At 72.0% G+C, this 56,592-nt stretch carries 50 protein-coding genes and 1 pseudogene (1 of these 51 running past the window's edge); 37 read left to right on the top strand and 14 right to left on the bottom strand.

Annotated elements, in window-relative coordinates; all coding sequences use genetic code 11:
* The 3 genes in view from alr to tsaE are tightly spaced (at most 42 nt apart) and all read left to right on the top strand, a layout consistent with a single transcriptional unit that may run on beyond the window.
* Window positions 1-119: the 3' portion of an alanine racemase gene (alr, locus tag ACZ6JY_RS28860; RefSeq protein ID WP_469200410.1), read on the top strand. The gene continues 1,066 nt to the left of window position 1, outside the view; only the last 119 of its 1,185 coding nucleotides appear in the window; the start codon falls outside the window, past its left edge; its stop codon occupies window positions 117-119.
* Between the two features lie 9 nt (window positions 120-128).
* Window positions 129-1,397 (top strand): alpha/beta fold hydrolase, encoded by a 1,269-nt coding sequence (locus ACZ6JY_RS28855; RefSeq protein ID WP_469200408.1) that lies wholly within the window; start codon window positions 129-131, stop codon window positions 1,395-1,397.
* A gap of 42 nt (window positions 1,398-1,439) precedes the next feature.
* On the top strand, window positions 1,440-1,952 hold the full coding sequence (gene tsaE / locus ACZ6JY_RS28850; protein WP_469200406.1) for a tRNA (adenosine(37)-N6)-threonylcarbamoyltransferase complex ATPase subunit type 1 TsaE: 513 nt from the start codon (window positions 1,440-1,442) through the stop codon (window positions 1,950-1,952).
* A gap of 312 nt (window positions 1,953-2,264) precedes the next feature.
* On the opposite strand, the gene ACZ6JY_RS28845 is transcribed toward tsaE, so the two are convergent.
* Window positions 2,265-2,816, bottom strand: coding sequence for a hypothetical protein (locus ACZ6JY_RS28845; protein ID WP_469200404.1), 552 nt, complete (start codon window positions 2,814-2,816; stop codon window positions 2,265-2,267).
* 112 nt (window positions 2,817-2,928) lie between these two features.
* Between ACZ6JY_RS28845 and tsaB the strand changes: the two genes are divergently transcribed.
* From tsaB to ACZ6JY_RS28825, 4 genes are read left to right on the top strand one after another with little or no spacing between them, the layout of a single operon-like run.
* Window positions 2,929-3,585 carry a tRNA (adenosine(37)-N6)-threonylcarbamoyltransferase complex dimerization subunit type 1 TsaB gene (gene tsaB / locus ACZ6JY_RS28840; protein ID WP_469200402.1) on the top strand — a complete coding sequence of 219 codons (657 nt, stop codon included), beginning with the start codon at window positions 2,929-2,931 and terminating at the stop codon, window positions 3,583-3,585.
* Window positions 3,586-3,617: 32 nt separating this feature from the next.
* Complete coding sequence (gene rimI / locus ACZ6JY_RS28835; protein WP_469200821.1) at window positions 3,618-4,100, top strand: ribosomal protein S18-alanine N-acetyltransferase; 483 nt, start codon at window positions 3,618-3,620, stop codon at window positions 4,098-4,100.
* Entirely contained in the window at window positions 4,093-5,199 is a 1,107-nt protein-coding gene (gene tsaD / locus ACZ6JY_RS28830; RefSeq protein WP_447037953.1) for a tRNA (adenosine(37)-N6)-threonylcarbamoyltransferase complex transferase subunit TsaD, read from the top strand. Before rimI ends, tsaD begins: the two co-directional genes overlap by 8 nt.
* The gene (locus ACZ6JY_RS28825; protein ID WP_469200400.1) at window positions 5,196-5,453 is read left to right on the top strand and encodes a hypothetical protein; all 258 of its coding nucleotides are present in this window, start codon (window positions 5,196-5,198) and stop codon (window positions 5,451-5,453) included. Before tsaD ends, ACZ6JY_RS28825 begins: the two co-directional genes overlap by 4 nt.
* Before the next feature lie 16 nt (window positions 5,454-5,469).
* Here the strand turns inward: ACZ6JY_RS28825 and ACZ6JY_RS28820 are convergent, their stop codons facing one another.
* Window positions 5,470-6,075 carry a class I SAM-dependent methyltransferase gene (locus ACZ6JY_RS28820; protein ID WP_469200398.1) on the bottom strand — a complete coding sequence of 202 codons (606 nt, stop codon included), beginning with the start codon at window positions 6,073-6,075 and terminating at the stop codon, window positions 5,470-5,472.
* 166 nt (window positions 6,076-6,241) lie between these two features.
* On the opposite strand from ACZ6JY_RS28820, the gene ACZ6JY_RS28815 reads away from it, so the two are divergent.
* From ACZ6JY_RS28815 to ACZ6JY_RS28805, 3 genes and pseudogenes are all read left to right on the top strand, one after another.
* Complete coding sequence (locus ACZ6JY_RS28815) at window positions 6,242-6,598, top strand: YciI family protein (protein ID WP_469200396.1); 357 nt, start codon at window positions 6,242-6,244, stop codon at window positions 6,596-6,598.
* Between the two features lie 54 nt (window positions 6,599-6,652).
* Window positions 6,653-7,933, top strand: a pseudogene (locus ACZ6JY_RS28810) (RNA polymerase sigma factor); the annotation flags it as partial.
* A 57-nt stretch (window positions 7,934-7,990) separates the two neighbouring features.
* Window positions 7,991-8,635, top strand: a complete 645-nt coding sequence (locus ACZ6JY_RS28805) for a dihydrofolate reductase family protein (protein WP_469200819.1) — start codon at window positions 7,991-7,993, stop codon at window positions 8,633-8,635.
* Window positions 8,636-8,653: 18 nt separating this feature from the next.
* Here ACZ6JY_RS28805 and ACZ6JY_RS28800 read toward each other — a convergent pair whose 3' ends face one another.
* Complete coding sequence (locus ACZ6JY_RS28800) at window positions 8,654-9,898, bottom strand: THUMP-like domain-containing protein (protein ID WP_469200394.1); 1,245 nt, start codon at window positions 9,896-9,898, stop codon at window positions 8,654-8,656.
* Window positions 9,899-9,981: 83 nt separating this feature from the next.
* Between ACZ6JY_RS28800 and ACZ6JY_RS28795 the strand changes: the two genes are divergently transcribed.
* From ACZ6JY_RS28795 to groL, 4 genes are all read left to right on the top strand, one after another.
* Window positions 9,982-10,908: a polysaccharide deacetylase family protein gene (locus ACZ6JY_RS28795; protein ID WP_469200392.1), complete on the top strand. Its 927-nt coding sequence runs from the start codon at window positions 9,982-9,984 to the stop codon at window positions 10,906-10,908.
* Window positions 10,905-11,225: a hypothetical protein gene (locus ACZ6JY_RS28790; protein WP_469200390.1), complete on the top strand. Its 321-nt coding sequence runs from the start codon at window positions 10,905-10,907 to the stop codon at window positions 11,223-11,225. Before ACZ6JY_RS28795 ends, ACZ6JY_RS28790 begins: the two co-directional genes overlap by 4 nt.
* 188 nt (window positions 11,226-11,413) lie before the next feature.
* The gene (gene groES, locus ACZ6JY_RS28785) at window positions 11,414-11,722 is read left to right on the top strand and encodes a co-chaperone GroES (protein ID WP_016434667.1); all 309 of its coding nucleotides are present in this window, start codon (window positions 11,414-11,416) and stop codon (window positions 11,720-11,722) included.
* A gap of 116 nt (window positions 11,723-11,838) precedes the next feature.
* Window positions 11,839-13,467: a chaperonin GroEL gene (gene groL, locus ACZ6JY_RS28780; protein ID WP_469200387.1), complete on the top strand. Its 1,629-nt coding sequence runs from the start codon at window positions 11,839-11,841 to the stop codon at window positions 13,465-13,467.
* A 147-nt stretch (window positions 13,468-13,614) separates the two neighbouring features.
* Here groL and ACZ6JY_RS28775 read toward each other — a convergent pair whose 3' ends face one another.
* Together ACZ6JY_RS28775 and ACZ6JY_RS28770 are read right to left on the bottom strand one after the other, a co-directional pair.
* Window positions 13,615-14,388, bottom strand: a complete 774-nt coding sequence (locus tag ACZ6JY_RS28775; protein ID WP_469200385.1) for an SDR family NAD(P)-dependent oxidoreductase — start codon at window positions 14,386-14,388, stop codon at window positions 13,615-13,617.
* A 59-nt stretch (window positions 14,389-14,447) separates the two neighbouring features.
* The gene (locus ACZ6JY_RS28770) at window positions 14,448-15,125 is read right to left on the bottom strand and encodes an MOSC domain-containing protein (protein WP_469200383.1); all 678 of its coding nucleotides are present in this window, start codon (window positions 15,123-15,125) and stop codon (window positions 14,448-14,450) included.
* Between the two features lie 81 nt (window positions 15,126-15,206).
* Between ACZ6JY_RS28770 and ACZ6JY_RS28765 the strand changes: the two genes are divergently transcribed.
* Window positions 15,207-16,136 carry a LysR family transcriptional regulator gene (locus ACZ6JY_RS28765; protein WP_469200381.1) on the top strand — a complete coding sequence of 310 codons (930 nt, stop codon included), beginning with the start codon at window positions 15,207-15,209 and terminating at the stop codon, window positions 16,134-16,136.
* A 50-nt stretch (window positions 16,137-16,186) separates the two neighbouring features.
* Here the strand turns inward: ACZ6JY_RS28765 and ACZ6JY_RS28760 are convergent, their stop codons facing one another.
* Entirely contained in the window at window positions 16,187-16,522 is a 336-nt protein-coding gene (locus tag ACZ6JY_RS28760) for a WhiB family transcriptional regulator (RefSeq protein WP_469200379.1), read from the bottom strand.
* A 390-nt stretch (window positions 16,523-16,912) separates the two neighbouring features.
* Here ACZ6JY_RS28760 and ACZ6JY_RS28755 point away from each other — a divergent pair, with 390 nt between their 5' ends.
* The 4 genes from ACZ6JY_RS28755 (at window position 16,913) to ACZ6JY_RS28740 (ending at window position 21,236) form a co-directional block, all read left to right on the top strand.
* Window positions 16,913-17,524 (top strand): response regulator transcription factor, encoded by a 612-nt coding sequence (locus tag ACZ6JY_RS28755; protein WP_003948568.1) that lies wholly within the window; start codon window positions 16,913-16,915, stop codon window positions 17,522-17,524.
* 267 nt (window positions 17,525-17,791) lie between these two features.
* Entirely contained in the window at window positions 17,792-18,367 is a 576-nt protein-coding gene (locus ACZ6JY_RS28750; RefSeq protein ID WP_447037938.1) for a sigma-70 family RNA polymerase sigma factor, read from the top strand.
* A gap of 127 nt (window positions 18,368-18,494) precedes the next feature.
* A complete protein-coding gene (gene guaB, locus ACZ6JY_RS28745; RefSeq protein WP_447037937.1) occupies window positions 18,495-20,000 on the top strand; it encodes an IMP dehydrogenase in 1,506 nt (501 codons plus the stop codon).
* A 111-nt stretch (window positions 20,001-20,111) separates the two neighbouring features.
* Entirely contained in the window at window positions 20,112-21,236 is a 1,125-nt protein-coding gene (locus ACZ6JY_RS28740) for a GuaB3 family IMP dehydrogenase-related protein (protein WP_469200376.1), read from the top strand.
* A 54-nt stretch (window positions 21,237-21,290) separates the two neighbouring features.
* Here the strand turns inward: ACZ6JY_RS28740 and ACZ6JY_RS28735 are convergent, their stop codons facing one another.
* A complete protein-coding gene (locus tag ACZ6JY_RS28735) occupies window positions 21,291-22,544 on the bottom strand; it encodes a nucleotide sugar dehydrogenase (protein ID WP_469200374.1) in 1,254 nt (417 codons plus the stop codon).
* Window positions 22,545-22,771: 227 nt separating this feature from the next.
* On the opposite strand from ACZ6JY_RS28735, the gene ACZ6JY_RS28730 reads away from it, so the two are divergent.
* From ACZ6JY_RS28730 to ACZ6JY_RS28695, 8 genes are all read left to right on the top strand, one after another.
* On the top strand, window positions 22,772-24,481 hold the full coding sequence (locus ACZ6JY_RS28730) for a glycerol-3-phosphate dehydrogenase/oxidase (protein WP_469200372.1): 1,710 nt from the start codon (window positions 22,772-22,774) through the stop codon (window positions 24,479-24,481).
* Window positions 24,482-24,937: 456 nt separating this feature from the next.
* The gene (locus tag ACZ6JY_RS28725) at window positions 24,938-26,848 is read left to right on the top strand and encodes a serine/threonine-protein kinase (protein ID WP_469200370.1); all 1,911 of its coding nucleotides are present in this window, start codon (window positions 24,938-24,940) and stop codon (window positions 26,846-26,848) included.
* A 211-nt stretch (window positions 26,849-27,059) separates the two neighbouring features.
* Entirely contained in the window at window positions 27,060-30,116 is a 3,057-nt protein-coding gene (locus ACZ6JY_RS28720; RefSeq protein WP_469200817.1) for a protein kinase, read from the top strand.
* Between the two features lie 87 nt (window positions 30,117-30,203).
* Window positions 30,204-31,964, top strand: coding sequence for a serine/threonine-protein kinase (locus tag ACZ6JY_RS28715; protein ID WP_469200368.1), 1,761 nt, complete (start codon window positions 30,204-30,206; stop codon window positions 31,962-31,964).
* A 189-nt stretch (window positions 31,965-32,153) separates the two neighbouring features.
* The gene (locus ACZ6JY_RS28710; protein WP_469200815.1) at window positions 32,154-33,758 is read left to right on the top strand and encodes a protein kinase domain-containing protein; all 1,605 of its coding nucleotides are present in this window, start codon (window positions 32,154-32,156) and stop codon (window positions 33,756-33,758) included.
* 152 nt (window positions 33,759-33,910) lie between these two features.
* Window positions 33,911-35,605: a serine/threonine-protein kinase gene (locus ACZ6JY_RS28705; RefSeq protein WP_469200365.1), complete on the top strand. Its 1,695-nt coding sequence runs from the start codon at window positions 33,911-33,913 to the stop codon at window positions 35,603-35,605.
* A gap of 172 nt (window positions 35,606-35,777) precedes the next feature.
* Complete coding sequence (locus ACZ6JY_RS28700; RefSeq protein ID WP_469200363.1) at window positions 35,778-37,394, top strand: succinic semialdehyde dehydrogenase; 1,617 nt, start codon at window positions 35,778-35,780, stop codon at window positions 37,392-37,394.
* A gap of 42 nt (window positions 37,395-37,436) precedes the next feature.
* Entirely contained in the window at window positions 37,437-39,266 is a 1,830-nt protein-coding gene (locus tag ACZ6JY_RS28695) for a GMC oxidoreductase (protein WP_469200361.1), read from the top strand.
* Between the two features lie 98 nt (window positions 39,267-39,364).
* On the opposite strand, the gene ACZ6JY_RS28690 is transcribed toward ACZ6JY_RS28695, so the two are convergent.
* A complete protein-coding gene (locus ACZ6JY_RS28690; RefSeq protein WP_469200359.1) occupies window positions 39,365-40,402 on the bottom strand; it encodes an LAETG motif-containing sortase-dependent surface protein in 1,038 nt (345 codons plus the stop codon).
* 323 nt (window positions 40,403-40,725) lie between these two features.
* Between ACZ6JY_RS28690 and ACZ6JY_RS28685 the strand changes: the two genes are divergently transcribed.
* The 3 genes from ACZ6JY_RS28685 (at window position 40,726) to ACZ6JY_RS28675 (ending at window position 43,006) form a co-directional block, all read left to right on the top strand.
* Window positions 40,726-41,100, top strand: coding sequence for a hypothetical protein (locus ACZ6JY_RS28685; RefSeq protein WP_469200357.1), 375 nt, complete (start codon window positions 40,726-40,728; stop codon window positions 41,098-41,100).
* Between the two features lie 193 nt (window positions 41,101-41,293).
* On the top strand, window positions 41,294-42,112 hold the full coding sequence (locus ACZ6JY_RS28680) for a hypothetical protein (protein WP_469200355.1): 819 nt from the start codon (window positions 41,294-41,296) through the stop codon (window positions 42,110-42,112).
* A 150-nt stretch (window positions 42,113-42,262) separates the two neighbouring features.
* Window positions 42,263-43,006 carry a hypothetical protein gene (locus ACZ6JY_RS28675; protein ID WP_469200353.1) on the top strand — a complete coding sequence of 248 codons (744 nt, stop codon included), beginning with the start codon at window positions 42,263-42,265 and terminating at the stop codon, window positions 43,004-43,006.
* Window positions 43,007-43,755: 749 nt separating this feature from the next.
* Here ACZ6JY_RS28675 and ACZ6JY_RS28670 read toward each other — a convergent pair.
* Complete coding sequence (locus ACZ6JY_RS28670) at window positions 43,756-44,136, bottom strand: chorismate mutase (RefSeq protein ID WP_469200350.1); 381 nt, start codon at window positions 44,134-44,136, stop codon at window positions 43,756-43,758.
* A gap of 472 nt (window positions 44,137-44,608) precedes the next feature.
* Between ACZ6JY_RS28670 and guaA the strand changes: the two genes are divergently transcribed.
* Window positions 44,609-46,195 (top strand): glutamine-hydrolyzing GMP synthase, encoded by a 1,587-nt coding sequence (gene guaA / locus ACZ6JY_RS28665; RefSeq protein WP_469200348.1) that lies wholly within the window; start codon window positions 44,609-44,611, stop codon window positions 46,193-46,195.
* A 98-nt stretch (window positions 46,196-46,293) separates the two neighbouring features.
* Here guaA and ACZ6JY_RS28660 read toward each other — a convergent pair whose 3' ends face one another.
* Window positions 46,294-46,797, bottom strand: a complete 504-nt coding sequence (locus tag ACZ6JY_RS28660) for a pyridoxamine 5'-phosphate oxidase family protein (protein WP_469200346.1) — start codon at window positions 46,795-46,797, stop codon at window positions 46,294-46,296.
* Window positions 46,798-47,020: 223 nt separating this feature from the next.
* Here ACZ6JY_RS28660 and ACZ6JY_RS28655 point away from each other — a divergent pair, with 223 nt between their 5' ends.
* The 3 genes from ACZ6JY_RS28655 (at window position 47,021) to ACZ6JY_RS28645 (ending at window position 50,058) form a co-directional block, all read left to right on the top strand.
* A complete protein-coding gene (locus ACZ6JY_RS28655; RefSeq protein ID WP_469200344.1) occupies window positions 47,021-47,806 on the top strand; it encodes a class II aldolase/adducin family protein in 786 nt (261 codons plus the stop codon).
* A gap of 172 nt (window positions 47,807-47,978) precedes the next feature.
* Window positions 47,979-49,244, top strand: coding sequence for a hypothetical protein (locus tag ACZ6JY_RS28650; RefSeq protein ID WP_469200813.1), 1,266 nt, complete (start codon window positions 47,979-47,981; stop codon window positions 49,242-49,244).
* A gap of 289 nt (window positions 49,245-49,533) precedes the next feature.
* A complete protein-coding gene (locus tag ACZ6JY_RS28645; protein WP_469200342.1) occupies window positions 49,534-50,058 on the top strand; it encodes a DoxX family protein in 525 nt (174 codons plus the stop codon).
* Window positions 50,059-50,079: 21 nt separating this feature from the next.
* Here ACZ6JY_RS28645 and ACZ6JY_RS28640 read toward each other — a convergent pair whose 3' ends face one another.
* Both ACZ6JY_RS28640 and ACZ6JY_RS28635 read right to left on the bottom strand, forming a co-directional pair.
* Window positions 50,080-50,319, bottom strand: coding sequence for a hypothetical protein (locus tag ACZ6JY_RS28640; RefSeq protein ID WP_469200340.1), 240 nt, complete (start codon window positions 50,317-50,319; stop codon window positions 50,080-50,082).
* Window positions 50,306-51,670 (bottom strand): PspC domain-containing protein, encoded by a 1,365-nt coding sequence (locus tag ACZ6JY_RS28635; protein WP_469200338.1) that lies wholly within the window; start codon window positions 51,668-51,670, stop codon window positions 50,306-50,308. Before ACZ6JY_RS28635 ends, ACZ6JY_RS28640 begins: the two co-directional genes overlap by 14 nt.
* 184 nt (window positions 51,671-51,854) lie before the next feature.
* Between ACZ6JY_RS28635 and ACZ6JY_RS28630 the strand changes: the two genes are divergently transcribed.
* Window positions 51,855-53,144 (top strand): PspC domain-containing protein, encoded by a 1,290-nt coding sequence (locus ACZ6JY_RS28630; RefSeq protein ID WP_469200336.1) that lies wholly within the window; start codon window positions 51,855-51,857, stop codon window positions 53,142-53,144.
* Window positions 53,141-53,872, top strand: a complete 732-nt coding sequence (locus tag ACZ6JY_RS28625) for a LuxR C-terminal-related transcriptional regulator (RefSeq protein ID WP_469200334.1) — start codon at window positions 53,141-53,143, stop codon at window positions 53,870-53,872. The genes ACZ6JY_RS28630 and ACZ6JY_RS28625 overlap by 4 nt, the downstream gene beginning before the upstream one ends.
* A gap of 37 nt (window positions 53,873-53,909) precedes the next feature.
* Here ACZ6JY_RS28625 and ACZ6JY_RS28620 read toward each other — a convergent pair whose 3' ends face one another.
* A complete protein-coding gene (locus ACZ6JY_RS28620) occupies window positions 53,910-54,560 on the bottom strand; it encodes a hypothetical protein (protein ID WP_469200332.1) in 651 nt (216 codons plus the stop codon).
* 134 nt (window positions 54,561-54,694) lie between these two features.
* On the bottom strand, window positions 54,695-55,768 hold the full coding sequence (locus tag ACZ6JY_RS28615) for a C40 family peptidase (protein ID WP_469200330.1): 1,074 nt from the start codon (window positions 55,766-55,768) through the stop codon (window positions 54,695-54,697).
* Window positions 55,769-56,116: 348 nt separating this feature from the next.
* On the opposite strand from ACZ6JY_RS28615, the gene ACZ6JY_RS28610 reads away from it, so the two are divergent.
* Complete coding sequence (locus tag ACZ6JY_RS28610; RefSeq protein WP_469200328.1) at window positions 56,117-56,470, top strand: hypothetical protein; 354 nt, start codon at window positions 56,117-56,119, stop codon at window positions 56,468-56,470.
* Window positions 56,471-56,592: the final 122 nt, after the last annotated feature.

The following is a 56,592-nucleotide window of genomic DNA, read 5'->3' as shown; positions in this document are numbered from 1 at the left end:
CGGCGGGCACCATCGCGTACGAGATCGTCACCCGCATCGGACCCCGCGTGCCGCGCGTCCATGTGAATGAGCGGCCGGAGCCGGGAGAGACATCTACGAGCGGTCCGATCACTGACTAGGAGCGGCACGTGAGCGAGAGCAGCACGGGGGCCGCCGCGGCGGAAGCGGCGGTGGAGGCCGTCGCCGTGGCCGGGAACTGGCGGCGCGCCGGGGTCGCGGGCGCCGCGATCGGTGTCATCGCCGCGGGCGCGGCGGCGGGCGTCGCCATAGAGCGGCTCACCGTCGGCCGCGGGATGCGCAAGAAGGCGCGGCTCGCGCTGGACGCCGCCGGTCCTTACGGCTCACTGCGGGGCATGCCGGGCACGGCGTACGCGGACGACGGCACCGAGCTCTCGTACGAGGTCGAGGACGTCGAGGGCGATGCCGAGAGCGAGCCAAGCGGCAGGGGCGCCCGCGGGCGCCGCCTCTTCGGGCGCGGACGCGCGGCCCCGGCGGCGCCCGTCACCGTCGTCTTCAGCCACGGCTACTGCCTGAACCAGGACTCCTGGCACTTCCAGCGCGCCGCCCTGCGTGGGGCCGTCCGCGCGGTCTACTGGGACCAGCGCAGCCACGCGCGGTCGGCGCGCGGCGTCGACCAGCTCGAACGGCGGGTGCCGGTCTCCATCGACCAGCTGGGGCGCGACCTGAAGGCCGTCATCGACGCGGCGGCGCCCGAGGGGCCGCTCGTCCTGGTCGGGCACTCCATGGGCGGCATGACGACCATGGCCCTCGCCGACCAGTTCCCTGAGCTGATCCGCGAGCGCGTCGTCGGCGTCGCCCTCGTCGGTACGTCGTCGGGGCGGCTCGGTGAGGTGAACTTCGGCCTCCCGGTGGCCGGGATGAACGCGGTGCGCCGGGTCCTGCCGGGGCTGCTGCGGACGCTGGGCTCGCAGGCCGAGCTGGTCGAGCGCGGACGGCGGGCCACCGCGGACCTCTTCGCGGGCGTCATCAAGCGGTACTCGTTCTCGCGCAAGGACGTGGACCCCGCGATCGCGCGGTTCGCGGAGCGGATGATCGAGGCCACGCCGATCGACGTGGTCGCGGAGTTCTATCCGGCCTTCGCCGAGCACGACAAGGCGGAGGCGCTTGAGCACTTCGCCGGTCTGCCGGTGCTCGTGCTGGCCGGGGCCAAGGACCTGGTCACGCCGAGCGAGCACAGCGAGGCGATCGCCGCGCTGCTGCCGGGCGCCGATCTCGTCCTCGTGCCGGACGCGGGGCACCTCGTCATGCTGGAACACCCCGACCTGGTCACCGACCGGCTCGCGGAGCTGCTCGCCAGGGCGGGCGCGGGGCGGGCGGCGGCCGGTACGGGTACGAGTACCGGTACGGGTACGGGTACGGGTACGTCAGAGCGGTGACACGGCGGGGCCCGGGGTGTCGCAGCGGCTAACGTGGACGCCATGGAAGCACCGCACCACCAGGCCCCCGCCAACGTTGCCGAGATCACCGTCAACTCCCCCGAACAGATGGGCGAGTTGGGCCGCCGCCTGGCCAAAATCCTGCGCCCCGGCGACCTCGTCATGCTCACCGGTGAGCTCGGCGCCGGCAAGACGACGCTGACCCGCGGCCTCGGCGAGGGCCTCGGCGTGCGCGGCGCCGTCACGTCGCCGACCTTCGTCATCGCCCGCGTCCACCCGCCGCTCGGCGCGGGGCCCGCGCTGGTGCACGTCGACGCGTACCGCCTGGGCGGCGGGCTCGACGAGATGGAGGACCTGGACCTCGACGTGTCGCTCCCCGACTCGGTGATCGTCGTGGAGTGGGGCGACGGCAAGGTCGAGGAGCTGTCGGACGACCGCCTGCACGTCGTCATCGACCGCGCGGTGGGCGACACCGCGGACGAGGTCCGCGAGGTGACTCTCACGGGCCTAGGCGCCCGCTGGACCGAGGCGGATCTGGCCGCGCTGTCCGCGTAGCCCCGGGCCCGGGTGGTTCCCCGGCCGGAGTTTCCGACAAGGCGTCGGGAAATTGTTGCGCTGTGCGGTCCGGGCGTGGTCACATGGGTGGTGGAACTGGTTAGGTCTACCTAACCACGTCTGCCCGAAGCCCCCAGGAGGCATCCATGTCGGCTTCAGAACGTGACGCAGAGCCGCAGCCGCAGCCGAAGCCGCGGGGACTGCCGGGGCCGTCCGGCGCCGGGCAGGCGGGGGTGCTGTCGATGAGTGACCTGCTGGCCTCCTGCGCGGCGGCGAGCGCGGTGTCCACGCCGCCCAGGGACCCGGTTGCCGCTACGGAACGACGACGACCTTCTTGTTGATGCCGGCGAACTCCCACATCGCGTCGCCGTGCTCGCGCGACTGACGGATGCCGCCGGTCTTCTTCGACGGGTCCGCCTTCGGTGTGGCCCCGTCGACCGCCGCGCTGAAGCCGATCGTGACCCCTTCGGCGTTCGTGAACCGCACGACGTGCTCGATGGCCGCGCCGTCCGTGCCGGTGACCGCGCCCTGGCGTGAGCCGACGGTGTAGGTGCCCGGCGCCGGGTCGACCGAGCCGGGCGTCACCTTGTACGTGGTGCGCGCCTTGCCGGAGTCCTCGACGAGCCAGACGCGGTCGGCGCCGAGGGAGTACACGACCCGCTCGCCGTCACCGGACTGCCGCGGCACCGCCGCCGGTCCCGCCTTCTCCTTGGGGGAGCCCGAGGCGGAGGCGGCGGGAGACTTGGACGGGGGCTTGGCCAGGCTGTCCGGCGCGCTGGCCGAGGCCTGGTAGGCGAGGAACCCGACCGCTGCGAGCGCGGCGGCGGTGAGCCCGGCCACGATTCCCGAGCTGCTCCTTGACACCTTGCGCCACCCACCTTTTCGTACTGCGTACGGCTACGTGGTGACGGTAGCAGCAGGGGCCGTACATCCCGGGGCGGCCGTGCGACGTGCGCCGGAGCCGTAGGCTGTTCGCGTGCTCTTGCTCGCTCTGGATACCGCAACGCCCGCCGTCACCGTCGCCCTCCACGACGGCTCCCGAGCCGTCTCGGAGTCGGGCCAGGTCGACGCCCGCCGCCACGGGGAGCTGCTGCTTCCGGCCGTCGACCGCGTGCTCGCCGAAGCGGGGGTCCGCCTCGACGCCGTGACCGGCATCGTCGTCGGCGTGGGCCCCGGCCCCTACACCGGCCTCCGCGTCGGCCTGATGACCGCCGACACCTTCGGCCTCGCGCTCGGCGTCCCGGTGCACGGCGTGTGCACCCTGGACGGCCTCGCGTACGCCTCGGGCATCGACAGCGGCCCCTTCGTGGTCGCCACCGACGCCCGGCGCAAAGAGGTCTACTGGGCGCGTTACGACGACGTACGCACGCGTACGGGTGAACCTGCCGTCGACCGGCCCGCCGACATCGCCGCCGAGGCCGAGGGCCTGCCCGCGGTCGGCGCGGGCGCGCTGCTCTACCCCGGCACCTTTCCCGACGCCCGCGGCCCCGAGCACGTCTCGGCCGCCTCGCTCGCGGCCCTGGCCGCCGAGCGGCTCGCGGCGGGCGAGGAGCTCCTGGAGCCCCGGCCGCTGTACCTGCGCCGCCCCGACGCGCAGGTGCCGAAGAACTACAAGGTGGTCACCCCCAAGTGACCCAGGTGACCGCCCAACCCGTGCTGCGCGAGATGCGCTGGTGGCACATCGAACCGGTGTTCGTCCTGGAGAAGGAGCTCTTCCCGGACGACGCGTGGTCGCGCGGGATGTTCTGGTCCGAGCTCGCCCACGCGCGCGGACCGCAGGCCACCCGCCGCTACGTGGTCGCCATGGACGGCGACCGCCTCGTCGGGTACGCGGGGCTCGCCGCCTCGGGTGACCTCGCCGACGTCCAGACGATCGCCGTCGCCCGCGAGCACTGGGGCACCGGCCTCGGCGCCCGCCTCCTCACCGACCTGCTCCAGGCCGCCACGGCGTTCGAGTGCGCCGAGGTGATGCTGGAGGTGCGGGTCGACAACACACGGGCCCAGAAGCTGTACGAACGCTTCGGCTTCGAGCCCATCGGCTTCCGGCGCGGCTACTACCAGCCCGGCAACGTGGACGCCCTGGTGATGCGCCGCACCGACCCCTCCACCACCGCAACCGGCGTACAAGGAACCGAGATTCATGGCTGACTCGCGCGACGAACCCCTCGTCCTCGGCATCGAGACCTCCTGCGACGAGACCGGCGTCGGCATCGTCCGCGGCACCACCCTGCTCGCCGACGCCGTCGCCTCCAGCGTGGACGAGCACGCCCGCTTCGGCGGCGTCGTGCCCGAGGTCGCCTCCCGCGCGCACCTGGAGGCCATGGTGCCGACCATCGAGCGCGCCCTGAAGGACGCCGGGGTCAGTGCCAGGGACCTCGACGGCATCGCGGTCACCGCGGGCCCCGGACTCGCGGGCGCGCTCCTGGTCGGCGTCTCGGCCGCCAAGGCGTACGCGTACGCCCTCGACAAGCCGCTCTACGGAGTGAACCACCTCGCCTCGCACATCTGCGTGGACCAGCTGGAGCACGGGCCGCTGCCCGAGCCGACCATGGCGCTCCTGGTCTCCGGCGGCCACTCCTCGCTGCTGCTCTCCGCCGACATCACCTCGGACGTGCGGCCGCTCGGGTCGACCATCGACGACGCGGCGGGCGAGGCGTTCGACAAGATCGCCCGCGTGCTGAACCTCGGCTTCCCCGGCGGCCCCGTCATCGACCGGTACGCGCGCGAGGGCGACCCGGCGGCGATCGCCTTCCCGCGCGGCCTCACCGGGCCGCGCGACGCCCCGTACGACTTCTCCTTCTCGGGGCTCAAGACGTCCGTCGCCCGCTGGATCGAGGCGAAGCGCGCCGCGGGCGAGGAGGTGCCGGTGCGGGACGTGTCGGCGTCCTTCCAGGAGGCGGTCGTCGACGTGCTGACCCGCAAGGCCGTACGCGCCTGCAAGGACGAGGGCGTCGACCACCTCATGATCGGCGGCGGCGTGGCCGCCAACACGCGGCTGCGGGCGATGGCCCAGGAGCGGTGCGAGAAGGCGGGCATCCGGCTGCGCGTGCCGCGCCCCAAGCTGTGCACGGACAACGGCGCGATGGTCGCCGCCCTCGGCGCGGAGATGGTGGCGCGCAACCGCTCTGCGTCCTCCTGGGACCTGTCGGCGGACTCGTCGCTGCCGGTGACGGAACCGCACGTCCCGGGGCACACCCACGACCACGACCACGTGCACGAGGTCAGCAAGGAGAACCTGTACCCGTGACCGTCGCGCTGATGTGGGAGGCCCGTGCCGCCGAGGGACGGGGTGAGGAACTGCTCGCGTGGGCCAGGACGCGGGAGCTGCCCGGTGAGCCGGTCCGCCGCGAGCACTTCAGGGCGCCGGGGGACCGCGTCCTCGTCATCACCTGGTGGGACGCGGCCTACGACGCCGGCCTGCCGGAGCTGCCGGAGCCCGCGCCGGACCTCGTGACGCGCGCGGTGCACCGCTGGCGGTTCGAGTCGGCCGACGCCGGCTGAGAGCCCGCTCCGACGCTCAGGGCCTCCGGTACGTCAGCAGGTACCGCCAGAACAGCAGCTGCCGCACGCTGCTGCCCGGCAGGAGGCGCGCGGCCTCCGCGCGGATGCGGGGGAGCGTCATGTCCGGCTGCCGTACGGGAGCCTGGAGCGGCGGCATGTGCTCGCCGCGCAGGCGCTCACCCGCGTACACCGTCACCCGGGCCACCGCGTTGGCGGGCGACGCGGCCAGGTCCCACCACGTCATTCCCGCGTAGCAGCCGAGGACGAGCAGGGTGCCGCCGGGCGCGAGGGCGGCGCGCAGGCGCGTGACCGTGGCGAACGGCATGTGGTGCAGGCTCGCCAGGCAGGTGATGACGTCGTAGCGGCCCTCGGGCAGCTCCTCCTCGGTCACGTCGGCCCGGCGGAAGCGGGGGCCGCCGCCGGCCGCCCGGGCCTCGGCGATGACCTCGGGGGAGGGGTCGAGCGCGTCGACCTCGTAGCCGCGCGCCGCGAGGAGGCGGGCGAAGCGGCCGGTGCCGCAGCCGATGTCGAGGGCGGTGCGGCCGTGCGGGGGCAGGTCCTGCGGCTTCGCCAGCTTCCGCAGGAGCAGACGGTGGTAGTGGTCGTTGTGGTCGAAGGGCATGCGGGCGAGCCTGGCACGGCCCCGCGCGGTCCCGAGCGGTCCCGAGCGGTCCCGCGGAAAAGTTTTCCGAGAAAGTCCGGCGGCGGTGTCGATCCCGGCGTTCCCCGTTCGACGCCAGGGTGAGAGGCGGGGAGAAACCCCGCCGCCGACCCGTGGGGAGACCACCATGCCGCGCTTCATGACGATGATCCGCGTCGACGAGAAGACCGCGCCCGAGGGCGGCCCGAGCCCCGAGCTCCAGGAGCGCATGGGCGCGCTGCTCGAGGAGATCACCAAGGCCGGGGTCATGCTCGACACCGCGGGCCTCAAGCCGGTGACCGAGAGCGCCCGCGTGACCTGGTCCGGAGGGGAACTGACCGTCACGGACGGCCCGTTCACCGAGACCAAGGAGGTCATCGGCGGCTACTCCATCGTCCAGGCCAAGGACAAGGCCGAGGCGATCGAGTGGACGAAGCGGTTCCTCAAGACGCACGAGGAGTACTGGACGATCACCGCGGAGGTGCGGGAGATCGACGAGGGCTGAGGCACCGCGCGGGGGCTTTGCGGCGGTCGCGCCGGGGTGCTCTGATGGACGGCCGTGAGCCAACCGCCGGAGTATCCCCGCCGCCCCACGCCGGACCCCAGTGCCCGCCACGCCATCGAGACCGTCTTCCGCATCGAGTCACCGCGCGTCATCGCGGGAGTCGCGCGGATCGTACGGGACGTCGGCATCGCCGAGGAACTGGCGCAGGACGCCCTGGTGGCCGCCCTCGAACAGTGGCCCGAGCAGGGCGTCCCCGACAACCCGGGCGCCTGGCTCATGACCACCGCCAAGCGGCGCGCGATCGACCTCGTGCGCCGCCGCGAGCGCTACGCCGACAAGCTGGCGGAGATGGGCCGTGACCTGGAGTCGGCGCCGCCCCACACCGACGAGCCCACCGACCCCGACGACATCGACGACGACCTGCTCCGGCTGGTCTTCACCGCCTGCCACCCGGTGCTCTCCGCGGAGGCCCGTGTGGCGCTGACCCTGCGTCTGCTCGGCGGTCTGACCACCGGGGAGATCGCCCGCGCGGTGCTCGCCCCCGAGCCGACCGTGGCGCAGCGGATCGTGCGGGCCAAGCGGACGCTGGCCCGCAGGGCCGTCGCCTTCGAGGTCCCGTACGGCACGGACCGGGAGGCCCGCGTCGGCTCGGTCCTCGAAGTCATCTACCTGATCTTCAACGAGGGGTACGCGGCCACGGCGGGCGACGACTGGCTGCGCCCCGGGCTCTGCGAGGACGCGCTGCGCCTCGCCAGGGTCCTCGCCGGGCTCATGCCCAAGGAACCGGAGGTGCACGGCTTGGCCGCACTGCTCGAACTCCAGACGTCCCGCGCGGCGGCGCGCACCGGGCCGTCCGGCGAGCCCGTGCTGCTCAAGGACCAGAACCGGGCCCGCTGGAACCAGATGCTGGTCCGGCGCGGCTTCGCCGCCCTGGCCCGCGCGCAGTCCGCGGCCTCGGGGCGGGCCCTTGGGCCGTACGCGCTCCAGGCCGCCATCGCCGCCTGCCACGCCAACGCACACACGTACGAGGAAACCGACTGGAGGCAGATCGCCGCCCTCTACGGCCTGCTCGCCGCCCGCGCCCCGTCCCCGGTCGTCGAGCTGAACCGGGCCGTCGCGGTCTCGATGGCGGACGGGCCGGCGGCGGGCCTCGCCCTGGTCGACGCGCTCGCCGGCGAACCGGCCCTGCGGGACTACCACCTGCTGCCCAGCGTGCGCGGTGACCTCCTCGCACGGCTCGGACGGACGGCGGACGCCCGCGCGGAGTTCGAGCGCGCGGCCTCGCTCACGCGCAACGCCCGCGAACGGGAACTGCTCCTGGGGCGGGCGGCCGCGACGACGCACAACGACCACGTCACCGACCACAGACACCGACAGCACAGGAGAAGCCGCGTGCAGCAGCTACTGCGGGTCCAGAACTTCACCGTCTCGGCGGACGGATTCGGCGCCGGGGAGCACCAGAGCCTGGAGAAGCCGTTCGGCGACGCCGACCCCGGCTCCATGATCGCCTGGGCCGGTGCCACGGCGAGCTGGCCCAACCGCACCGAACCGGGCGGCAGCCGGGGCCTCGACGACTACTTCACGCGTGACTTCACGCACAACATCGGCGCCGAGATCATGGGCCGCAACAAGTTCGGTCCCCAGCGCGGGCCCTGGGAGAACCACGACTGGCGCGGCTGGTGGGGCGAGGAGCCCCCGTTCCACACCCCCGTGTTCGTCATGACCCACCACGAGCGGCCCTCGTTCACGCTCTCCGACACCACGTTCCACTTCGTCGGCGGCGACCCGGCCGCGGTCCTCGCCCGGGCCAGGGAGGCGGCGCGGGGCAAGGACGTCCGGCTCGGCGGCGGGGCCACCACCATCCGGCAGTTCCTCGACGCCGGCCTCGTCGACACCCTGCACGTGGCGGTGTCGCCGGTGCGGCTCGGCTCCGGGACGCGGCTGTGGGAGTCCCCCGACGAGCTGCTCGACCGCTACCACCTGGACGTCGTGCCGAGCCCGAGCGGCGTGACGCACCACCTGTTCTGGCGGAAGTGACGCACGCCCCGCGAGGGGTCAGCGGGGTGGCGCCGGGTGCCCGATCAGCATGGTCGGGGCGCCCGCCACCCGGGTGAGGAAGACGGTCGCGGAGTTCTTCCCCTGCGGCTTCACCTTGCGCCGCAGCTCCTCCGGCTCCACCGCCGAGCCGCGCTTCTTCACGGTGAGGACGCCGACCCCGCGCTCCCGCAGCAGCGCCTTGAGCTTCTTCACGTTGAAGGGCATCCGGTCGGTGATCTCGTACGCGGTGGCGTACGCGGTGGTGTGCAGCTCGTCGGAGGTGACGTAGGCGATGGTCTCGTCGATGAGCCCGCCCGCGACCCGCTCGGCCACATCGGCGACCAGGTGGGCGCGGATGACGGCGCCGTCGGGTTCGTAGAGGTAGCGCCCCACGGGCCGTACGCCGGGGTCGGGGAGCATGGTGGCGGGCGCGGCGCCGATCGTGGCCCCGGTGGGCAGCAGCGTCGCCCGCCGGGCCCCCGGCGTCACGTCGTCGCCGAACCACAGCACGGCCTCCTTCACGTCGCCGCGGTCGGAGATCCACTCCGCCGTGGCCTCGGCGGGGACCGCCTCGTGCGGGATGCCGGGGGCGATCTTCAGGGCGGCGCGCGGGGCCTCGCGCGCCGCCTCGACGGCCCAGGACAGGGGCGGGGAGTACGCCTCGGGGTCGAAGATCCGGCCGCGTCCGCCCCGGCGGGCCGGGTCCACGAACACCGCGTCGTACGCGGTGGTGTCGACCTCGGTGACGTCGGCCTCGCGGACCTCGATCAGCTCGGCGAGGCCGAGGGCATCGGCGTTGGCGCGCGCGACAGCGCAGGTCAGCGGGTCCCTGTCGACGGCGAGCACGGAGATCCCGGCCCGCGCGAGGGCGATCGCGTCACCGCCGATGCCGCAGCACAGGTCGGCGAGGGAGCGCACGCCGAGCGCCGCGAAGCGCTCGGCGCGGTACGTCGCGACGGAGGCGCGGGTGGACTGCTCGAAGCCGTTCGGCGTGAAGAACATCCGGGCCGCGTCCCCGGCGGCGAACTTCGCCGCCGCGCGCTGCCGCAGACGGGCCTGGGCCAGCGCCGCGGAGACGAGGGACGCGGGGTGCTCGCGGCGCAGCCGGGTGGCCGCGGCGAGTTCCTGGGCGGGCTCGACGTCCCGCACCTCGTCGAGCAGGGCCCGGCCCTCCTCGGTGAGAAGGGCGGCGAAGGCGGCGAGGGTCCCGCCGGGGTCGGCGTCGTGGGCGCTCGGCGTGTTCGGGTCGTTCACCTGCCCCATTGTGGGCCAGTCGGTGGACGGTGCGGGGCCGGGCGGGGGTGTCAGCCCCTCGGCAGGGCGTTGAGCTGCGAGGATCCGGCGCCATGCAACTAGTACGACAAAAGGAATATTCCGCCGTAAGGCGGAAGAATCAGACGCGTGCCGCGGTGGCCCTGCTCACCGCCGCGGCGATCGCCTCGGGGTGCGCCTCCGGGGACGGCCGGGACGGCGCGCAGGGCGCCCACGGCCGCCGTGCGCTCGCCGCCCCGCCCGCCGACGCCCTCGACCTCTACGCCCACCGGCTCGACGCCGCCCAGGCCGCACGCGCGGCCGCGGCCAAGCGCTGGGGCCTGGCCGACCCCCCGCTGCAAGCGCCCGAGCCGCCCGCGACCAAGCCGCGCATCACGACCCGCAAGGGCTTCGAGGTGGCGGGGCAGTCCCAGCTGCCGCCGGTCTTCACCACGGTCCCGACCAAGCAGAAGGTCGTCTTCCTGACCATCGACGACGGCGACGAGAAGGACCCGGCGCTGCTGCGGATGATGAGCGACCTGAAGATCCCCTACACCGCCTTCCTCAGCGACTACCTGGTCAAGAAGGACTACGGGTACTTCAAGAAGATGCAGGACAGGGGCGTCACCCTGAACAACCACACCCTCCACCACCCCTACCTGCCCGGCCTCTCCTACGAGGGCCAGCGCCACGAGATCTGCGCGATGCAGGACATCATCGAGAAGCGGTACGGCAAGCGCCCCGAACTCTTCCGCCCGCCCTACGGCAACTACAACCGGGACACCCTCCGCGCCGCCAAGTCCTGCGGCATCAAGGCGGTGCCGCTCTGGGCCTCCGAGGCCTTCGCCGACCACATGGAGTGGCGCGAGTGGGACCGGGACCTGCACCCCGGCGACATCATCCTCACCCATTTCCGCGGCCGTGAGGACTGGAAGGGCAGCATGCCGGACATGGTCCGCGAGGTCATGAGGACGGTCACCGACAAGGGCTACGCGGTGGCCAGGCTGGAGGACTACCTGTGACCCCCGGGGCGCGAGCGCACCGCCGCCTCCTGGCCGGAGCCCTCCTGAGCGCGCTGCTCGCGCCCGCACTCCTCACGGGCTGCGCGGAATCGGTGGAGCCGATCGAAAGGCTGGGCAGGAAGGCGGCGGAGAAGGTGCCGCAGCGGGCGCAGGGGGCGGCGGACGAACCGGCGGCACCTCGCTGCGGGCAGGCGCTCCGCACGGGGCGGCCCCGCACCGCGGAGACGGCCCCGGAGGAACCGCGGGCCAAGAAGATCCGTTGTCCGGACAAGGCGAAGCCGAGCGCGGCGGAGCCGGGGGGAACCCCGGAACCGTAAAAGCGGGGCCCCGCCGATTGGCACTCCGCTTGACCGAGTGCTAATCGCCGTCCTAGTCTCACTTCTGGCACTCCCCGTTGGAGAGTGCCAACAGCGACGGGCAGGTCCGGCACCCGCGACGACGGATCCACCTGGTCGCCACACCTCAGATTTGACCCCGTGAGATCTCCGAAGGGGGAGACCGGATCGTGACGACCGCCAGCTCCAAGGTTGCCATCAAGCCGCTTGAGGACCGCATTGTGGTCCAGCCGCTGGATGCCGAGCAGACCACCGCCTCTGGCCTGGTCATTCCGGACACCGCGAAGGAGAAGCCCCAGGAGGGCGTCGTCCTGGCCGTGGGCCCGGGCCGGTTCGAGAACGGCGAGCGCCTGCCGCTCGACGTCAAGACCGGCGACATCGTGCTGTACAGCAAGTACGGCGGCACCGAGGTGAAGTACAACGGCGAGGAGTACCTCGTCCTCTCGGCTCGCGACGTGCTCGCGATCGTCGAGAAGTAATTTCACCCCGAAGCAACCTACTGCTTTGAGCTGCGCCCCTGGTCACCCCGCTGATTGCCGGGCGGCGAGGGGCGCGGTTCGTTCACCTGAGTTTTCGAGAGGGCTGAACCGCTCCCATGGCGAAGATCCTGAAGTTCGACGAGGACGCCCGTCGCGCCCTTGAGCGCGGCGTCAACAAGCTTGCCGACACGGTCAAGGTGACGATCGGCCCCCGTGGCCGCAACGTCGTCATCGACAAGAAGTTCGGCGCCCCGACCATCACCAACGACGGCGTCACCATCGCCCGTGAGGTCGAGGTCGACGACCCGTACGAGAACCTCGGCGCCCAGCTGGTGAAGGAGGTGGCGACCAAGACCAACGACATCGCGGGTGACGGCACCACCACCGCCACCGTGCTCGCCCAGGCCCTGGTCAAGGAAGGCCTGCGCAACGTCGCCGCCGGCGCCTCCCCCGCCGCCCTGAAGAAGGGCATCGACGCCGCCGTCGCGGCCGTCTCCGAGGAGCTCCTCGCCACCGCCCGTCCGATCGACGACAAGGCCGACATCGCGGCCGTCGCCGGTCTGTCGGCCCAGGACCCGCAGGTCGGCGAGCTCATCGCCGAGGCGATGGACAAGGTCGGCAAGGACGGTGTCATCACCGTCGAGGAGTCCAACACCTTCGGTCTGGAGCTCGACTTCACCGAGGGCATGGCCTTCGACAAGGGCTACCTGTCCCCGTACATGGTGTCCGACCAGGAGCGTATGGAGGCCGTCCTCGACGACCCGTACATCCTGATCCACCAGGGCAAGATCTCCTCCATCCAGGACCTCCTGCCGCTGCTCGAGAAGGTCATCCAGGCCAACTCCTCGAAGCCGCTCCTCATCATCGCCGAGGACGTCGAGGGCGAGGCCCTGTCGACCCTGGTCGTGAACAAGATCCGCGGCACGTTCAACGCCGTCGCGGTGAAGGCCCCCGGCTTCGGCGACCGCCGCAAGGCGATGCTCGGCGACATGGCCACCCTCACCGGTGCGACCGTCATCGCCGAAGAGGTCGGCCTCAAGATCGACCAGGTCGGTCTCGACGTGCTCGGCACCGCCCGCCGCGTCACCGTCACCAAGGACGACACCACGATCGTCGACGGCGGCGGCAACAAGGGCGACGTCGAGGGCCGCGTCAACCAGATCAAGGCCGAGATCGACGCTACGGACTCCGACTGGGACCGCGAGAAGCTCCAGGAGCGCCTCGCGAAGCTGGCCGGCGGCGTGTGCGTCATCAAGGTCGGCGCCGCCACCGAGGTGGAGCTGAAGGAGAAGAAGCACCGTCTGGAGGACGCCATCTCCGCGACCCGCGCCGCGGTCGAGGAGGGCATCGTCTCCGGTGGTGGCTCCGCTCTGGTGCACGCCGTCAAGGTGCTCGAGGGCAACCTCGGCAAGGAGGGCGACGAGGCCACCGGTGTCGCCGTCGTCCGCCGCGCCGCCGTCGAGCCGCTGCGCTGGATCGCCGAGAACGCCGGCCTGGAGGGTTACGTCATCACCTCCAAGGTCGCCGAGCTGGAGAAGGGCTTCGGCTTCAACGCCGCGACCGGCGAGTACGGCGACCTGGTCAAGGCCGGCGTCATCGACCCGGTCAAGGTCACGCGCTCCGCGCTCGAGAACGCCGCGTCCATCGCCTCCCTGCTGCTCACGACCGAGACCCTGGTCGTCGAGAAGCCGGCCGAGGAAGAGGCCGACGCCGGTCACGGCCACGGTCACGGCCACTCCCACTGAGCCGCCGCGCTCGGCTTGAACGGTGCTGAGGCCCGGCTTTCCCCTTACGGGGAGAGCCGGGCCTCAGCCCTTTTTCCGGTTCGCCGCCGGGCGCGGGTTGTTCGTGGCCGGCCGCGCAGTTCCCCGCGCCCCTGACGGGGCGCGGCCCTACTGGGGCCCGTACTTCCGCCCCGTACGGGACGTGATCCCGCCCAGCAGAGGGCGAGGCGCCAGCTTCGCCACACCCATGAGGGCCTTGTACCGAGGATCGGGAATGGACAGCGTCCGGCCCCGCGCGAGGTCCGCCAGGGCCGCCGCCACGACCTTGTCCGCGTCGAGCCACATCCACTTGGGGATGTTCGACGTACCCATCCCGGCCCGCTCATGGAACTCCGTACGGACGAAGCCGGGGCAGAGCGCCATCATCCGCACCCCCGACCCCGCGAGGTCCTTCGCCGCGCCCTGGGTGAACTGCACCACCCACGCCTTCGAGGCCCCGTACGTCCCGCGCGGCAGGAACGCCGCCACCGACGCGACGTTCACCACCCCGCCCCGGCCGCGCTCGCGCATCGACTCCGCCGCCGCCGACGTCAGCCGGAGCACCGCCTCGCAGTGCACCTTGAGCATGGTCAGCTCGTCGGCGACGGACACCTCCAGATAGCGGCCCTTGTTGCCGAACCCGGCGTTGTTGACCAGCAGGTCCACCGGGTCCCTGCGGCGGGCGAGCCGCTGCGCCACGGCCTCGATGCCCTCGTCCGTGGAGAGGTCGGCGGTCAGCACCTCCGCCTCGATGCCGTGCCGGTCGTGCAGCTCGGTCGCCTGGTCCCGCAGCCGCTCGGTGTCGCGCGCCACCAGGACGAGGTTGTGCCCGTCACCGGCGAGGCGGCGCGCGAAGGCGGCGCCGATGCCGGCGGTCGATCCCGTGATCAGAGCCGTAGTCATGGTCCAAGGCTAGTGAGATCCGGTGACGGGCGCGTCGCGCGGCCCGATCCGCGCGGAGATCAGGAGGCCTGGGCCCCGTACCGCGCCACGTGGGCGCGCGCCTTCTCCGCAGCGTCGGGGTGCAGCGCCTCGCCCGCTTCGAGCAGCCGCGGCAGCAGTCCGTGCTCCGTGGTGACGGCGCGGAACTGGAGCGCGGCGGTGATCCCGTGCTCCGGCCTGTGCACCACCTCGACCGGGTCCCCGGCCCGGACCACGCCCGGTTCGAGCACCCGCAGATAGGCGCCCGTGACGCCCTGCCGGGTGAACCGCTTCACCCAGCCCTTCTCGCCCAGATGCCCCTGGAACGTCCGGCAGGGGATGCGCCCGCTCGTCACTTCGAGCAGCGGGCCGCCGCCTATCCGCCAGCGCTCGCCTATCAGCGCGCCGTTCACGTCGACGCCGGCCGTCGTGAGGTTCTCGCCGAAGACGCCGTTGGCCAGCGGGCGTCCGAGCTCGCGCTGCCAGGCGTCGAGGTCCTCGCGCGCGTAGACATACACCGCCTGGTCGTTCCCGCCGTGGTGCCGCAGGTCGCCGATCTCGTCGCCCGCCAGACCGCTGCCGCCGACGCCCTTGGGGCCCGGGGCCGCGACGTGCACCGGCTCGTCCACGGGACGCTTGTCGATGCCGGTCCGGCCGGAGGGCGCGTCGGTGTACGGGGCGGCGCTGCGGCGCCCGATGTTCACGGAGAGGAGCTTCATGGCACGCCAGATTAGGCGATCCGCCTCAAAGCGGCGACGCGATATTTCGCCGTCTGCCCAAGCGTCGCTTATGCTCGAAGAATGATCGAGGCCCGTCATCTCCGTGTCCTGCGCGCCGTGGCCGCCACCGGCTCCTTCTCGGCCGCCGCCCGCGAGCTCGGCTGCACCCAGCCGGCCGTGAGCCAGCAGATGAAGGCCCTCGAATCCTCGACCGGCACGCCGCTGCTGATCCGCACCGGCCGCGAGATGCGCCTGACGCAGGCGGGCGAGGCCCTGGTCCGGCACGCCGCGGGCATCCTCGCCGGGCTCATCGCCGCGGAGGAGGAGGTCGCCGCCATCGCGGGCCTGCGCGCGGGTCGTGTCCGGCTCGTCTCGTTCCCCAGCGGCAGCTCGACGCTGGTCCCTGGCGCCCTCGCGGCGCTGCGCGCGGAGCACCCCGGCACCCGCGTCTCACTCGTGGAGGCCGAGCCGCCGCGCTCGGTGGAGATGCTGCGCGAGGGCGACTGCGACGTGGCCCTCGCGTTCCGTTACGAGGCCCGGCGCCCGGCGCCCGAGGACAAGGGGGCCGCCGCGCCCGCCGGGGAGGACTGGGACGACCTCGTCGTACGGCCGCTGCTGGCGGACCGGCTCGTCGGCCTCGTGCCCGAAAGCCATCCGCTCGCCGAGGCGGCGGCGGTCACCATCGGTGATTTCGCCGACGAGCCGTGGATCGCGGGGTGCCCGCGCTGCCGCAGGCAGCTCGTGGACGTCTGTGAGGGGGCGGGCTTCGTGCCCCGGATCGACTTCGCCACCGACGACTATCCGGCGGTGATCGGCCTGGTCGGCGCCGGCCTCGGGGTGGCGGTCCTGCCCGAGCTCGCGATCGAGTCCGTACGCCCGAGAGGGGTCCGTACGGTGACGGTGGAGCCGCCGGTGCGGCGGGAGATCGTGGCGCTCACGCTGCCGGACCTGGCGCAGGTACCGGCCGTCGCCGCCACCCTCGACCACCTCGCGCGGGCCGCTGCCCGCTGAACTGCCCGGCTGAGTCCGAACTGCTCCGCCCTGCCTGAAAAAACGTTCCTTCAGTGGTGCGACGACGCGGCCGCCGCCGTCGTCGTGGGTGACGCCGTGACGAGCCGGTTCCTCGCTCGCCCCATGAGCTCCTCGCGCTCGTCCTCCGTAAGGCCGCCCCACACGCCGTACGGCTCGCGGACCGCCAGCGCGTGAGCGGCGCATTCCGCGCGCACCGGGCACCGCATGCAGACCTCCTTGGCGGAGTTCTCACGGGCGCTGCGCGCCGCGCCCCGCTCACCCTCCGGGTGGAAGAAGAGCGAGCTGTCGACCCCGCGGCAGGCCGCGAGGAGCTGCCAGTCCCACAGATCTGCGTTCGGTCCGGGAAGGCGGGAGAAATCTGCCATTGCTGGTCCCCTTGAAGCCGTGCTGACGCGGATACGGTGCCCAACGACCGTACATCTACGATCTAAGGAGATGAAAATATGACTCATTGGGAATCTAGCCTCAGACACCGCAAAAAGGGAAGAAAAGGCGCTAAATGGGGCAGTGCTTGTGATGAAAGCTTGAGGGTCTGCCGCGCCCACTCCGCCGTATCCGCGTCCTCACGTAGAGTGCCGAAGATGGCTGACTGCCCCGTAACTCTTTCGGGTGACCGTCGTTGAGAGTGCGAGGCGGTTGAAAGAAGAAGCGCTCGGGCAGGTGTCCGAGAGCGTCAACCGCACAGGTGACGAATAAGTACCAGCCTGGAGGCTCAAGGTGACGCGCAGCAGCTGTGAGAGCCGCGGAGGACAGTCATGACATCCGTCCTCGTGTGCGACGACTCCCCGCTTGCCCGAGAGGCGCTCCGCCGCGCGGTCGCGACCGTGCCCGGCGTCGAGCGTGTGACGACAGCGGCCAACGGCGAGGAAGTCCTCCGCCGCTGGGGCGCCGACCGCTCGGACCTGATTCTGATGGACGTACGCATGCCCGGCCTGGGCGGCGTCGAGACCGTCCGGCGGCTGCTGTCCGCCGACCCCGGTGCGCGCATCATCATGCTCACCGTGGCCGAGGATCTGGACGGGGTCGCGCTCGCCGTCGCCGCCGGTGCCCGCGGCTATCTGCACAAGGACGCCTCCCGCGCGGAGCTGCGGGCGACGGTCACGCAGGCGCTCGCCGATCCGACGTGGCGGCTCGCCCCGCGCAGACTGCGTTCGGCCGAGATGGGCGCCGCGCCCACGCTCACCGCGCGTGAGATCCAGGTCCTGGAGGGCATGAGCCACGGCCGGTCGAACGCGGAGATCGGGCGTGAGCTCTTCCTCTCCGAGGACACCGTGAAGACGCACGCCAGGCGGCTCTTCAAGAAGCTCGGCGCCTCCGACCGGGCGCACGCGGTGGCGCTCGGATTCCGCTGGGGTCTGGTTCGCTGAAATGTGGCGCCGCGGGGGCACGGCGCTCCCCGTCCGCCCTGCGGTGAGCGGGGCGGGGCGGGCCCGCCGCCGGGCGCCGCGGGCGCGGTTGACGCCGCTTCGCGGCGGATGCCGCATCCTTGAGGGGTGGAGTTCCTCGGGGACGAGTCGATCGAGCGGGATGGGAGGGCGCAGGAGATGAGTTCCGGCGCACCTGCTCATAACGCTTCAGTGCACAACTACGGACGCGGTGCCGCGGACCAAACGCCGTCAAGGCACCATGGACCGATGCGCGATGACAAGACGACGGTGATCCGTGCCCTCGTCCTGCACGCCGTCGAGGGGGACGAGCAGGCGACGCACGACCTCCTCGCCCACGTCCACCCCCTCGCGCTGCGCTACTGCCGCACCCGACTGTCCCGGCTGCCGGGTGACGCGCGGCACTTCGTGGAGGACCTGGCGCAGGAAGTCTGCGTCGCGGTACTGCTCGCCCTGCCGCGCTACAAGGACACCGGGCGCCCCTTCGAGGCGTTCGTCTTCGCCATCGCGGCGCACAAGGTGGCCGACCTCCAGCGCGCCGCGATGCGCCACCCCGGGTCCACCGCGGTGCCCTCGGACGAGATGCCCGAGCGGCCCGACGACTCGCTCGGCCCTGAGGAGCGCGCGCTGCTCAGCAGTGACGCGGAGTGGGCCAAGAAGCTCCTCGCCAACCTCCCGGACAACCAGCGCGAGCTGCTGCTGCTCAGGATCGCCGTCGGGCTCACCGCCGAGGAGACCGGACAGATGCTGGGGATGTCGCCGGGGGCGGTGCGGGTGGCCCAGCACCGCGCGCTGAGCCGCCTGCGGGCGCTCGCCGAGCAGTGACCTCCGGCACCTTCCCGGCCGTACGAACGCACAAAGCCGCTCGATGATCTTGCTCGTGGAATGAGACACCCTCCACGGCCGTTAGCATGGACATCCGCACCGATCAAGGCCATTTGGGGAAGGTGTCATGACTGCAAACGTCGACGGAGTGCCCGAGAAGTTCGCGACACTCGGGCTGACCTACGACGACGTGCTGCTGCTGCCGGGCGCGTCGGAAGTGCTCCCCAACGCGGTCGACACCTCGTCCCGCATCTCCAGGAACGTCCGGGTGAACATCCCGCTGCTCTCCGCGGCGATGGACAAGGTCACCGAGGCCCGCATGGCGATCGCCATGGCCCGCCAGGGCGGTGTCGGTGTCCTGCACCGCAACCTCTCCATCGAGGACCAGGTCAACCAGGTCGACCTCGTGAAGCGGTCCGAGTCCGGGATGGTCACCGACCCGATCACGGTGCATCCCGACGCGACGCTCGCCGAGGCCGACGCCCTCTGCGCGAAGTTCCGCATCAGCGGTGTCCCGGTGACCGACCCGGCGGGCAAGCTGCTCGGCATCGTCACCAACCGCGACATGGCCTTCGAGAACGACCGCAGCCGTCAGGTCCGCGAGGTCATGACGCCCATGCCGCTGGTCACGGGCAAGGTCGGCATCTCCGGCGTGGACGCCATGGAGCTGCTGCGCCGCCACAAGATCGAGAAGCTGCCGCTGGTCGACGACGCGGGGCGGCTCAAGGGCCTCATCACCGTCAAGGACTTCAAGAAGGCCGAGCAGTACCCGAACGCGGCCAAGGACGCCGAGGGCCGGCTGCTCGTCGGTGCCGCCGTCGGCGCCAGCCCCGAGGCGCTCGAGCGCGCCCAGGCGCTGGCCGGGGCCGGGGTCGACTTCCTGATCGTCGACACCTCCCACGGCCACAACAGCAACGCCCTCAGCTGGATGTCGAAGATCAAGTCGAGCGTCGGCGTCGACGTGATCGGCGGCAACGTCGCCACCCGCGACGGCGCGCAGGCCCTGATCGACGCCGGCGTCGACGGCGTCAAGGTGGGCGTCGGACCGGGCTCGATCTGCACCACCCGCGTGGTCGCCGGCATCGGCGTCCCGCAGGTCACCGCGATCTACGAGGCGGCGGTCGCCGCCCGCGCGGCCGGCGTCCCGGTCATCGGCGACGGCGGCCTCCAGTACTCCGGTGACATCGGCAAGGCGCTCGCCGCCGGCGCCGACACCGTGATGCTCGGCTCGCTCCTCGCGGGCTGCGAGGAGTCGCCGGGTGAGCTGATGTTCATCAACGGCAAGCAGTTCAAGTCGTACCGCGGCATGGGCTCGCTCGGTGCCATGCAGTCCCGAGGCCAGGGCAGGTCCTACTCCAAGGACCGCTACTTCCAGGCCGAGGTCGCCTCCGACGACAAGCTCGTGCCCGAGGGCATCGAGGGCCAGGTGCCCTACCGCGGCCCGCTGGCCAACGTGCTGCACCAGCTCGTCGGCGGACTGCGCCAGACGATGGGCTACGTCGGCGCGGCGAGCATCGACCAGATGGAGAGCAAGGGCCGCTTCGTCCGCATCACGTCCGCGGGCCTCAAGGAGAGCCACCCGCACGACATCCAGATGACGGTCGAGGCGCCGAACTACAGCCGTACGAAGTAGCCGACGGGCCCCACGCGCGCGTGCAGGGGCGGTCCCGGGTCACCGGGGCCGCCCCTGCGGTGTGTGTCGGGGATACTGGACAGGCAGACCAAGAGGGAAAGGCCCCACAACGTGACTGAGATCGAGATCGGGCGCGGCAAGCGCGGCCGCCGCGCGTACGCCTTCGACGACATCGCCGTCGTACCGAGCCGGCGCACCCGCGACCCGAAGGAGGTCTCGATCGCGTGGCAGATCGATGCCTACCGCTTCGAGCTGCCCTTCCTGGCCGCTCCCATGGACTCGGTGGTCTCCCCGCAGACCGCCATCCGCATCGGTGAGCTGGGCGGCCTCGGCGTCCTGAACCTCGAGGGCCTCTGGACGCGGTACGAGGACCCGCAGCCGCTGCTCGACGAGATCGCCGGGCTCGACTCCGAGACCGCCACGCGGCGCCTCCAGGAGATCTACGCGGCCCCGATCAAGGCCGACCTGATCGGGCAGCGCATCAAGGAGGTGCGCGACTCCGGTGTGGTCACCGCCGCCGCGCTCTCCCCGCAGCGCACCGCCGAGTTCTCCAAGGCCGTCGTGGACGCCGGTGTCGACATCTTCGTCATCCGCGGCACCACCGTCTCCGCCGAGCATGTCTCCGGAGCCGCCGAGCCGCTGAACCTGAAGCAGTTCATCTACGAGCTCGACGTGCCCGTCATCGTCGGCGGCTGCGCCACCTACACGGCCGCCCTGCACCTGATGCGCACCGGCGCCGCGGGCGTCCTGGTCGGCTTCGGCGGCGGCGCCGCGCACACCACGCGCAACGTCCTGGGCATCCAGGTCCCGATGGCCACCGCCGTCGCCGACGTCGCGGCCGCCCGCCGTGACTACATGGACGAGTCCGGCGGCCGGTACGTGCACGTCATCGCCGACGGCGGCGTGGGCTGGTCCGGCGACCTGCCCAAGGCCATCGCGTGCGGCGCCGACTCCGTGATGGTGGGCTCCCCGCTGGCCCGTGCCACGGACGCGCCCGGCAAGGGCCACCACTGGGGCATGGAGGCCGTCCACGAGGACGTGCCGCGCGGCAAGAAGGTGGACCTCGGCACGGTCGGCACGACCGAGGAGATCCTCACCGGTCCCTCGCACATCCCGGACGGTTCGATGAACTTCTTCGGGGCGCTGCGCCGCGCCATGGCGACGACGGGCTACAGCGAGCTCAAGGAGTTCCAGCGCGTCGAGGTGACGGTCGCGGACTCGCAGCACAAGCGCTGACGGCAACGCACGCGGAAGGGCCCCGGTACACACGTACCGGGGCCCTTCTCGTCGTCACAGCCGGTGCGCCGCGCCCGCCGGGGTCGCGCCCCTCGTGTCCAGCAGGAGCTGGGCCTTCACGGCGAGACCCTGGAGGTCGTACGTGCGGTGGTGCTGGAGGAGGATCGTGAGGTCGGCGTCGGCAGCCGCCTCGTAGAGGGCGTCCGCGCGCGGAACGGGGTGGCCGAGGACGTTCCAGCTCGGCACGTAGGGGTCGTGGTAGCTGACGGCCGCGCCCAGCTCCATGAGGCGCGTCGCCACCTCCTGGGCGGGGGCGCCCTGCTGGTCGGCGAGGTCGGGCTTGTAGGTGACGCCGAGCAGGAGCACGCGGGCGCCGCGGGCGGACTTGCCGTGCTCGTTGAGCAGGGTCGCCGAGCGCTGGATGACGTACTGGGGCATGCGGTCGTTGACCTGCTGGGCCAGTTCGACCATGCGCAGGGGGCGGGCGCCTCGGGCGGGCCCGGGGATGTCCATGGGGACGCCGTGGCCGCCGACGCCGGGGCCGGGGCGGAAGGCCTGGAACCCGAAGGGTTTGGTCTCTGCGCAGCGGATGACGTCCCACAGGTCGATGCCCATGTCGTGGCAGAGCACCGCCATCTCGTTGACCAGGGCCATGTTCACGTGCCGGTAGTTGGTCTCCAGGAGGTGCACGGTCTCGGCCTCGCGGGGGCCACGCGCGCGTACGACCTTGTCGGTGAGGCGGCCGTAGAAGGCGGCCGCCGATTCGGTGCAGGCCGGGGTGACGCCGCCGATGACCTTGGGGGTGCCGGCGTAGCCGTGGTCGCGGTTGCCGGGGTCGAGGCGGCCGGGGGAGTACGCCAGGTGGAAGTCGCGTCCGGCCCTGAGCCCCGAGCCGGATTCGAGGATCGGACGGACGAATTCCTCGGTGGTACCCGGGTACGCGGGGGATTCGAGGATCACCGTGGTGTGCGGACGCAGGCGCGCGGCGAGCGCTCGGGCGGCCTCGGCCACTTGGCTGAGATCGAGCGAGCGGTCGGCGGCGGGCGGAGTGGGTGCGCAGACGACGGCGGTGCGCACGCGGCCGAGCTGGGCGGAGTCGGTGGTCGGCCGGAAGCCCCTGGCGAGCATCCGGCGGACGTCCGCGGCGGTGAGGGTCCCCTCGGCGCCGTCGTTGGGCAGTCGGCCGGCCGCCAGGTCCGCGGCGCGGGCGGGGTCGTAGCCGATGGTCGCGATGCCGTGTGCGACGGCGGTCTGGGCCAGGGGCAGGCCGAGGTGGCCGAGACCGATGACGGCGAGATCTGCGGGCATGGCGGTGGGCCGTCCTCCCAATAGCCGGAGCGGTACGAGCGCGCAAGCCCTGTGGACAAGAGGGGCGAGTGCAATGTCAGACTAGGAGTAAATATGACCGTTTTGCGGTATTGCGCCGTGCCGGACTCCGGAGTGTTGTCCACAGGCTGCGTGCGAGATCAGCGGGCGCGACGGAAATCTGGGCATGATGTGAGTCCGACCACACCCGATCCATGCGGGAGGCAGCGGTGAGGACAGCGACACTGGGGCCGGCGGAGCGTGCCGAGTCACTGGCGGGGATGGCCGACCGGGAGCTGGACATCCTGGTAGTAGGCGCAGGCGTGGTCGGTGCCGGTACGGCGCTGGACGCCGTGACCCGGGGCCTGTCCACCGGATTGGTCGAGTCCAGGGACTGGGCCTCGGGCACATCCAGCAGATCGAGCAAGCTGATCCACGGGGGGCTGCGCTATCTGGAGATGCTCGACTTCGCGCTGGTGCGCGAGGCGCTGAAGGAGCGCGGGCTGCTCCTGGAGCGGCTCGCCCCGCATCTGGTGAAGCCCGTTCCGTTCCTCTACCCCTTGCAGCACAAGGGCTGGGAGCGGTTGTACGCCGGATCGGGCGTCGCGCTCTACGACGCCATGTCGATGTCACGCGGACACGGCCGCGGCCTGCCCGTGCACCGCCACCTGACGCGGCGCCACGCCCTGCGCGTGGCCCCGTGCCTGAAGAAGGACGCCCTGGTCGGCGCGATGCAGTACTACGACGCGCAGATGGACGACGCCCGCTATGTGGCCACCCTGGTGCGCACCGCGGCGGCGTATGGCGCGAAGGTCGCCAACCGCGCCAAGGTCACCGGCTTCCTGCGCGAGGGCGAGCGCGTGGTCGGCGCCCGGGTCCAGGACGTCGAAGGCGGCGGGGAGTACGAGGTCCGCGCCAAGCAGGTGGTGAACGCCACCGGCGTGTGGACGGACGACACCCAGGCGATGGTCGGCGAGCGTGGCCAGTTCCACGTCAGGGCGTCCAAGGGCATCCATCTGGTCGTACCGAAGGACCGGATCAACTCCACGACGGGTCTGATCCTGCGGACCGAGAAGAGCGTCCTCTTCGTCATCCCGTGGGGCCGGCACTGGATCGTGGGCACGACCGACACCGACTGGGACCTCGACAAGGCGCACCCGGCCGCCTCCAGCGCCGACATCGACTATCTCCTGGAGCACGTGAACTCGGTGCTCGCGAGGCCGCTCTCCCGCGACGACGTCCAGGGGGTGTACGCAGGACTCAGGCCCCTGCTCGCCGGGGAGTCGGACGCCACGAGCAAGCTCTCCAGGGAGCACACGGTCGCCCACCCCGCGCCCGGCCTGGTGGTCATCGCCGGCGGCAAGTACACGACGTACCGCGTGATGGCCAAGGACGCCGTCGACGAGGCCGTGCACGGCCTCGACCAGCGCGTCGCCGACTGCGTCACGGAGGACATCCCCCTCGTGGGCGCCGAGGGGTACCGGGCGCTGTGGAACGCACGGGCGAGGATCGCCGCCCGGACGGGCCTTCATGTGGTGCGCGTGGAACACCTGTTGAACCGGTACGGCGCGCTGGCCGAGGAAGTGCTCGAACTGGTCACCGCGGACCCGGCCCTGGGCGCGCCGCTCCAGGCGGCGGACGACTATCTGCGGGCCGAGGTGGTCTATGCCGCCTCGCACGAGGGCGCCCGGCACCTGGACGACGTGCTGACACGCCGGACACGCATCTCCATCGAGACGTTCGACCGGGGCACGCGCAGCGCCCGGGAGTGCGCCGAGCTGATGGCGCCCGTCCTCGGCTGGGACAAGGACCAGATCGAGCGGGAGGTCCAGCACTACGAGAAGCGGGTGGAGGCCGAGCGGGAGTCGCAGCGCCAGCCCGACGACCTGACGGCGGACGCGGCGAGGCTGGGGGCGCCGGACATCGTGCCGCTCGGCTGACTCGGCTGCCGCGGCCGGCTCGACCGAGGTGGGTCCGCTTGTCCGTGTTGAGCCTGTTGAGCCTGGTATATGACGAGGCGTCGGCTGCCGCGAGCGACCGTGGAGGCCGCGGCTTCGGGCGTGGCGGCCTCGGTCGCAAGGGTCTACCGGGCTTGCTCCGAGGGCTGTTGGGCACAGGGCCGCCGCCTGGGCCTTGCCTCGGCCGATGAGCGGCGGAAGAGTGGCCTCCGTGGCCGGCGCCGCGGGTTTTGGGTGGCCGGTGGGCAGGCCGATCGGGCCCGCCGCAAGGAGGATCGGCCGCCAGGAGCCCGCTGTTGGCGCGACGGTCCCGCCCCGAGCACGGTCCCTCACGGGGGACGGTGGACCCTGGGCGCCGGGCGGTCCCCGAGTAAGGGACAATGAAGGCTCTGTCAGGGCGGGTTGCGCGGGTAGCAGCGGTAGCAGCAGAGGGGACGCATGTCGGACGCGGAGCAGACGGGTGAGGCCCGTCGGGACAAGAGCGAACGTCTCCTCGCCGGCCGGTACCGGCTGGGAGAGGTGCTCGGCCGCGGCGGCATGGGCACGGTGTGGCGCGCCAAGGACGAGACGCTGGGCCGTACGGTCGCGGTGAAGGAACTGCGGTTCCCCTCAAGCATCGACGAGGAGGAGAAGCGGCGGCTCATCACGCGTACGTTGCGTGAGGCGAAGGCGATCGCGCGGATCCGCAACACCAGCGCCGTGACGGTCTACGACGTCGTCGACGAGGACGACCGGCCGTGGATCGTGATGGAGCTGGTGGAGGGCAAGTCCCTCGCCGAGGTCATCCGCGAGGACGGAGTGCTCACGCCGAGGCGGGCGGCCGAGGTCGGCCTCGCCGTGCTCGACGTGCTGCGCTCCGCGCACCGCGAGGGCATCCTGCACCGCGACGTGAAGCCGTCGAACGTGCTGATCGCCGAGGACGGCCGGGTGGTCCTCACGGACTTCGGCATCGCGCAGGTCGAGGGCGACCCGTCGATCACGTCCACGGGCATGCTCGTCGGCGCGCCCTCGTACATCTCGCCCGAGCGCGCCCGCGGTCACAAGCCGGGCCCGGCGGCCGACCTCTGGTCACTGGGCGGCCTGCTGTACGCGGCGGTGGAGGGCGTGCCGCCCTACGACAAGGGTTCCGCCATCGCGACCCTCACCGCGGTGATGACCGAGGACGTGGAACAGCCCACGAACGCCGGGCCCTTGGAGAAGGTCATCTACGGCCTCCTCGTCAAGGACCCCGGGCAGCGGCTCGACGACGCGGGGGCGCGTGCGCTTCTGCGGGACGTCATCCACGCGCCGGAGCTGAAAGCGGCGCCGGAGCCGGTCGAGGCCACGAAGGCGGTGCCGCTGCCGCCGGTCCCCAAGAGGCCCGCCAAGCTGACCAAGCCGTCGAAGCAGGGCGGTCAGACGAAGTCCGCCAAGAAGGCGGGCGCCGCTGCCGCCGCTGCTGCCGCCGGTGCGGCCGGCAAGTCCGGCAGCGGGACCGGCCATGGTGCGGTCGGTACGGGTGCCAGGAGTGCGGCCGGGGTCGCAACCCCTCCGCCGCGGCCCGGGGCGTCGCCGAGGGTGCCGCCCAAGGCGTCGCTCACCGATGTGGTGCCGCGGCGGACGCTGGTGATAGTGACCGTGGTGGCCGTGCTCGCGGTGCTCGGCACGGTCCTCGCCTTCGCGCTCTCCGGCGGAGATGACAGCGGCTCCGGCAACGACAACAAGGGCAGCGACAAGGCCGCGTCCAGCGGGGCCGGCGCCGGGGACGACAAGAGCAAGGACGAGAAGGACTCGGACAAGGCCACTGGTTCGGGCGACGGCAAGGACCAGGCCCAGGGCGAGGACAAGAACGAGGACCAGGGCAAGGACGGCGAGGGCAAGGACGACGAGGGCCAGGGGCACGACCCGGGCAAGGACGACGACAAGAAGCCCGCTGACGGCGCGGAGTCGACGTACAAGCACGAGCAGGGCTTCAAGATCGGGCTGCCGAAGGGGTGGAAGTTCCAGTCCACGGGCCGCGCGGGCGCCCGGTTCGGCGGTCCCGACGGGCAGAAGCTGCTCATCGGGTGGACGACCACGCCCAAGGACAACCCGGTGAGCGACTGGAAGAACCAGGAGAACTACATGGTCCGGTCGCAGTATCACCGGATCCGCATCGAGAAGGTGGACTTCCGCGGCTGGAACACCGCTGACTGGGAGTTCACCTATGTGGACGGCGGGACGAAGTACCGGTCGGTGGACCGCGGCTTCGTCGTCAACGGCGGTCTGGGCTACGGAATGATGTACACGGCCAAGGCCGACGACTGGGGCAGCGAGCAGCGGCGTTCCGCGTGGAAGACCTTTACGCGGACATTCCAGCCGAAGTCCTGAGCCGGGCCCGGGGGGCTCCTGGGCCGGACCGGCCGTAGGTCCCGGACCCGGACGGGCCGCAAGCTTGGGCCTGAGATTTGGGCGCCGAGATCTCGTATCCCCTCATTGCGGTGCGGGTAGGGCACGTATCGTGAGTGCTTGCGGACCCTGCGCAGCCGCAATGAGCCGTAAGACGAACGGAATTGACCACCGGGCGGACGGGGAAGGCATCGTGGAGGACTACGCGGGTCGGGTGCTCGCCGACCGCTACCGCCTGCCGTTACCGCCCACGGATGAGTACGAACTGGCCGAGTCGCGTGCCTTCGACACGTACAGCGGGCAGGAAGTGCTGGTCAGGCAGGTTCCGTTGCCCGAGGTCGTCGAGGCGGAGGTCCTCGACGAGGACGATCTGCCCGAGGGCTTCGCGCCACGGGCCGGAGCGGGAGCCGGTGGCGGCATGCGGCGGGCCTCGGCGCGGACGACGCGCAGGCCCACGGATCCCGCGGTGCGGCGCGCCATGGAGGCGGCGCAGACGGCCGCGCAGATACCCGATCATCCGCGGCTCGACCAGGTCTTCGACGTGTTCGCCGAGGCCGGGTCGCTGTGGATAGTGAGCGAACTGGTGGCGGCGAGGCCGCTGGCTGCGCTCCTCGCGGACCGGCCCCTGAGCCCGTACCGGGCGGCCGAGGTCGCCGCGGACGTCCTCGCGGCGCTGCGCGTGCTGCACGCGCATGGCTGGGTGCATCGGAACATCACCACCCGTACGGTGCTGATCTGCGACGACGGCCGCGTGATGCTGACGGGCCTGGCGGCCGGGGCGGCCGAGGAAGCCCTGTGCGGGTATGACCCGCGGCCGGTGGAGGCCGGGGAGGCGGCCGGTTCCGCGGGCTCGATCGGGAACGTGTCGGCGTACGAAGGGGCCTTCGAGCCTGGTGCGGACGGTGCCGCCGGGTACGAGTCGGGGGAAGAGGCGCTGGAGCCGGCCCCGGAGGCGGGATTCGCGAAGACCACGGAGACCACGGAGGTCGCGGTGCGGCGGGCCGCCGAGGCGGTGGACACCGCTGGGGCGGCGTGGGGCGAGGCGCGGACCGCCCGTGCGGGGGCGGCCATCGCGGCGTACCGGGCGGGCACGCGGGCCGCGGCGCGCGTCGGCGAGGAGGAGACCGGCGGAGCCGGGGTGCCGCAGCCGCGGAGTGGCGTCGGCGAGGCCGGGCAGGGCCGGTCGGCCGACCCCGCGGGCCACGACACGGACCCCGGGCCGCCCGGACGCATCACGGACCCGTACGGAGTGGCCGAGACGAAGCCCTGGCACGGCGCGGTGCCCCGCGGCAGCGCCCCGCCGACCGGCCGCGAGCCGGAGGGACCACCCGCCCCGCGAGGCCCTCGCGAGAACGACCCGTACGCCACGCGCAGCGGTTCCGAGCTCGGCGGGGCCGGTAGCCCTGGCGGCAGCGACGGCCGTGGCCTGCGCGAGGCCGACGACCCGTACGCCCCCCGAAGCTCCGGCGAGGCCCGCAGGCCGTTCGCGCCGCAGAGCGGTTCCGGGCCCCGCGACCCCGGCGAGGCCCGCAGGCCGTTCGCGCCGCAGGGCGGTCACGGGGTCCGTAGCCCCCGCGAGGGCGGCGACCCGTATGCCCCGCGCAGCGATCGTGATGCCCGTGTCCCCCACGGAACCGGTAGCCCCTTCACACCGCACGGCGACCGTAGCCGCGCCGAGGCCGGCGCCCCCTACGCCCCGGGGAACGTCCGCGAGGGCAGCAGTCCGTTCGCCACGCACAGCGGACGCGAGAGCCAGAACCCCCCGCGCGAGGGCGGCAGCCCACACACGCCCCCGTCCCGCGAGCCCCACCCCGCCCCCGCCGGTGACTCCGGTGCGTGGGGAGACGGTGGCGAGGCGCGGCGTGGGCCAGGTAGCGCTTTGGACGCCGAGCGGGCGCGGCATGCGCGCATGGTTGTCGTCGGGGCCGTCACCGAGCGGTGGGCGCCCGAGCAGGCGGGCCCCGTGCACGAGAACTGGCAGCTCGCCGCGCCGATCGGACCGGCCACCGACCTGTGGGCCCTGGGCGCCCTCCTCTTCCGGGCCGTGCAGGGACACGCGCCCTACCCCGAGGACAGCACCGCCGAACTGGTGCAGATGGTGTGCGCCGAGCCGCCCGCATTCGCCGAGGAGTGCGGGCCGCTGCGGCCCGTGGTGGAGTCACTGCTGCGTCAGGACCCCACGGAACGCCTCGACTTCGAGGAGGTCAGCGGCTGGCTCCGCTCACTGGTGCGGTCCGCGCCCGAGCCGGAGGCCGGGGCGCACGTCGTGCCAGTGCCGCCGTACGACGCCGGACGGCTGCCCGTCGTACGCCGCCGTGGCGAGGTCGTGCGCAAGCGCCGCGCGTCCGCACCCGCCACCACCGGCGGGCACGGGCGGCACAAGCGCGGCCGGGGCAAGGCCGTGCGGGCGCCCAAGCCGCCGCGCGAGCCGCGGAAGCTGCGCGAGGCCCCGCACCCCCACGAGGCCCCGCCCGCGCGTGAAGCCGCCCCGTCACGGGAGCGCGGCCCGTCGCGCCCGCGTTCGCTGGGGCGGCTGCTGCTGCTCGCCATCCTGATCGGCCTGGTCGCGGCGATCGCGTACGCCATGCTGTTCATGCCCGAGAACGACGAGGGAGGCTCGGGCGACCGGGTCGGCTCCGCGGGCGAGGCCAGTTCGGCGGCCCCGCCGAGCCCGGACCCCAGCCACGAGGAGAAGCCCGAGAAGGGCAAGGGCGGGGACAAGGGCAAGGGCCGGGACGAAGACGCGTCCGGCAGGAATTCCGGGTCGCAGAAGCCGCAGACCACCGGGCCCGAGCTGCCGCAGGGGTTCACACTCCGCAAGGACACCGAAGGGTTCCGCGTGGCCGTCGCGAGCGGCTGGGACCGGCAGGCAAAGAACGGCCGGGGCCAGATCCGTTACACCCACGCCGACTTCGAACTCCTCGTGGTGCCGGGACGCGACACGACCGACGGCTACGGCCGCGACCCCATGAAGTACCAGCGCGAGCACGAGCGGGAACTTCAGCCGTTCCGCGACTCCTCCTGGGCCACCTCCAGCGGCATGCGGCGCATAGACGTCGGCGGCCGGGCCATGGCCGAGGGCCAGTTCACGTGGCAGGACGACGCGGGACGCGAGATCTACGTACGCAATCTCGCGATGGTCGTCGACGGCAAGTACCACGTGGTGCAGGTGCGGGGGCCGGAGGCCGAGCGGGACGAGGTGACGCGGCTCTACGAGCAGGCCTCGGCCACCTACCAGGTCTCCGACTGACCCTCAGAACGCCACCGCAGCAGCCCGGACGGGCCCGTCGAAGCCCGCCGTGGCAGGCCCTACGAACCCGTCCAACCCCGCCCGGACATGACCGGCAAGCGTCACATTGAGGTCTACGTAACCCCCCTGCGGTTCCCTGCGCGCGGCCCGCTCCTTAACCTGGGCCTGTCAAGACCATTGCGGGGGAACGTGAATCAGAGCCAGGGCCTGCTCCTCGCGGGCCGCTACCGACTCGGTGAGTCCATCGGCCGCGGTGGCATGGGACGGGTGTGGCGCGCGCAGGACGAGGTGCTGCACCGGACCGTCGCCGTCAAGGAACTGACGGCCGCGCAGTTCGTGCAGGAGGCCGACCGCGCGGTCCTTTTCCAGCGCACCCAGACGGAGGCGCGGGCCGCCGCCCGGATCAACCATCCGGCCGTCGTCACCGTCCACGACGTCATCCAGTACGACGACCGGCCGTGGATCGTCATGGAGCTGGTCGAGGGCTGTTCGCTGGCGGACGCCGTCAAGGACCAGGGCCGCGTCGAACCGGTCGAGGCCGCCCGTATCGGCCTGTGGACGCTGAAGGCGCTGCGGGCCGCGCACGCCGCCGGGGTGCTGCACCGCGACGTCAAGCCCGGCAACGTACTGCTCGCCGATGACCGCCGGATACTGCTCACCGACTTCGGCATCGCCGCGATCGAGGGCGACTCGACGATCACCCGCACCGGCGAGGTCGTGGGTTCGGTCGACTACCTGGCGCCCGAGCGGGTGAGCGGCGCCAACCCGGGGCCCGCGTCCGACCTGTGGGCGCTCGGGGCCACGCTGTACACGGCGGTCGAGGGGACGTCGCCGTTCCGGCGCACGTCGCCGCTCGGCACCATGCAGGCCGTGGTCACCGAGGAGCCGCCGCCGTCCGAGCACGCGGGTGTCCTGGCCCCGATCATCGAGGCGCTCCTGCGCAAGGACCCGGCGGCCAGGCCGACCGCCGAGGAGGCCGAGTCGATGCTGGCCGAGGCGGCGGAGGGACGGCGGCCGAATTCGGCGCAGGCGTACGTGCCGACGCAGGCGCACACCGGCGGTCGGCATCCGGCCACCTCGTACGGCCAGACCACCCCGTTCGGCTCGGTGGCCCCGCACGGGTCGACGCCCCCGTACGGCTCGATGGCCCCGCACCGCACAGGGGCCGCCACGGCGGTCCAGGGCGCCCACGGAGGCCATGACGTTCACGACACCCGCGGCCAGAGCCTCGCGGCGGCTTCGGCCAAGCCGCGCCGCCGCGGGTTCGCCGTGGCGGCCCTCGTGGTCGCGGCCGCCCTGCTCGGCGGCGCAGGAGTCTTCGGCTTCCTGGAGTTCACGGGGGGTGAAGGGGGTCAGTCGCAGAGCGCGGGCGAGGACGCGGGGGAGCCCATGAGCGGCATACCCGCCGACTGGGTGCGCGTGCACGACCCCGACGGCTTCAGCCTCATGCTGCCCAAGGGGTGGCAGCGCCAGGTGAACGGTTCCCAGGTGGACTACACGCCGGACGACGGACGGCGCTTCCTGCGGATCGGTGTCGACAAGAACCCGCAGTTCGAGTCCCCGTACGCGCATCAGCTGAGCCTGGAGAAGGGCCTGCGGAAGCTCACGGACTACCGGCGGCTGCACCTGGACTCCAACATGTTCCGCGACCAGCGGGGCGCGCTCTGGGACTTCAGCTGGACGGCGGGGGCGAACGACACGACCGCGGGGCCCCGGCGGGCCATCTCGCAGACGTATGTGAGCCGTGACGGCGTCGAGTACGTCATCTACCTCTCGGCCCCCGCCAAGGGCTGGGACAAGACCCGGCAGCAGTTCGACTCGATGCTCCGGGGCTGGCGGGAGGGCTGACCCGGGCCCCGAGTGCCCCGGTGTACCAGAGGGGCGGACGGTGGCTGCGGCCGGAACCAGCCGCCCGGCGGCGAGACCCATTTCGTTCGTACACGTGTGGGGCATGATGGCCGCATGGGGAGCCTGGGAGACCACGCCGGCGCGGCCGGCGCCGGCGCGGGCAGAGCCGGCGGCGAGGGCGCCGACTCCATGGGGGGCGACGGCAACGCCCGCGTGATCGCGGGACGGTACCGTCTGGACGCGCGGCTCGGCCGGGGCGGCATGGGCACGGTGTGGCGCGCCACGGACCTGCTGCTCGGCCGTCAGGTCGCCGTCAAGGAGCTGGACAGGGACGAGACGCTCTCGGACACCGAGGCCGCGCAGCAGCGTGAGCGCACCCTGCGGGAGGCCCGCGCGGTCGCCCAGTTGCGGCACCCGCACATCGTCGTCGTCCACGACGTCGTCGAGCACGGCGAACAGCCCTACATCGTCATGGAGTTGATCGAGGGCGGATCGCTGGCCCGGCAGATCGGCCGGACCGGGCCGCTCGACGCGCAGGCCGTCGCCCGCATGGGCATCGACCTGCTCGGCGCCCTGAGCACCGCCCACGAGGCGGGCATCCTGCACCGCGACCTGAAGCCCGCCAACGTCCTCGTGGAGCGGGCAGGCGGCCGCGTCGTGCTCACCGACTTCGGGATCGCACAGGTCAGCGGGGCGACGACGCTCACGGAAGTGGGGTCGTTCGTGGGCTCGCCGGAGTACACCGCGCCCGAGCGCATCGCGGGGGAGCGGACCGGGCCCGCCTCCGACCTCTGGTCGCTCGGCGCGCTGCTCGTCACCGCGCTCGCGGGCGAGTCGCCCTTCCGCAGGGACTCGATCGGCGGTGTCCTGCACGCCGTCATATACGAGGACATCCGGCCGCCGGAGCGCGCGGCACCGCTCCTCCCGGTCGTCACCGGCCTCCTGGAGCGGGACCCGAGGCGGCGCCTGGACGCGGCGGGGGCGGAGCGGCTGCTCCAGGAGTACGTCGACACGGGGCGCATGTCCGCGCTGCCGGACGGCGGGCGGGGAGCGGGCCGCAAAGGCGCCGGACGTGGCCGCCTGGCGGATGCGCGCCGCGTCCTGCTGCCGGGGCGCGGCCGTACCCTGGGGCCTCGCGGGCGCCAGAGACGGGCGGTGCTGATCACGGCGGCGGTGGTGGCTGCCGTGACCGGCGGCGCGGTCTCGGCCACCGCCCTGCTGCTCGGCAGGGACGGTGACGACGGCAAACCGGCCAGCACGGCGTCGCCCTCGCCCACCACCGGCACCGCGAGCCCGAGCCCCACGGTCACCGTCACCAAGGAGACGCCTTCGCCCGGCCCCTCCACCCCGCAGGCGCCCGACGGCTACCGCCTGGTCAAGGACCCCGCGGGTTTCACGATCGCGGTGCCCCGCGGCTTCGTGCGCCAGAGCGACGGGGTCCGGATCTTCTACGCCTCGCCGAGCGGCACCTACCGCGTCGGCATCAAGGAGGCCGATCCGGAGCCGGGCGGTCCGCTCGCGGCACAGCGCCGCGCCGACGAGGAGGGGCCGCGCACCAACCCCGGCTACCGCAACGGAGAGGTCACCGAGACCACCCGCAACGGCCGCCCCGCGGCGCTCTGGGAGTTCATCTGGGACGACCCCGGCAAGGCGGGCGGCGAGCGGCAGACGTACGACCTGTGCTGGCGGGAGGGCGGCAGGATGTACGACGTGTGGGTCTCGGGGCCCGCGGAGGAGTCGGAGCAGGTGCGGAAATACTTCGACACGGCTGTCGACACGTTCGTACGACGGTAGCCCGCGGCACGTCCTTCGCGGGAGCCGGTGGCTCGCGGTACGTCCTCTTTGGGCGTGGGCAGCCCTTGTCGCCGCCCGTCCGTGCATCACCCAGGTCACAAGTGTCCGGCTTGGCTGGAAACCGGGGTGTCGCACACGGTAGTGATGTGTGCATGAGTAATGACGGGGGATCCGCGCACGGCCCGTACGACCCCACGACCTTCGGCCTCCAGCCGCCGCGACAGCCCGGCGTGCCCGGGCAGAGCGGCGGCGCACACCCCGGCAACCCGTACGCACAGCCACAGCCGCAACCCCACGAGCCCCAGCCCACCCAGGTGGTGCCGGAGCAGCAGGCCGCGGCCGACCCCGGCGCCGGGCGGCTGATCGCGGGCCGCTACCGGCTCCTCGCCAAGCTCGGGCACGGCGGCATGGGCACGGTGTGGCGCGCCAAGGACGAGACGGTCGACCGCGAGGTCGCGGTGAAGGAGCCGCGGCTCCCCGACCACCTGCCCGAGCGCGAGCGCGCCAACGCGTTCGAGCGGATGCGCCGCGAGGCGCGCGCCGCGGCCCGCCTGGACCACCCGGCCGTGGTCAACGTCCATGACGTCGCGGTCGAGGACGGCCGGCCCTGGATCGTCATGGAGCTGGTGCACGGCCGCTCGCTCGGCGCCGCGCTCCAGGAGGGCACGCTGGGCGCCCGCGAGGCCGCGCGCGTCGGCCTGGACGTCCTGAACGCCCTGGACGCCGCCCATCAGGCGGGCATCCTGCACCGCGACGTGAAGCCGGACAACGTGATGCTCGGCAACCACGACCGCGTCGTCCTCACCGACTTCGGCATCGCCCAGATCGAGGGCGAGACCAACCTGACGGACACCGGCGGCTTCGTCGGCTCGCCCGAGTTCATCGCCCCGGAGCGGGTGCTCGGCCAGCGCCCGGGGCCGGCGTCCGACCTCTGGTCGCTCGGCGTCGTCCTGTACGCGGCGACGGAGGGCGTGTCGCCCTTCCGCCGCAACAACACCCCCGCGACGCTCCAGTCCGTCCTGAACGCGACGCCCGCCGCGTCCGCGTCCGCGTCGGGCCCGCTCGCCGAGGCGATCAACCGCCTGCTGGCCAAGGACCCCGTCCAGCGGCCGAACGCCGCGCAGGTCCGCGCGCTCCTTGAGGAGGCGGTCAAGCCGCCGCAGCAGCCGCCGACACAGCACGTCACGGTCATGGGCGGCGCCGACCAGGAGCGCGGCAAGGGGATCTTCCTGAGCCGCAAGGCGCTGGCCGTCGCCGCCGGTGTGGTCGTCGCGGCCGTGGCGGCCGGCGTGCTCGTGGCGCTGAACCCCTTCGGCGGCTCGGACGCGGAGGGCTGGGAGCGGCACGAGTCGAAGGAGCTTGCGGCGACCGTCGCCGTGCCGGAGGGCTACAAGAAGACCGAGGACGACAACAAGGAGCCGAAGGACCACTGGGTCCAGTACACCGACCCGAGCGGCAGCGTCTGGGTCAGCCTCTCCCTGGCGAAGAAGACCGAGGACACCGGCGGCGACATCGCCGAGACCGCCAACGCCGAGATGTGGGACGACAACGCCGTCTTCAAGCAGTCCGGCAGCTACGACCTCAGCATGGCCACCGCCCCCGCGCCCAGGAGCGACGGCAAGGAGACCACGTACCAGGGCCGCAAGGCCGCGGAGAACACGGTCGTCTACTCCACCACCGACACCCAGAACCCGCGTGCGCGCGAGCTGCGGGTCCTGTACTACAAGACGAAGTCCGGCGACATGTACAAGCTGATGATCGGCTACCCGGGCAAGGGCGACTTCACCGCGCGCGGCCGTGAGGTCGCGGAGACGGCAATCGCCGATCTGGAGCTCGACAAGCTCTGAGCGGTCGTGGCGGTCGCAGGGGCCGTGGCAGGTCGCGGCGGTCGCCTCCGCGAGGTGGTAACGGCCTGATCAGCGGCTTTGTCGCCAGCAATCACTGGCGTCGTGTGAGTGACCCGTGAAGCCCGTTACCGATGGGTACCCAAAAGGCTCATGGGGGCCTACTCTCACGAGCATGACGGACTCGCAGGCCACCGCAGCGCCCCTCGGTACGAACCCGACCGCCCCGGCTCCTGACGGTGCGCGCACCGCCGCCGACGTGGTCACGCCCGAGCTGATCGCCCAGCTCACGCGTGACGTCATCGGCTCGGGACGTACGGCCAACCACACGCCGCTCACCGGCGAGAAGCTGGCCGACCTGCCCGAGTCCACCCCCGACGACGTCGCCACCGCGTTCCAGCGGGCCCGCACCGCCCAGATCGCCTGGGCGCGGACCCCGGTCAGGCAGCGCGCCGCCGTCCTGCTCCGCTTCCACGACCTGGTGCTCCAGCGCCAGGCCGAGGTGCTCGACCTGATCCAGCTGGAGACCGGCAAGGCCCGTCTGCACGCCCACGAGGAGATCCAGGCCGTCGCGGTCGCCGCCCGGCACTACGGCCGCAAGGCCCCCTCGTACCTGAACCCCAAGCGGCACACCGGCGTCGTCCCGGTCCTGACCAAGGTCACCGAGAACCGCCAGCCGCGCGGCGTGGTCGGCCAGATCGCCCCGTGGAACTACCCGCTCGAACTCTCCATAGGCGACGCGCTCCCCGCCCTCGTCGCGGGCAACGCGCTCGTGATGAAGCCCGACACGGAGACCTGCCTCACCGCCCTGTGGGCCCGTGACCTGATCATCGAGGCGGGCCTGCCGGCCGAGGCCTTCCAGGTCGTGCTCGGCGAGGGTCCGGTCATCGGCCCCGAGGTCGTCAGGCACGCCGACTACGTCTCGTTCACCGGCTCCACGCGCACGGGCCGCGAGGTCGCGCAGGGCGCCGCCGCCCGCCTGGTCGGCGTATCGCTGGAGCTCGGCGGCAAGAACGCCATGCTGGTCCTCGACGACGCCGACGTGGACAAGGCCGCGGCCGGCGCGGTGCGCGCCTGCTTCTCCTCCGCGGGCCAGCTCTGCATCTCCATCGAGCGGCTCTACGTCCACGAGTCCGTCGCCGACCGGTTCGTGGCGCGCTTCGCGGAGCGCACGAAGGCGATGCGGCTCGGCACGTCCCTCTCGTACGGCGCCGACATGGGCTCGCTCGTCGGCGAGCGGCAGCTGGAGACCGTCACCCGGCACGTCGAGGAGGCCGTCGCGAAGGGGGCCACGCTCGTCGCGGGCGGCGTCGCGCGCCCCGACATCGGCCCCTACTTCTACGAGCCGACCATCCTGGACGGCGTCGAGGCGCCGATGGCGGTCTGCGGCGAGGAGACGTTCGGCCCGGTCGTCTCCGTCTACCGCTTCACGGACGAGAACGAAGCGGTCGAGCTCGCCAACGCCACGCCGTACGGGCTCAACTCCTCGGTGTGGACGAAGGACGGCAGCCGGGGCCGCAAGCTCGCCGCCCGCCTGCGCACCGGCACGGTCAACGTCAACGAGGGCTACGGCCCCGCCTACGGCAGCGTGCAGTCCCCGATGGGCGGGATGAAGGACTCGGGCCTCGGCCGCAGGCACGGCTCCGAGGGCATCCTCAAGTTCACCGAGGCACAGACTGTCGCCCATCAGCGGCTGATGCCGCTCGCGCCCTCCTTCGGCATGGACGACGAGAAGTACGCGGCGTTCATGAGCACCAGCCTGAAGGTCATGAAGGCCCTGCGGCTGCGCTAGCCGAAGCCTGACGTCTTCGTCAGTTCTCAACGAGGAGAGTCAATGTCACAGGAGAGCTCTGTCCCGAACCGGGCGGCCGACGACGCTTCGTACGACGACGGCTATGACTATGACGTCATCGTCGTGGGCAGCGGCTTCGGTGGTGCCGTGTCCGCGCTGCGCCTGACGGAGAAGGGCTACCGCGTCGGCGTCCTCGAAGCGGGCCGCCGCTTCACCCGCGAGTCCCTGCCCAAGAACTCCTGGGACCTCAAGAACTACCTCTGGGCCCCGGCCCTCGGCCTTTTCGGCATCCAGCGCATCCACCTGCTCGGCAACGTCATGGTCCTCGCCGGAGCGGGCGTCGGCGGCGGCTCCCTGAACTACGCCAACACCCTCTACGTACCGCCCGCCGCGTTCTTCAATGATCCGCAGTGGAAGGACATCACGGACTGGCAGGCCGAGCTCGGCCCGTACTACGAGCAGGCCAAGCGCATGCTCGGGGTGCGCATCAACCCGACGACGACGCCCTCGGACGTCCATCTCAAGGCCACGGCCGAGGAGATGGGCGTCGGCGACAGCTTCCACATGGCGCCCGTGGGGGTGTTCTTCGGCGACGGCGAGGACGGGGACGGCACCTCCACCGCGCGGCCGGGCGCGGAGGTCCCCGACCCCTACTTCGGCGGCGCGGGCCCCGCCCGCAAGGCCTGCAACGAGTGCGGCGAGTGCATGACCGGCTGCCGGCACGGCGCGAAGAACACGCTCAACGAGAACTACCTCTACCTCGCGGAGAAGGCCGGCGCGGTGATCCACCCGATGACGTCGGTCGTCGCCGTCACCGAGGACTCGCGGGGCGGGTACGCGGTGTCGACGCTGCCCACGAATGACAAGCGCAAGGGCAGGGGCCGTACGTTCACGGCCCGCGAGGTCGTCGTCGCCGCCGGTACGTACGGCACCCAGACGCTGCTCCACCGCATGAAGGACACCGGCCTGCTGCCCCGCCTCTCGCCGCGGCTTGGCACGCTGACCCGCACCAACTCCGAGGCCCTGGTGGGCGCCCAGACCACCGACCGCCGCTACCGCAAGCGGCACGGCGCGCCCAGGGCCGACTTCACCAAGGGCGTGGCGATCACCTCGTCGATCCACCCGAACGCCACCACGCACATCGAGCCCGTCCGCTACGGCAAGAAGTCCAACGCGATGGGCAGCCTGACCGTGCTCCAGGTCCCGTACAGCCTCAAGGGCGGCAAGGCGCGGGTCGCCGGGTGGTTCGGCAACGTGGCCCGGCACCCGTGGCTGATGATGCGCTCGCTCTCCAACCGGCGGTGGTCGGAGCGGACCATCATCGGCCTGGTCATGCAGTCGCTCGACAACTCCCTGACCACGTACCGCAAGGAGAAGGGCCTCGGCAAGGGCCTGCTGACCGCGCGGCAGGGCCACGGCGCGCCCAACCCCGACCAGATCCCCGAGGCCACGCGCGCGGCCACCATCCTCTCCGAGGAGATCAACGGCTTTCCCGGATCGAACATCGGGGAGCTCATGGGCACCCCGCTGACCGCCCACTTCCTCGGCGGCTGCCCCATCGGCGACTCGCCGGACACCGGCGTCATCGACCCCTACCACCGGCTCTACGGCCACCCAGGCATCTCGGTGGTCGACGGGGCGGCGGTCTCCGCGAACCTCGGCGTGAACCCGTCCCTGACGATCACCGCGCAGGCCGAGCGCGCCATGTCCTTCTGGCCCAACAAGGGCGCCGAGGACCCGCGACCCGCGCAGGGCCGGCGGTACGCGCGCCTCGCCGCGGTCGAACCGAAGACCCCGGCCGTCCCCGCGGACGCCTTCGGCGCGCTGAAGCTGCCGTTCCTGGGGATGCCGACGGTGCCGCCCAAGAAGTAGCCGCCAGGTTTCCACGGAACGCGTGGGCCGCGCGGACACACGTAAGGACCTGCGCCCCCCTCCGAGCGCAGGTCCTTCCGCGTGATCGTGGGCCGCTGTTACGCGGCGGTGTCGGCCTTGCGGCGACGGACGACGAACATCGCGCCCGCACCGACGGCGACGGCGGCGCCGCCGACGAGACCGATGGTCGGCAGCATCGAGCTGGAGCCGGTCTCGGCGAGGCTGCCGGTCACGGGGAGCTCCTTGGCGCCGCCCTGGGGCACCTTCACGTCCGACGGCTTGACGTCGGGCTTCGGGGTGGGCTTGCCCGGGTTCTCGTTGGGGGTGCCGGGCTTGAGGATCGTCAGCGGGTAGTACGCGAACGAGTTGTGCACGCAGTTCGCCTCGCTGTCGACGTAGCCGCCGAGGCCGATCGCGTAGCCCTCACCGGTCGGGGCCTTGGCGCTGACGTTGAGGCGCAGCTTGACCGTGACCTTGTCCTTGGGGCCGAGCTCGGGGGTGACACCGAAGGCGAGGCCGCCGTTCAGGTCACCGTCGATCGACGTCCAGGCATCGGTCTCCGGGTCCCAGTACTGGAGGTCGGCGTAGGTGCTCAGCCAGTCCTTCTCGGAGTCGCTGTCCGAGAACTTGTCCACGGCGGCGATCCAGTTCACCTCGCCGAGCGTCTTGTTCGTCGGGTTGGCGGCGGTCAGCTTGAACGCGTGCCAGCCGCTGCCCGCGACGATCTTGCCCGGCAGACCCGTCAGCTTGATCTGGAGGTCCGAGCCCGCGTCCACGCCGTCGTCGTCGACGGGGCAGTCCACCGGCTCCTCGGTGGGCTCCTCGGTGGGCTCGTCGGTGGGCTCATCGGTGGCGGTGGGCTCGGTGGTCGGCTCGCCCGTCTTGGTCGGCCCGCCCGTCTTGGTGGGCGTCTGGGTCGGCTCGTCCGTCTTGGGCGGGGCCTCGGTCGTGGACTGGGAGGCGTCCGGCGTCCCCGTGGGCGTCTTGGTCGGGGCCTCCGTCGTGGACTGGGTCGGGCCAGGCTTCTCGGCGGCCGTGGACGGCGCCTGCGTGGTGGTGTCCCCGGTCGCGAACGCGGCCGGGGCCGAGAGGAGCGCGATCGGGGCCAGAGCAGCCGTGGCCGCTGCTGCTGCCATGGCACGGCGAAGCTTCATGAAGACCTCAGGAAGTCCGGCGCACTGCCTGGGCGGCAGCACGGAGGTGGAGGCCTCCGCGGTGTGGACGCGGGTGTGGCCGTAGTTACTGCATGCATGACCTGCGATGGCTGTGAATGGTTGTCCCGGAATTCACAGAATCCTTATGTGGCATGGCTCACATTGCTTGTGCGGCCGCGAAGGGGTGCCGTAGAACTGCCACCGCCCTGAGGGGTGATGGGGATGACCGAGGGTCTCAGGGGGTCTCAGGGACCTCCGGGGCCTCAGGGGTCGTAGGGGCCAAGGGGAGAAGGGGAGGGGACGGCGTGGCCATACCCGACGAGGTGTGGGAGAGGTTCGAGAAGGACAGCGAGCGTGACATCCGCTCGTCGGCGCCGAAGGAGCCGTCCGCGCGCGCCCGCATGGTGGCCGAAAGGCTCCGGCGGCTCGACGAGGAGGCGGCCCGGCAGGAGGCCGCGCGGGCCGGGCGGTTCCGCCGCCGGCGCGCGAAGCGGGACGCCGAGCCCACGCGCTGGCGCCCCGACGAATGGCGCGCGGCGCCCACGGGCCCATCCCGGGGAGGCCGCTCCGAGCGCTCGCGGCGCAGCCGCCAGGTGTGGAGCGTGGTCATAGTCTTCGGCGGCATGGCCCTGGCGATCGTGCTGCTCAGCCCGCTGCGGTTCTGGATCTGGGGCTGGTAGCGGCGGGGCGCACGGCGTACGGGCCTGCGGGCCGGGTGGAACCGGTGGAACCGGTGGATCCGAGGGGACCGATGGAACCGATGGTGATCTTCCTCCGTCGTAGGAGTGGTGCGGGTACCAGCGGGTAACCAGCGGGTGCTGCGCATCAGGCCTACGTGAGTTCGTGAGGCGCATGATGCCGGGGGAGAAGTCGGTGAAGTCCGTGAAGTCCGTGAAGTTGGTTGTGTCGCGTGCCGTGGTGGCCGTCTCGGTCGTCGCCGCTCTCGGATCGACCGCCGCCTGCGGCGGGGGCGGCGGGGGCGGCAGCAACGGTGGAGGCGACGGCGGCCGGGACGGCGGTGATGGCGGTCGTGGTGGCGGCAGGCCGACCGCGAGCGCGGCTCCCTCGAAGGGGCCCGGCGCACGGCTGGAGAGGGCGGCTCTCGCGGCGGGCGACATCAAGGGGTACGAGGTCGAGAAGCCGAAGGCTTCCGGCGGTGCCGCGAAGCCGACCGCCGCCCCCGATTCGCAGGCGTCCCCCGCGAAGTGCGCCCCGCTCACCCCCGCCCCGCAGAAGCCGAAGGCCCAGGTCGACAGGGTGGTGACCAGCGCGGACGACAAGGTCCACACCACGACCGACGTCCGGCTCTCCGCCTACGCGGCAGCCGATGCCGAGCGCGTCATGGCGGACCTGCGCGAGGCGACGAAGGCGAAGCAGTGTGCGACCTTCCGCGTCGGTGGCCACCGCTACTTCGGCGTGCACCCGCTGCCCGCGCCGGACAAGGGCGACGCGGCGGTCTCGTACGCGTACGCGCACCGCGTGGGCGAGTTCGTGACCCGGGAGACCGTCACGGTCGTACGCCGCGGAGGCACGGTCATGACCTTCGCGGCGTCGAACCTCTACGACCCCCAGGGCGTCCAGGACGACCGGCAGGCCGAACGGGACGGCATGGAAGGCGCCGGCACACCCACCGCCGACGAGAACCCGAAGGTGGCGCCCGCGATCGTCGACGCCCAACTGGCCAAGGCCTGACAAGTCCTAACTCACATAGGTGTAGTACAACCTTTTCGACGGTTTCTGATCGTTACGCAAATCACTGGCAAAGTCGGCGTGTCAGCCGCTTTTATTCGCCTCGGGCGGGGGCCTGCAACCCGCAGGATGCGAACTGAAGGCGAGAAGAACGTGAAGTCAACTGTGTCCCGGGCCATCGTGGCCGCTACGGTCACGGTCACGCTGGGCCTGACCGCGGCGTGCGGCGGCGACTCCGGCGGCTCCGGCGACTCCGGTGACGGCAAGAAGCCGTCGGAACCGGCCAAGTCGGCCCAGCAGGACGACCCCAAGCCGGAGCCGGAGCCGGAGAAGAAGAACTCGCTCTCCTCCGCCGACCTGGAGAAGGCCGTGCTCGCCAAGGGCGACCTCAAGGGATACGAGGTCGAGAAGCTCTCCGCGGCGGACATGCCCGAGCAGACCGTGCCCGCCGACCCGGCAGACTGCCAGCCGTTCGCCGACATGTTCATGTTCGCCAGCGCCCCGACGGCCGCGGCCCGCGTCGGCCGCACCATGACCGGCCCGGACGAGCTGGACGCCACGGTCATCTCGCTCGCCCTGCTCGCGCACGAACAGGCCGACGCCGAGAAGGTCATGGCCGGACTCCGTACCGCCACGAAGAAGTGCAAGGCCTACGAGCACGCCGACTCCAAGTACAGCGACGTCGCCGCCCTGACCGCCCCGAAGCTGGGCGACGAGGCTGTCTCGTACAAGGTCGTGGGCCTCATCGAGGGCCAGAAGACGCCGATGAGCTTCACCGTCGTGCGCAGCGGCTCGACGCTCGCCGCCTTCTACTCGATCAACCTGCTCAAGCCGGAGAAGTTCGGCGTACCCGAGAAGGTCGTCGAGGCGCAGGTCGCGAAGCTCGAGAAGCTGTAGCCGCCGGAGGCCACGGCAGAGCGGAGGGCCCCGCGGGACGGATCCGCGGGGCCCTCCGCTGTCAGCACCGACGTCAGGGCAGCGTCGGTGCCGCGGGGCGGCGCCGGGGGAATTGCGCCGCTGGTCCGTGCGCGGAGTGGTTGCGCGCGGTGTACTGCGCGAGGTGGCCGACCCGGCGCACTAGGGGCGCACGCGTGGTCTCGACCATTGGCAATGAAGATGTGGACGGAGGCCGGAAAGCCCTCCTCGTACGCATCGTGCTCGATGGCCGACTGGGGGCGCAACCGTTTCGACCGCTTCTGTTCGACCGTTTCTCCCGCGAAACGGGCCGGGGTGACGGGCCGGGGTGACGGGCCGAGGCTCGCGCCGGGCGGAGGCCGGCCGGCCCCGGGCGTCCCCGGAGCCGACCGTTCTCATGGGTGACCGGGCTGCTGTCCCCTGCCGTCCGGTCACGTCACTGAAGCGAGGTCCCACGGCGCACGGACACGATCCGTGCGCCTCATCGCTCCAGCGGAGCCACGCGTGGTTCTTGCGGGCCCGCCCCTGGCTGACACGGACACCGGGACCAACGAAGCCCGCCCGGAACCGGTCACGCGCCGTACGGGTGAGAGCCGATCCGAACTCAGGTTGACGGCGCTCTGCCGCCGGGGGCCGGCGGGAGTCGGCGGGGCTGACGGTGACCGGCAGGAGTCCTCGCCCTGGGGCGGACGGCCAGACGCGGCCCCCCGGCATCAGACGCGGCCCCGGCCTCAGACGCGGCCCCGGCTCAGCTCCAGGAGCGTCATCGCGAGCGCGGTGCCGGGCTTGCCGAGCGCGTCGCTGTAGTGACCGAGGATCTCCATCTCGCGCGAGAGGTTCACGCGCCGCCCGCCCGAGGTGATGCGGGCTTCCTGGATGACGGCCGAGACGGCCATCCGTTCCTGGACGAGACCGATGATGCGGTCGTCGAGCGCGTCGATCCGCTCCCGCGCGTTCTCGATCGTGCCGACGGCCTCGGGCGTACGCGCGCCGGTCCTGTCGGCAGCGGCCTTACCGGCGGTGACTGGAGTGGCCGTGGCGGCGGAGGCGGTCGTGGTGGTGGCGGGCGCGACGGCGGCGGGCGCGATGGCGGAGGCGGTGGTCGTGGTCATCGGAGGCTCCTCGGGGGTTCGGTTCGGCCGGAGAGCCCCGGAGCGGCAAGGTCCGGATACAACGAAGCGCCCCGGGCCTTGTCGGCCCGGGGCGCCCGGTAAGTCGCTTGTCAGGTGATCAAGCAGCTCGACCATGGCAGCCGGCAGGCCGGTTGCCATAGGTAAAGAGGAAGTCGTAGCGCTTGGTCACGGAGTCAGTATGCCCCCACCGTCCCGCGCGCGGTCAAACGGCCCCGGCGGGCGGCCCGGATACTGAGACACCCGGAGCCGTGAGCCCCCTCCGCAACCCCCTCTGTCCTGATCGCCGTCTCTTGTCGTCGTCTCTCGTCGTCGTCCGGTGTCACCTTCTGGCGGCGAGGGTCGTCGGATGCGACGAGGGTGCCCCCGTCGAGCCCGGTAGAATCGACAAAACAGACCCCCTGCTCACGCACTGAGCCTCTCGCTCACCGCTCAACGCCGGAAGGCCGCCGCCGTGCCATCAGCGCCCCCCGCTGCCGCCGCTCCCGACACCGTTCTGGTCGTCGACTTCGGAGCGCAGTATGCCCAGCTCATCGCCCGTCGCGTCCGTGAGGCGCGGGTCTACAGCGAGGTCGTGCCGAGCACGATGCCCGTCGCCGAGATGCTCGCCAAGAAGCCCGCGGCGATAATCCTCTCCGGCGGCCCCTCCTCGGTGTACGCGGAGCACGCGCCCACCGTCGACCGCTCCCTCTTCGAGGCCGGCGTCCCCGTCTTCGGCATGTGCTACGGCTTCCAGCTCATGGCGACCACCCTCGGCGGCACGGTCGACAACACCGGCGCGCGTGAGTACGGACGTACGCCGCTCGCCGTCTCCAAGGGCGACTCCACCCTCTTCGAGGGCACCCCGACCGACCAGTCCGTGTGGATGTCGCACGGCGACGCGTGCAGCGCCGCGCCCGAGGGCTTCACGGTCACCGCGTCCACGGACGTCGTACCCGTCGCGGCCTTCGAGGACGACGAGAAGAAGCTGTACGGCGTGCAGTACCACCCCGAGGTGATGCACTCCACGCACGGCCAGCAGGTCCTCGAGCACTTCCTCTACCGCGGCGCCGGCCTCAAGCCCGACTGGACGACCGGCAACGTCATCGACGAGCAGGTCGCCGCCATCCGCAAGCAGGTCGGCACCAAGCGCGCCATCTGCGGTCTCTCCGGCGGCGTGGACTCCGCCGTCGCCGCCGCGCTCGTGCAGAAGGCCATCGGCTCGCAGCTCACCTGCGTGTACGTCGACCACGGGCTGATGCGCAAGGGCGAGACCGAGCAGGTCGAGAAGGACTTCGTCGCCGCGACCGGCGTCAAGCTCAAGGTCGTCGACGCCGCCGAGCGGTTCCTGAACGCCCTCGCCGGTGTCTCCGACCCCGAGGAGAAGCGGAAGATCATCGGGCGCGAGTTCATCCGCGTCTTCGAGCAGGCCCAGGCGGAGATCATCGCCGAGGCGCCGGGCGACCAGCCCGTGGAGTTCCTGGTCCAGGGCACGCTCTACCCCGACGTGGTCGAGTCCGGCGGCGGCTCCGGCACCGCGAACATCAAGTCCCACCACAACGTGGGCGGCCTCCCCGAGGACCTTGAGTTCCAGCTCATCGAGCCGCTCCGCAAGCTGTTCAAGGACGAGGTCCGGATGGTCGGCGCCGAGCTCGGCCTGCCGGACGAGATCGTCCAGCGCCAGCCGTTCCCCGGCCCCGGCCTCGGCATCCGCATCGTGGGCGACGTCACCAAGGAGCGCCTGGACCTCCTCCGCGAGGCCGACGCCATCGCCCGCGAGGAACTGACGGCAGCCGGTCTCGACCGGGAGATCTGGCAGTGCCCGGTCGTCCTGCTCGCCGACGTCCGCAGCGTCGGCGTCCAGGGCGACGGCCGCACCTACGGCCACCCGATCGTGCTGCGCCCCGTCTCGTCCGAGGACGCCATGACGGCCGACTGGACCCGCATGCCCTACGAGGTCCTCGCGAAGATCTCGACGCGCATCACCAACGAGGTCGCCGACGTGAACCGCGTCGTGCTCGACGTGACCTCGAAGCCGCCGGGGACCATCGAGTGGGAGTGACCTCCCTCCTGCCATGAACGGTGCCGTCCGCCTCCCGCGAGGCGGGCGGCACCGTTCTTTCGCGTCACCCGGCCGGCCGGCGGGACCGACAGGCCCTCTCAGGTGCGTCGCGTCGTCCGCAGCGGAGCACCCGGCTTCCACACCTGCACCGCGAGGTACTTCCCGTCCTCGATGTGCGTACGGACCACCTCCGTCAGCTCGACACGGAAAAGATGGAACTCGTCCGGGTCCGGCGGGTGCACCGTGTCGGCATAGCGCGCGATGAGCTGCGGGTCCCGCACCTCGACCGCACGGCCCGCGACCCGGACGTCCCCGTCGGCCATCTCCGTGTCGGAACCCAGGTTCGCCTGGAGTGCGAACCGCGGATCGCGGCGCAGGTCCAGCGCCTTGAGGGAGCCCGGCATCATGCCGAGCCACAACTCGCCGTGCAGGAAACGCACTTCGAGCCCCGTCGTGCGCGGCGAACCGTCCTTGCGGAGTGTGGCGAGGGTGTGGTGGACGAACGCGCCGAAGCGCCTCTCGACCGTCGCCGCGAACTCCGGCTCCGCCGCGACGAAGGCCCCCCAGCCGACCGGCTCCGCCGTGTGGGCTGTGTGCGTCATGTGTGTCGCGTGCGCCGTGTGTGTCGTGTCGGCTGTGTCGACGTCTTTTCTGCCAAGTTTCGTGTCGAGATCTTTCCGGTTGAACGCCATGCGCCGAGTCTCCCGCCGATACCCGACACCCTGTGTCGTCTTTGACCGCTGTGAATCCTTGATCTTCGCCGCTCTGTTCACCTGCACTTACCACCGGTACCTTCCGCCTCGTACAGCCAGAGACGGAGGACACATGCAGGCGCCCACACCCATACCCGTCGAGCGGTTGCAGTTCGCGATGCCGCCCGTGCACGACTCCGTCGAGGACGAACGGCGGCACCGCAAGGAGCGGCTCGCCGGTGCGCTGCGGATCTTCGGGCGGCTCGGGTACGAGGACGGGGTCTCCGGGCACATCACCGCGCGGGACCCGGAGCACACGGACTGCTTCTGGGTGAACCCGTTCGGCATGCCCTTCAAGCACATCACCGTCGGCGACCTCGTCCTCGCCAACGCCGACGGGCAGGTCGTCGAGGGGCGCCACCACGTCAACCAGGCCGCCTTCACCGTGCACGCCCAGGCCCACTTGGCGCGGCCCGACGTCGTCGCCGTCGCGCACTGCCACTCCCTGCACGGCCGCGCGCTCTCCACGCTCGGCGAACTCCTTGACCCCATCACGCAGGAAGCCTGCGCCTTCTACGAGAGCCACGCGCTGTACGACGGCTACACGGGAGTCGTCGTGGACGCCGAGGAGGGGCGCAGCATCGCGACCGCGCTCGGCGGCCACAAGGCGGTGATCCTGCGCAACCACGGCCTGCTCACCGTGGGCGACTCCGTCGACGCCGCGGCCTGGTGGTTCATCTCCCTGGAGCGCTCCTGCCAGGTGCAGCTCAGCGCGCGGGCCGCGGGCCGTCCGGTGCTCATCGGCCACAAGCGAGCGGTGCAGACCCGAGAGCAACTCGGCAGCGATCTGGTCGCGTGGATCAACTACCAGTCCCTGTGGCAGGACATCAGCCGCAGCGAGCCCGACCTGCTGGCCTGACCCCGCGGCCAGCCGGCCTCCGCCCGCCGTCAACGCCGCGCCCGCCCCTTCACCCCCGCTGACCTGACCCGTGGAGTGCGGGCACCCCTCAGTGCGGCACAATTCCCTTGTTTCGCGCAGAAGTTCATAAGCAGCCAGAAGGGCTGCGAGGGTGGGGAAGGCGGCGTACGCGGTGGCGGTGCAGGAGGCGAGACAGGGCGCGCACGGAGGCGGCTGCACGTGCGGCGGCTGCCCGCACGGCGCACGCGAGGGGCACCGGCTGGCCGTGGCCGCGTTCCTCGCCAAGCGTGACGAACTGGCGGCCGGCGAAGGCCTGCCCGCGGCCGTCGCCCACTCGGCGGGCGCTTCCCGGCAGTGGGTGTCGGACGAGCTGACACAATCCGCTCGGGACGTCGCCGAACGCGGCAGGGCCGGGGGCGAGGCCTGGCTGCGGCGCCTGTGGACGCGCACCCTTGGCGTCGTCTGGGGAGCCTTCGCTGTCCTCCTCCTGGTCCAGGCGCTCACCGCGATCGGCACGGGCTGGACCGCCGCGCGCACAGCCGGACTCATCGCCGCCCTGCTGGTGGGCGGGCTGCTCACCGGCGCGGCATACGTCCACCGGGAGCGCGGCGGCGTCCTCGCACCGGTGATCGGCGAGGACAACCGGCTCTCCACCTCGCGTGCGGTAGCCGCCTGCTGGGTGCTCCTCGTCGTCTTCGCGGTGCTCGTCCTCGCGGGCCGGCTGGCCGTGGCTTCGGGGCCCGGCGAGCGGGACGAGGTGATCGCCGGGCTGGGGCTGGAACGGGCCGCCGCGATGGTGGCCGTCCTCGCCGTGGTGTGCGGGGTCGCCGTCCTCGTACGCAGGGTCGTCAGCCTGCGGGTCCTCGGCCAACGGCTGCAGAAGGTGCCCGCCGACCGGCCGCGGGCCGCCGATCCGCTCACCGACGACGCGGGCCGCGGCAGCTTCGCCGACACGCAGTACGTCCTGGTCAGCGCCGTCGCCGTGATCTTCGCCGCCGTACGCCTCGCGCGTCGGCCCGACGAGCTGCCCGATCTGCCCTGGGGGCTCGGGCTGCTCGTCCTCGTGTCGGCCGCGACGTATCTGGCGGGGAAGTACTCCGAGGGCGGCCGTCCTGTGATCCTCTCCGTGGTGCGGTCCCGTGAGGCCGGTGACCTCGACGCACCGATCCGCACGGGCGACGACATCGAGATCCGCGGCGCCGGCTTCGTGCCTCCCGGCGCGGGGGACGCGGACCGGCTGGCCCGCATGGTCGTCCGCATCGGCGCGGTCCACGTCCATGTGCCCCTCGTGCCCGTGTCGGGCGGCTTCACCAACCCGACCGATGCCACGCTGACCGTGCCCGTCCCCGTCGACGTCGAACCCGGCCGCGTCGACGTCCAGGTGATCACGGCCGCGGGCATCGAGACGAACCGCGTCACGATCGACGTCACGGACTGAACCAGTCCGCCCACCCGGCCCAGCCGGGCCTCTCGACCCGCGTGATCCGAACGGCCTGTGCGGCCTGTGCGGCCTGTGCGATCCGCTCGGCCCGCTCGGCCCGCTCGACTCAGCCATCGGCCGACTCCCCTCGGCTGAAGCATCACAGGTCTCCTCCCCTCAAGTTTTCGAACGTTGTCGTGCAAGACTCCGCGCAAGATGTCGTGCAATCCGTCGCACACGGGTGAGCAACGGCCCCTTCTTCTCCGTATGGTCAGGTGACGGGTCGACGGGAGAGGCGGCGAGAGCCATGGCTCACGGCATGCGGACGGACAGCCACACCCACTACGCCAGGCGCGACGGCCGGCGGACGACCGCCTCCCGCTACGCTCTGGTCCCCCTGCGGATCTTCCTCGGCGTCACCTTCATCTACGCCGGTCTGGACAAGCTCACCGACGACGCCTTCATGCGGGCGAGCGGCGTGGGATCGATCGGGCAGATGATGACCGACCTCCGCGACATCTCCGCGATCCCCGCCTTGGTCGACCTCTCCCTGAAGAACCCCGTCGGCTTCGGCTACGCCATCGCCTTCGGCGAACTGGCCGTCGGCATCGGCACACTGATCGGCCTCTTCACCCGCATCGCCGCACTGGGCGGTGCGCTGATCTCGCTCAGCCTGTGGCTGACCGTCAGCTGGTCCACCGAGCCCTACTACTACGGCAACGACCTGGCGTACCTGATGGCATGGCTGCCGCTGGTGCTCGCCGGGGCCTCCGTCCTCTCCGTGGACGCCATGCTCGCCGGCCGCCGCAGGGACGTCCTCGGGCCTCGCTAGCGGCGACGCCCCCTCGCCCCCTCAGCCGCGCGGCTCCCGGCCGGACCGGGGGCGGCCGCTCGGGCGGGCCGCGCCGCGCGGGCGTATGCCATGGATCGCCGCCGCCACGCCCGCGAGGAGAAGCCCCGCCATCACCATGGGCAGTGCGACGAACCACGGCGCCTCCCAGGCGCCTCCGGCGTCACCCACGTACACAACGGCGACCGCCAGCAGGGAGAGGCCCGCCACCAGCTTGCCCGGGTGTGATTCATGACGTAGCACGGGTCACCTTCGCTTGTCCGACGCCTACTTCGAGCCGCAAATCGAGCGTGCCGCCGTCCTTGCCGCCCGAGGACGGCTCCAGCGTCACCTTCTTCTCCCTGCCGGGAGCGACGTCCAGGTCCGTGCCCTTGTCGCCCGGCAACACGATGTCGCCGACGCCCACTTTGGCGTCGAGCCGCACAGTGACGTCCTTCGGCACGATCACCCGCAGGTCGCCCATGCCGACATCGGCGCTGGTCTCCAGCGTCTGGCCCTTGCCGAGATCGATCTTGCGTAGGTCGAGCTTGCCCGACCCGAGACCTACCTCGTACTGGGGGCGGACGTCCGCCGCCGTGCTCGGTATCCAGTCCGTGCGGGCATAGTGCGTGGTGATGTTCTTCGGCAGAGCCGCCGTGGCCGCGAGGAGCCCGGCGGTGAGGACCGCGAGCACGATCGATCCCGCCCCCGTGCGTCCCAGGAAGGCGCTGGCGGCGATGCCCAGGCCGAACACCGCGAGCGCACAGGCCAGACCTGTCTGCAAGGACGTGCCGAGCGGCTGGTCTTCCCAGGTCAGCCCGGTGCCGAGACCGCCGGCCAGCAGCGCGAGCAGGAACACCCAGCCGCCGATCCAGCGCGGCCCGCGGGGCGTGGGCGGCCGAGTGGGTGCGGCCCCTGCTCTGGGCACGCCCTGGTGGTGACCCGTCGGCTCATAGTGGATGTCCAGACCTTGCGGGCCCCAGAAGTAACCCGAGACCCCGTCGTGCGTACCGTCCTTCACTATGGGGTCGCGCCACCAGGAGGGGCTGTACGTGACCGGGGGCGCCTTCGCCTCGGGTGGGGCGTCCGCCGCGGCCTGCGCCGCGACCGGGTCGGGAGCGAGGGCCCCGCGCTGCTGCGACCAGTACCCCGCGCCCGCGAGAAGCAGGGTGAGAACGGCGGCGAACGTCAGCGCCCCGCCATTGTTCAACAGGGTGAGGAAGACTCCGCAGCCCACGAGCGCGAACAGCACGGCGGTCAGAGCCTGGCCGTCGACCCGGCCGGAGAGGAGCCTGCGGGCCTCGTTCTCCTCCTCGTCCTCGTACGGGACGAAGAGCCACGCGAAGCCGTAGAAGACCAGACCGAGCCCGCTCGTGATCGCGAGGACCGCGAGACCGATGCGGAAGATCACCGGATCCATGTCACAGTGCCGGCCGAGTCCCGCGCACACACCGCCGAATCTCTTGTGCCGGCGGTCGCGGCGGAACTTCCGCTCCTCCCCGGCCGGCCCCGGCCCATGACCGCCCGCGGGGTCGCCCAGTGCGCCATACGCATCGCGCAGGGCGTCGTGGATGGCGGCCTCGGTCTCCGTCTCGGCGGGCTGCTGATCTGTCATGTGTCCATGGTGACGGCCGTGGGCCCGCCGCGGCAGTCGGGACAACCCTGGCCGAACCCTGATATCGCCCCTGAGACGTTCCGGACACGGTCCCTGACAGGCGCGGGCCGGGGGCCGAGATCAGGGAAGTCTCGGGGATCGACCCTGATGCCCCCACTCGCGCCCGCGTGTGAATATCGATGACATGCCGGAAACCGCCGCACCGCCCATCGACGCCGTCCGACCGCTGCGCAAGCTTTACCGCAGCGGCGACGGGCGCTGGCTCGGCGGCGTCGCACGCGGCCTCGCCGGGCACCTCGGGCTGCCGGTGGTCTGGGTGCGGCTGATCTTCGTCGGTCTGACCACGGCGGACGGGCTCGGCGCTCTGCTGTACGCGGCATTCTGGTTCTTCGTCCCGCTCGGCATCGGCGGTGTCGACGCCGAGCGTCCGCCCGCGGCCGTCACGACCGAGACCTCGCCCGACGGCCGGCGAAGACTCGTGGCGCGCAAGCCGGACAAGGGACAGATCGTCGCGCTCCTCGCGATGGTCATCGTCGCCATGGTCTTCGTCGGCAACGTGAATCTGGACGGCTCGACCAAGGCCTACGTCGTCCCCGCCCTGCTCGTCGCCGCCGGTGTCGCCCTCGTCTGGCGGCAGGCCGACAACGCCCGCAGGGCCCGTTGGATGGCGGTCGGCCGCCGTCGGCACATGTTGACGCTCGCCCGTTCGGCGGCCGGAGTCCTCCTGGTCGGCGCCGGCGTCTCCGGCATCTTCGTGCTCCAGGGCTCGGCCGCGCACCTGGGTGCCGTGCTGCAGGCCGCGCTGGCCGTACTCGTCGGCATCGCCCTCCTCGCGGGCCCTTATCTCATCCGCATGACGCAGGACCTCTCGGAGGAGCGGCTGATGCGCATCCGCGCCCAGGAGAGGGCCGAGGTCGCCGCCCATGTGCACGACTCCGTGCTGCACACGCTGACCCTGATCCAACGCAACGCGGAGAGCGCGAGCGAGGTGCGCCGCCTCGCCCGTGCCCAGGAGCGCGACCTGCGGGCCTGGCTCTACAACCCCGAGGGCACCGGAAAGGACGAGGACGAGGAGCCCGACACCCTCGCCGAGGCGGTCCGCCGCAGCGCGGCGGAGGTCGAGGACAAGCACGGCGTTCCCATCGAGGTCGTCGTGGTCGGCGACTGCCCGCTCGACGAGCGACTGACCGCGCAGATGCAGGCCGCGAGGGAAGCGATGGTGAACGCCGCCAAGTACGGTGGCGAGGGCGGCGCGGTGCAGGTCTTCGCCGAAGTCGAGGGGAAGACGGTGTTCGTGTCCGTCCGGGACCGCGGTCCCGGCTTCGATCTGGAATCCGTGCCCGACGACCGCATGGGCGTACGAGAATCGATCATCGGCCGCATGCAGCGCAACGGCGGTACGGCGCGGCTGCGCGCGGTGCCCGGCGGCGGCACGGAAGTCGAGCTTGAAATGGAGAGGACGGCGACGACATGAGCGACGCGACCGAGGTGAACGAGCCGGCGGAGCCGACCGGTTCGGACGAGGGCGGCGGTGCGGGCGGACGTCGCGTGCGGGTCGTCCTCGTCGACGACCACAGGATGTTCCGCACCGGGGTGCAGGCGGAGATCGGCCGGACCGACAGCACCGGGGTCGAGGTCGTCGGTGAGGCGGCCGATGTCGACCAGGCGGTCACGACCATCACGGCCACGCGGCCCGAGGTCGTCCTTCTCGACGTGCATCTCCCCGGCGGCGGGGGCGTCGAAGTGCTGCGCCGCTGTGCGCCGTTGATGGCGGACTCGGAGAAACCGGTGCGCTTCCTCGCGCTCTCGGTCTCCGACACCGCCGAGGACGTCATCGGTGTCATCCGCGGCGGCGCCCGTGGGTACGTCACCAAGACCATCACCGGCACCGATCTGGTGGATTCGATCTTCCGGGTGCAGGACGGCGACGCGGTGTTCTCGCCGCGCCTGGCCGGCTTCGTCCTGGATGCCTTCGCCTCCACCGACGCGCCGCCGGTCGACGAGGACCTGGACCGCCTCACCCAGCGCGAGCGAGAGGTCCTGCGGCTCATCGCACGTGGGTACGCGTACAAGGAGATCGCCAAGCAGCTCTTCATCTCCGTGAAGACCGTCGAGTCACATGTGTCGGCGGTCCTGCGGAAGCTCCAGCTCTCCAACCGCCATGAGCTGACGCGGTGGGCGACGGCGCGGCGGCTGGTCTGAGGGGCGCGGAGCCAGGGGAGGGTCAGACGTCGTCCGGCTAGCGGTGGGCTTCGGCGGCCGCCGCCACCGGAGCCGGGGGCGGGCCCAACTTCCGCACGGCCCAGCGGTAGTGGCCCGCGGCCTTCGCGGTGCCCAGGAGGCCCGTCAGCCAGATGACGAGGCCCGTGCCCATGCCGAAGGCGACATCGGCGTACGTCTCGCGGCCGGGCTCGGCGTAGGCGGCTGCCGCGAAGGACGCCCACAGGCCCAGCGCGCAGACGGCCAGGGACGACAGGAGCCAGAGGAGGCTGAGGCCTGGGGAGCGCAGCCGGGCGTCGGTCGGCGGATGGCTGTCCAGGGCGAGCCAGCTTTCGGTCAGTTCGCGCAGCCGCCGGTCGCGGCGGATGCCGAGGACGACGCCGATGACCGCCGGGACCAGCGCCGCGAGGCCGAGGAGCGCGAGGACCGGGCCGAGGATGAAGACCGAGGAGTCCTTGTCCTCGATGAGCTGGAGCGGCTGGGAGAGCAGCGCCCAGCCGATGGCGCCGCCGAGTCCGCACAGCCAGAGGATCAGCAGCCGGTGCACTCCGAGGTGCCGCCTGTGCAGCTCGGCCAGCGCCAGGCCCCGGTCCGTGAGCAGTGTCTGCCGGTCCGGCCAGGTGCGCAGATGCACGGGAGGCGGGGGCGGAGGCAGCATACGGCTAGGCATGCACTCGACCATACGGGGCTGCTTTCGGGACGTCGGCCGCACACTGCCGCCTCGCATCACTCCACCTCGCATCACTCCACGTCGCGGCCGGTTCAAGGCCACCCGCTCAGGCCGCCGGGGCCCGGACCACCGGGTCAAGACACCCGCGTCGCGCCCGCGAACGGCATCTGGTCGACCGGTGCCAGGCGTACAGCGGCGCTGGGGTTGGGGGCGTGGATCATCTGGCCGTTGCCCACGTAGATGCCGACGTGGCTGATGCCGGGGTAGAAGAACACCAGGTCACCGGGGCGGAGCCCGGAGCGGGGGACGCGCTCGCCCGCAGCGATCTGCGCGTAGGTGGTGCGGGGCAGCGAGACGCCCGCCGCGCGGTACGCGGCCTGGGTGAGCCCCGAGCAGTCGAAGGCGCTGGGGCCCGTGGCGCCCCATACGTAGGGGCTGCCGATCGCCTTGTACGCGTAGGAGACGGCGGATGCCGCTCGGGTGTTGGGGGCGTCGGACGCGGCGCCCGTCGCGTCCCGGGCGTCCGTGCGGGAGGCCCGGGGGCCGTTGGCGTCGCCCGTGGCTTCGGCGTGCTGCTCGCCCGTGGCCTTCGCGCGCTGCTCGGCGGTGAGCCGGGAGAGGAGCCGTTTGGCCTCGCCGAGTTTCCCGGTGAGCGTGGCCTTGTGTTTGCGCAGCTCCGCCTGGCGGGCGCGGAGGGTGGCCAGGCGGTCGTCGGCCTCGCCGCGCAGCTGGTCGATGCCCCGTAGCTGCTTCCGCACGCCGCTGACCGTGGCCGCCTGGTGGCTGCCGGCCCGGTCGGCGAGCGAGGCGCGCTCCAGGAACTGCTCGGGGTCCGAGGCGAGCGCGAGCTGGAGAGAGGGATCGACGCCGCCGGTGCGGTACTGGGCGGTCACGTAGGAGCCGAGCCTCTGCCGTGCGGTGTTGAGCTTCTGCGTCCTGCGGGCCGCCTCGTCACGCAGTTCGCCGAGTGACTTCTCCGCCTTCTCGGCCTTCTCCTTGGCACCGTTGTACTTCTCGGTGGCGATCTCCGCCTCCTGGTAGAGCGCCTCGACCTTCGACTTCACCTCCGCGGGGCCGAGCTGCGGGTCCGCGTGGCCCGTGCCGTCGAAGGCGGTCGCGGACGCGGCTCCCGCGAGGGCGAGGGTGGCGGCGGTGCGGGCCGTGCTGCCGCTGAACGAGCGGTGCCGGGGCTTGCGGTGCGCTGCCACGAAGAGTGCTCCTCACGTGCCCGGCGGCGGCCCGCACAGGGGGCGCGGACCGCCGCCGGACCTTTCTCGGCGGTGGTGTCCGACTGCCGCCCGTGTCGCCGGACGGCATTGGGGAGCCGGTCACCTGGGGAAGGACGCTAAGCGCGGCCGTTACGGCTTGGCAGCGGATTGTGCGCAACTGTCGGAAGTGGGCGACACGGCGACCAGGTCTGTCCGCGCCGGACTCCGGGCGGGGCGGCCTTTACGTACGGCCCTGACCGATGCGGCGGATACAGCTCCCGGGTGCCCGCGGAGGTGCTACAGGGCCGCCTGTGAGTGGTGTGAGAGGCGGGGGCTAGGCTCCGGCTCATGGACGTACTCATCCATCTCTTCGTCGCCCTGCACATCATCGGCATCGCCTGCCTCCTGGGCGGCTTCCTGACCCAGATGAAGCAGATGGGCCAGGGCACGGCCCGCTTCGTTCCCGCGATGCTGCATGGTGCGCTGACCATGCTCGTCACCGGTGTGGTCCTGGTGGGGCTCAACCAGGCCGACGACAACGCGGTCAACAACCTCAAGATCGGCATCAAGATGGCCGTGCTGATCGTGATCCTCGCGCTGGTCTATGTGAAGCGTGACGAGGAGAAGATCGACAAGGGTGTGTTCGGCGCGGTGGGGCTGCTGACCACGACGAACATCTTCATCGCCGTGCTGTGGACCTGATCGGTCGCATTGACCCCGCATACGCGCGCGGGGGGGGGGGGGGGGGGGGGGGGGGGGGGGGGGGGGGGGGGGGGGGGGGGGGGGGAGTGGGGGGGGGGGGGGGGGGGGGGGAAGCGAAACAA

Source organism: Streptomyces sp. NPDC046335 (assembly GCF_055587985.1).
The sequence above is the reverse complement of the archived record's forward strand: the minus strand, read 5'-3'. Positions and strand labels throughout refer to the sequence as shown.

Excerpts from the sequence above, each read along its gene's own strand:
- ACZ6JY_RS28775 (WP_469200385.1), bottom strand. The coding sequence starts at position 14,388 with ATGACTACGGCTCTGATCACGGGATCGACCGCCGGCATCGGCGCCGCC.
- ACZ6JY_RS28610 (WP_469200328.1), top strand. The coding sequence starts at position 56,117 with ATGGACGTACTCATCCATCTCTTCGTCGCCCTGCACATCATCGGCATC.
- ACZ6JY_RS28690 (WP_469200359.1), bottom strand. The coding sequence starts at position 40,402 with ATGGCAGCAGCAGCGGCCACGGCTGCTCTGGCCCCGATCGCGCTCCTC.
- ACZ6JY_RS28620 (WP_469200332.1), bottom strand. The coding sequence starts at position 54,560 with ATGCCTAGCCGTATGCTGCCTCCGCCCCCGCCTCCCGTGCATCTGCGC.
- ACZ6JY_RS28765 (WP_469200381.1), top strand. The coding sequence starts at position 15,207 with ATGATCGAGGCCCGTCATCTCCGTGTCCTGCGCGCCGTGGCCGCCACC.
- ACZ6JY_RS28635 (WP_469200338.1), bottom strand. The coding sequence starts at position 51,670 with ATGACAGATCAGCAGCCCGCCGAGACGGAGACCGAGGCCGCCATCCAC.
- ACZ6JY_RS28700 (WP_469200363.1), top strand. The coding sequence starts at position 35,778 with ATGACGGACTCGCAGGCCACCGCAGCGCCCCTCGGTACGAACCCGACC.
- ACZ6JY_RS28750 (WP_447037938.1), top strand. The coding sequence starts at position 17,792 with ATGCGCGATGACAAGACGACGGTGATCCGTGCCCTCGTCCTGCACGCC.
- ACZ6JY_RS28760 (WP_469200379.1), bottom strand. The coding sequence starts at position 16,522 with ATGGCAGATTTCTCCCGCCTTCCCGGACCGAACGCAGATCTGTGGGAC.
- groL (WP_469200387.1), top strand. The coding sequence starts at position 11,839 with ATGGCGAAGATCCTGAAGTTCGACGAGGACGCCCGTCGCGCCCTTGAG.
- ACZ6JY_RS28755 (WP_003948568.1), top strand. The coding sequence starts at position 16,913 with ATGACATCCGTCCTCGTGTGCGACGACTCCCCGCTTGCCCGAGAGGCG.
- guaB (WP_447037937.1), top strand. The coding sequence starts at position 18,495 with ATGACTGCAAACGTCGACGGAGTGCCCGAGAAGTTCGCGACACTCGGG.
- rimI (WP_469200821.1), top strand. The coding sequence starts at position 3,618 with ATGCGCTGGTGGCACATCGAACCGGTGTTCGTCCTGGAGAAGGAGCTC.
- ACZ6JY_RS28670 (WP_469200350.1), bottom strand. The coding sequence starts at position 44,136 with ATGACCACGACCACCGCCTCCGCCATCGCGCCCGCCGCCGTCGCGCCC.
- ACZ6JY_RS28800 (WP_469200394.1), bottom strand. The coding sequence starts at position 9,898 with ATGGGGCAGGTGAACGACCCGAACACGCCGAGCGCCCACGACGCCGAC.
- ACZ6JY_RS28655 (WP_469200344.1), top strand. The coding sequence starts at position 47,021 with ATGCAGGCGCCCACACCCATACCCGTCGAGCGGTTGCAGTTCGCGATG.
- ACZ6JY_RS28715 (WP_469200368.1), top strand. The coding sequence starts at position 30,204 with ATGACCGGCAAGCGTCACATTGAGGTCTACGTAACCCCCCTGCGGTTC.
- ACZ6JY_RS28820 (WP_469200398.1), bottom strand. The coding sequence starts at position 6,075 with ATGCCCTTCGACCACAACGACCACTACCACCGTCTGCTCCTGCGGAAG.
- ACZ6JY_RS28795 (WP_469200392.1), top strand. The coding sequence starts at position 9,982 with ATGCAACTAGTACGACAAAAGGAATATTCCGCCGTAAGGCGGAAGAAT.
- ACZ6JY_RS28710 (WP_469200815.1), top strand. The coding sequence starts at position 32,154 with ATGGGGGGCGACGGCAACGCCCGCGTGATCGCGGGACGGTACCGTCTG.
- ACZ6JY_RS28770 (WP_469200383.1), bottom strand. The coding sequence starts at position 15,125 with ATGAAGCTCCTCTCCGTGAACATCGGGCGCCGCAGCGCCGCCCCGTAC.
- ACZ6JY_RS28735 (WP_469200374.1), bottom strand. The coding sequence starts at position 22,544 with ATGCCCGCAGATCTCGCCGTCATCGGTCTCGGCCACCTCGGCCTGCCC.
- ACZ6JY_RS28815 (WP_469200396.1), top strand. The coding sequence starts at position 6,242 with ATGCCGCGCTTCATGACGATGATCCGCGTCGACGAGAAGACCGCGCCC.
- ACZ6JY_RS28645 (WP_469200342.1), top strand. The coding sequence starts at position 49,534 with ATGGCTCACGGCATGCGGACGGACAGCCACACCCACTACGCCAGGCGC.
- ACZ6JY_RS28725 (WP_469200370.1), top strand. The coding sequence starts at position 24,938 with ATGTCGGACGCGGAGCAGACGGGTGAGGCCCGTCGGGACAAGAGCGAA.
- ACZ6JY_RS28660 (WP_469200346.1), bottom strand. The coding sequence starts at position 46,797 with ATGACGCACACAGCCCACACGGCGGAGCCGGTCGGCTGGGGGGCCTTC.
- tsaD (WP_447037953.1), top strand. The coding sequence starts at position 4,093 with ATGGCTGACTCGCGCGACGAACCCCTCGTCCTCGGCATCGAGACCTCC.
- ACZ6JY_RS28695 (WP_469200361.1), top strand. The coding sequence starts at position 37,437 with ATGTCACAGGAGAGCTCTGTCCCGAACCGGGCGGCCGACGACGCTTCG.
- ACZ6JY_RS28630 (WP_469200336.1), top strand. The coding sequence starts at position 51,855 with ATGCCGGAAACCGCCGCACCGCCCATCGACGCCGTCCGACCGCTGCGC.
- ACZ6JY_RS28625 (WP_469200334.1), top strand. The coding sequence starts at position 53,141 with ATGAGCGACGCGACCGAGGTGAACGAGCCGGCGGAGCCGACCGGTTCG.
- tsaE (WP_469200406.1), top strand. The coding sequence starts at position 1,440 with ATGGAAGCACCGCACCACCAGGCCCCCGCCAACGTTGCCGAGATCACC.
- ACZ6JY_RS28705 (WP_469200365.1), top strand. The coding sequence starts at position 33,911 with ATGAGTAATGACGGGGGATCCGCGCACGGCCCGTACGACCCCACGACC.